Raw genomic sequence first — 54,279 nt, 5'->3', positions numbered from 1 at the left:
GGTCGAAATCGCGGTCGGCATAGTCGTTCATGACGCAGCCGGCCGAACGCATCAGTACGACGCCCATGACGAAAATCCACAGGATCAGCCAGCTTGGGCTGCCGTTGCTGGCAAGCCATTGCGCCCACAGCGTCGGCCACATCAGCAGCAGGATGCCGATCGGCTTGTCGAGCCGCATCAGTTTTTCGTAATGGGACAGGCGTTCGGTCAGGGTCATGGCGTGTCGATGGTGGGCAGAAAGACTTCGGTCACCAGGAGCGGATGGCGGTTGAGGCAGAAAATGGAGCGGCGCGCCCACAAGCTGCTGGCGGCCACCGCCTGCTGCCTGGCCGCAGCGCGAAAGAGCGGGTGGTCGTTCCGCACGCGGCGATAGGCCAGGGGCTGGCGTTCGATGCGATGGTCGCTGAACAGGGCTTCACCGAGCGAACGACTGCCGAGTCGCGTGATGCCGTTCCAGCCGCCGCGCAGGCCGGCGGACGGCAACACACTGTGGGCAAACACCACCGGCACGTCATTGCACAGCAGCAGGACTTCGCGTACATAGACGCGGGTGCCAGGCGCCACGCCAAGCAGCGCGTATTCGTCGGCGTTGGCACGTGCCAGCCCGGTCTCGAGCGGCACCACGCGAAACGATGTACAGCGTGATTTCAGGCGTTGGGTCAGCGAACCGTGGTCGCTAAGCCAGGTGCGCAGGGAGCGAGAATGGGTGGGCAAGCCAGCCCTGCCGGGAATCGAGCACGGCGAACCGTTCATCATGTGGAAAGTCGGCATTATGCCGCAGCGACGGCATCTAGATCGACGTCAGTGCCTGCCGCTGGCCGATCCATCGCTCCATGTGGCGCGCAGCGATGTCGGGGTGGTGGGCCAGGCAGCGTTGCGCCAGATCGCGCGCGGCTTCCAGCAGCGCGACGTCGCGTTCCAGGTCGGCGAAGCGCAGCATCGGCAGGCCGCTCTGGCGGTGCCCGAGCAATTCTCCTGGCCCGCGCAGCAGCAGGTCCTGGCGCGCGATCTCGAAGCCGTCGGTGAGCTCGAAAATGACCTTGAGCCGCGCGCGTGCCAGCTCCGACAGTGGCGTTTCGTACAGCAGCACGCATACCGATTCGCGGCTGCCGCGCCCGACCCGTCCGCGTAGCTGATGCAGTTGGGCGAGCCCCATGCGCTCGGCATGCTCGATCACCATCAGTGCGGCATTGGGCACGTCGACGCCGACTTCGATCACCGTGGTGGCCACCAGCAGGTCGATTGCGTGTGTCTGAAAAGCGGCCATCACGGCCTGCTTCTCGTCAGGTTTCAGCCGCCCGTGTACCAGGCCGATGCGCAGCTCCGGCAACTGTTCCGTCAACGTTGCATAGGTATCCTGCGCAGTCTGCAACTGCAGCTTCTCCGACTCCTCGATCAGCGGACATACCCAGTAGGCCTGGCCACCGGCGAGACAGGCTTCGCGCACGCGCGCCAGCACGTCGTCGCGGCGCGCGGCACTCACTAATTTGGTGACGATAGGCGTGCGGCCCGGCGGCAGTTCGTCGACCACCGAGACGTCGAGGTCGGCAAAGAAGCTCATCGCCAGCGTGCGCGGGATCGGCGTCGCGCTCATCATCAACTGGTGCGGTTCCGTACCCTTCTGCATCAGCGCCAGCCGCTGGCCGACGCCGAAACGATGCTGCTCGTCGACCACCGCCACCCCCAGCCGCTGAAAACTGCCGGCTTCCTGGAACAGCGCGTGGGTGCCGAATGCGAGGTCGGCTTCGCCCGCGGCGATCGCCTGCCAGGCGGCAGTGCGTTCCGACTTGCGCTGGCTGCCCGATATCCAGGCGCAGCGCACGCCCAAGGGTGACAGGAGCGGCGCCAATTTGCGGAAATGCTGCTCGGCGAGGATCTCGGTCGGTGCCATGAAGGCGGCCTGGAAGCCGTTTTCGATCGCCTGCAGGCAGGCCAGTGCCGCCACCACGGTCTTGCCGCTGCCGACGTCGCCCTGCAACAGGCGGCGCATGGGATGCGGCTGTGCCAGATCGACGCTGATCTCCTGCCAGGTGCGCGCCTGTGCGGCAGTCAGCGCAAACGACAATGCGCGGGTGAACGCGCTCGTCAGGTGCTGACGCGCGGGCAAGGGGTGGGTCGCGCGCGAGGTACGCTGCTGGCGCGCGGTCGCCAGCGACAGCTGCTGTGCCAGCAGTTCGTCGAAGGCGAGCCGCTGCCAGGCGGGATGGCGACGCGATTCCAGATCGCTTACCGCACATTCGAGCGGCGGCTGGTGCAGCAGGCGGATGCTGGCTTCCAGTTCCGGCAGATCAAGCTTTGCCAGCCAGTCGGCGGGCAGGGTATCCGCGATCGGTGCCGCCAGCGCCCGTTCGACCAGCTTGCGCAGCGTGGCCTGTCCGAGGCCGGCGGTGGTCGGGTAGACGGGCGTCAGTTGCGTCGGCAGGGGCGTGGCGTCGTCGGCCTTGGCGAAGCGCGGATGCACCATCTCCAGCCCGAGAAACCCGCCGCGGACCTCGCCGTTGAAACGGAAACTCGCGCCCGGCTGGAACAGCTTGAGATGGCTGGGGTAGAAATTCAGGAAGCGGACGCCGAGCACGCCGCCGGCGTCCTCCACCGTCACCGTCAGCATGCGGCGCGGCCGGTAGGCGACGCTGGCCTCGCGCACCACCGCCTGCACCTGCGCCGTTTCGCCCGGCAACAGGTCGCGGATCGGTGTGATGCGGGTTTCGTCCTCCCAGCGCAACGGCAGGTGCAGTACCAGGTCGGCGTCGCGGGCGAGGCCCAGTTTGGCGAGTTTGGCGGCGAGGGCCGGACTGACCGGGAAGGAAAACGGCGAGGCCGTTTTCAAGGTGGCAATTTAACCGGTCACCATCACGGCATCAGCCTCGACCAGCGCACCACGCGGCAGCGCCGCAACCCCGACCGCGGCGCGCGCCGGATAGGGCTGGCTGAAGTAGGTCGCCATGATTTCGTTGACTCTGGGGAAGTGGCCGAGGTCGGTGAGAAAGACGTTGAGCTTGACCACGTCGGCCAGCGAGCCGCCTGCCGCAGTTGCAACGGCGGCCAGATTCTTGAACACCTGGTGGATCTGCGCGTCGATGCCGTCGACCAGCTGCATCGTGACAGAATCGAGCCCGATCTGACCGGACATGTACACGGTGTGGTCGACGCGTACGGCCTGCGAGTAGGTGCCGATCGCGGCCGGTGCGTCGGCGGTCTGGATGATGCTTTTGTTCATACTGGATTCCTGGAGCCTGATTATTGAGATTGTGCTGCGCGGCCGTCCTTCTTGCCCTTGATACGAAAAATCCGCACCACGTCCGGCAGTACGCGCAAGCCGCGCATGACGCGTGCGAGGTGCATGCGGTTTTCCACCTGCACGGTGAAGAACAGCACGGTATAGGGGCTGCCGTCCTCCTCCTCCATCGCGACGTTGCCGATGTTGGAGCCGTGTTCGGCGATCGCCGCCGCGACCTTGGCCAGCACGCCGCGCTGGTTGCCGACGACGACCTTGATCGAGACGTCGAACATGTGGCCAGGTTCGGCTTCCCATTCGACATCCAGCCATTTGTCGGGGTCGGTGCGGAAGGCGCGAATCGACGGGCAGTCGTGAGTATGGATGATGAGGCCGCGTTCCTTGTGGATGAAGCCGAGAATGGGATCGCCGGGAATCGGGTGGCAGCATTGCGCCAGCTCGACCGCGATGCCTTCGGTGCCGCGGATGCTGATGGCATGGGGATGCGCCGGCTCGCCGGTTTTCTCGCCCTGCACGTGCAGCAACTGGTGCGCGACCACCAGCGGCAATTTCCGGCCCAGGCCGATCCCGGCGAACAGTTCCTGCCGGTTTTGCAGGCCGTAGTCCTTGACCACACGCTCCCACACCGCTGGGTCGGGCGCGGTCGCCTCCGGATTGAGCGCGGCAATGGCGTGGTTGAGCAGGCGCTCGCCCAGCGCCGCCGCCTCTTCCACGCGCGTGTTGCGCAGGTAGTTGCGGATGTGCGAGCGTGCCTTGCCGGTGACGACGAAATTGAGCCAGGCCGCATTGGGACTGGCGTTGGACGCCGTAAGAATCTCGACGTGGTCGCCGTTCCGGAGCTGGGTACGCAGCGGCATCAGCTCGTAGTTGATCTTCACCGCGATGCAGTGGCGGCCGACGTCGGTATGCACGGCAAAGGCGAAGTCTACCGCCGTGGCGCCGCGCGGCAGCGCCATGATCTTGCCCTTGGGGGTGAACACATAGACTTCGTCAGGGAACAGGTCGACTTTTATATGTTCCAGGAATTCCGGCGAATCGCCGTGATCGGCCTGGATGTCGAGCAGCGACTGCAGCCATCGGTGGGTACGCGTCTGCACGTCGTTCAGCGCCGCGTCCGCCGACTTGTACATCCAGTGCGAGGCGACGCCCGACTCGGCCAGCCGGTTCATGTCGGTGGTGCGGATCTGGATCTCGATCGGCGTGCCGTTGGGGCCGAACAGGATGGAATGCAGCGACTGGTAGCCGTTGGCCTTGGGAATCGCGATGTAGTCCTTGAACTTGCCGGGGATCGGCTTGTACAGCGCATGCAGGGCGCCCAGCGCCAGATAGCAGCTCGGCTGGTCGCGCACCACCACGCGGAAGCCGTAGATGTCGAACACCTCGGAGAAGGCCAGGTTCTTCTCCTGCATCTTGCGGTAGATGCTGTAGAGGTGCTTCTCGCGTCCCGTGATGGTGGCTTCGATTTTGCACTGATCGAGTTTTTCCTGCATCGCGAGCTTGACCTTCTCGACCAGCTCGCGGCGGTTGCCGCGCGCCGCTTTCACGGCCTTGGCCAGCACCTGGTAGCGATTGGGGTGGCTGTAGCGGAAGCCGAGGTCTTCCAGCTCCTGGTAGACCGAGTGCAGACCCAGCCGATTGGCGATCGGCGCGTAGATTTCAAGGGTTTCGGTGGCGATGCGGCGCCGTTTCTCGGCCGGCATCGCGCCCATGGTGTGCATGTTGTGCGTGCGGTCGGCCAGCTTGACCAGGATCACCCGCACGTCCTGCGCCATCGCCAGCAGCATCTTGCGGAAATTCTCCGCCTGCGCGTGCTGCTCGGAGGCGAAGGCGAGCTTGTCGAGCTTGGAGACCCCCTCGACCAGCAGCGCGACCGGCTTGCCGAAGCGCGCCTCGATTTCGCTTGCCGTGGCCGGCGTGTCTTCCACCACATCGTGCAGCAGCGCGGCGCACAGGGTCTGCGCGTCAAGATGCCAGCCGGCGAGGATGCCGGCGACGGCAAGCGGATGGGAGATGTAGGGTTCGCCGCTCTTGCGGAACTGGCCTTCGTGGGCGCGGCGGCTGAATTCGTAGGCGTCTTCGATGGTCCCGACTTCGTCCGCCGGCAGGTAGGCCAGGTCCGGACGCAGCGATTCGAACTCGTGCGTCATCGGCGGCGCGCGGCGTGCGTGCGCCGGTTGTCGTGCAGGCGAGGGATCAGGCGCGGCCCCGGTTGAGGATCTCACGGCCGACCTTGCCCGCAGCGATTTCGCGCAATGCGGTGACGATGGGTTTGTCCTTCGATTCGACCATCGGTTGCGAGCCTTGCGCCAGCTGGCGGGCGCGGTAGGTCACGGCGAGCGTCAACTCGAAGCGGTTGGGGAACATCTCGATGCAGTCATCAACGGTAATGCGGGCCATATGGATACTCCAGCTTCAGGGGTGGTACTCAGATACGTCGGAATTCCTCGAACAGCGCGGTATGCCGCTTGAGCTGGCGCGCCGCTTCGAGGCGAATGCTGCGGGTGATCGCGACCAGGTCCTGCAGGGCATGGTCGAAGTCATCGTTCACGATTATATAGTCGAACGCATCGGCATGAGCGACGTCGTGGGCGGCGGCGGCCAAGCGGCGTTCGATCACTTCGTCGCTATCCTGGCCGCGCCCGGCCAGACGGGTGCGCAACGCATTGAACGACGGCGGCAGGATGAAAATCGACGCGGATTGCGGAAAATGCTGCCGCACCTGCCCGGCGCCCTGCCAGTCGATCTCCAGCAGAACGTCGCGGCCGGCGTTGAGATCGCGGCCGATGCTGCCTTTCGAGGTGCCATAGAAATTGCCGTATACCTCGGCGTGTTCGAGAAATTCGCCTTCGGCCAGCATGATTTCGAAGCGTTCGTGGTTCACGAAATGGTAGTCGCGGCCGTCGGTTTCGCCCGGGCGCGGGGGGCGGGTCGTGTAGGACACCGACAGGCGGATGCCGGGGTCGGTTTTTAGCAGTGCCTTGACCAGACTGGTCTTGCCGGCACCTGACGGGGCGCTGACGATGTAAAGCACGCCTTCGCTGGAGAGAGGGGTCATGGTTGTTTTCCGGTTGTCATTCAATGTTCTGGATCTGCTCGCGCATCTGTTCGATCAGCACCTTGAGTTCGAGCGATACGCGCGAGGTTTCCACCGCAACCGATTTCGATCCCAGGGTATTGGCTTCACGATGCAGTTCCTGCATCAGGAAATCGAGCCGCTTGCCGGCCGCACCGGCCTGATTCAGCACGCGGCGAACCTCGGCAAAGTGGGTGGTGAGGCGCGAGCATTCCTCGTCGATATCGGCTTTCTGCGCCGCCAGCGCGACTTCCTGCGCCAGCCGTTCGTGGCCGGCCTCGCCCAGGGCCTCGCGCAGGCGTTCCGCCAGCTTGTCGCGCTGGGCGGCCGCCAGCGCGGGCAGCAGAGGCTGCAGGCCGGCCACCTGCGCTTCGGCGGAGGCCAGGCGGTCGAGAATGTGCTGTTTCAGCTTGGCGCCTTCGCGCTGGCGGCTCTCCACCAGTTCGTCCAATGTGGCGCGCATCCCCGTCAGTGCCGCTTCGTTCAGCGCTTCCTGGGACAGGGCGCCGGATTGCATGGCGCCAGGCCAGCGCAGGATCTCGTTGACGGAAAGCGGTACGCTGCCGGGCAGGCGCTGCAGGACGTCCGTCTGCCAGTGCGCCAGCCGCTCAAGAATGTCCGGGTTTAGGCCGTTATCCAGCGAGGCGGCGGGAAGCATAGCGAGACCGATGCGGCACTCCACCTTGCCACGCGCCATACGCTGCTGGATCAGTTCGCGCAGTTGCGGTTCCAGGGCACGGAATTCGTCGGCCAGGCGAAAATGCAGTTCGAGGTAGCGCTGGTTGACGCTGCGCAGGTCGATATTGACGCTGGCGTGGTCGAGATTGAGGCTGTGGGCGGCGAACCCGGTCATGCTGGTGGTCATGAAGGATGGTCAAATAAGTTATTGGGTGATTGAGAATGGTGCCGGCATGCAACCGGTAGTGGATTTTGCCGGCTTTGCCAGCTAGAAATAGAAAAGATAATAGACGTTCGATTATGGCGACTCAACCCAATCAGGCGCTTCCCAACGGATACCGGCTCAACGAATACACCATCGTGCGCAAAATCGGCGGGGGTGGCTTCAGTATGGTCTATCTGGCGCGCGATGACGCCAACCAGTCGGTGGCGATCAAGGAATACCTGCCGGGCGCGCTGGTGCTGCGTACCGAAGGGTCGGTCATCGTCCAGGCCAACTCGACCGAAAACAACAACATCTTCCGCCACGGCATGAAGTGCTTCTTCGAGGAAGGCCGGGCGCTGGCGCTGATCGACCATCCGAATGTCGTGCGCGTGATCAACTTCTTCCGCGCCAACGACACCGTGTACATGGTGATGCGCTTCGAGCGTGGAAAAACGCTGCAGCAGCATATCCAGGCCAATCGCGGTTCCATCCGCGAAAGCTTCATCCGCCGCGTGTTCGCGCAGCTGCTGAATGGCCTGCGCGAGGTGCATACGCATAAATTGCTGCACCTCGACATCAAGCCATCCAACCTCTACATCCGCCTGGACGGCTCGCCGGTGCTGATCGACTTCGGCGCGGCGCGGCAGACGCTGACCCAGGAGGAAAGCAAGCTGCAGCCCATGTACACGCCCGGCTTTGCCGCCCCCGAGCAATACCACAACCGCGAGCGGCTGGGACCGTGGACCGATATCTACAGCGTCGGCGCCAGCCTGTATGCATGCCTGGCCGGCTATCCGCCGCAGGCGGCCGAGGCGCGGCTGCTCAACGACAAGCTGGTGCCGGCGACGGTGAACTGGCGCGGCGCCTATTCCGACCAGTTGCTGGAAACCGTCGATCAGTGCCTCAAGCTCAACTACATGGAGCGCCCGCAAAGCGTGTTCAGCCTGCAGAAAGTGCTGATGGATCGCAGCGCCATGACGCCGCCGCGGTCTTCGTTGCTTTCCAGCATCAAGCGTTCACTGAACCGCGAATTGTTCTAAAGTATTGAACCTGGAAACTTCAGTTGACCGCTTTAACCCTACGAAATGTTGCATGGATATTGATTCTTTCGCCTTCGATAACCCCCCCCGACCGGCTGAGCCCGCTACGCACCCGATGACACGCCCGGTCGAGCGCCTGCCTTTGTCGCTCGTCGTTGCGGGCATGAGCCTGCCGCCTCCTTGCTTCGCGGCAGCCACCCGCCCGGACGCACCATCGGGCGCGCCCAACTGAGGTTTTCAGGTTGAGATGAAATTCACCATTTACCAGGCGTCGCGTCAGGGCGGACGCAAGAACAACCAGGACCGGGTCGCCTATTCTTACAGCCGCGAGGCCCTGCTGATGGTGGTGGCCGACGGCATGGGCGGCCACATGCACGGCGAGATCGCCGCGCAGATCGCGGTGCAGACGCTGACCGACCAGTTCCAGAAAATGGCCAAGCCGCGCCTGGACGACCCGATGGCGTTCCTGGCCGACACCACGACGCGTGCGCATTTCGCCATCAACGATTACGCGGTCGAGCAGGATCTGCTGGAAATTCCCCACACCACGGTCGTCGCCGCCGTGGTGCAGGACAACATGGCCTATTGGGCGCACGTGGGCGATTCGCGCCTGTATCTGTTCAGCGACGGCAACCTGATCGCGCGCACCGAGGATCACACGGCCGTCGCCCAGCTGGTGCGCGACGGCATCATCAGCGAGGAAGAGGCGGGCCACCATCCGGAACGCAACAAGGTGTCCAACTGCCTGGGCGGCTACATGACGCCGCAGGTGGAGTGCAGCGCACCGATTCCGTTGCACGACGCCGACACCATGCTGCTGTGCACCGACGGCATCTGGGGCATGATCAACATCCCGGAAGTGTCGGCTCTGCTGCATGCCTACACGCTGGAAGACGCGGTGCGCCACCTGATGGATCACGCCGAATTTCGCGGCGGCGAACACGGCGACAATCTCAGTCTCATTGCCATGACCTGGGGCGAGGCGCGCATGCCGAGCAAGGATTCCATTTCCACCCTGGCGCTGCCGGACGGCGGTGTCACGACCCAGATCAACGCGATGCGTCCGCTGCATGGCACGCCGGCCGTGTCGGACGACGAGATCGAACGTGCCATCGCCGAAATCCAGCAGGCCATCCAAAAAATCTCCGCCAAATAAGTCGTTACTGCGGTGGCCGGGACGGTACCGGCAACACGCCCGGCAGGCTTGACGCGGTAAAATCGCGTTTTCCATTTTGAACAGGCCACCATGTCCGATCCGACCCGTCCCAGCGGACGCACGCCCGATGCGCTGCGCACGCTTTCGTTCACCCGCAAGTTCACCAAGCACGCCGAAGGCTCGGTGCTGGTCGCCATGGGCGATACCCGTGTACTGTGCACCGCCAGCGTGCTCGACAGGATCCCGCCGCACAAGAAGGGGAGCGGCGAAGGCTGGGTGACGGCCGAATACGGCATGCTGCCGCGTTCCACCCACACCCGCACCGACCGTGAGGCTGCGCGCGGCAAACAGTCCGGCCGCACCCAGGAAATCCAGCGCCTGATCGGACGCAGTCTGCGTGCGGTGGTCGACCTAAAAAAACTCGGCGAGCGCACCCTGCACATCGACTGCGACGTGCTGCAGGCCGACGGGGGTACCCGCTGCGCCAGTATTTGCGGCGCCCATGTGGCGGTGGCCGACGCAATCGCCGGTCTGCTCGCTGACGGCAAACTGGTCGAGACGCCGCTGACTGACAGCATCGCCGCCGTCTCGGTCGGCGTCTACCAGGGCCAGCCGGTGCTCGACCTGGATTATCTCGAAGACTCCGGCTGCGACACCGACATGAACGTAGTGATGACCGGCAGCGGCGGCATCGTCGAGGTGCAGGGCACGGCCGAGGGCGCGCCGTTCTCCCGTGCCACGCTGGAGGCATTGCTCGATCTCGCTACCGCAGGCATTGGCCAGATTACCGCAGCCCAACAGAAGGCACTGGCATCATGAAGAAACTGGTCATCGCCTCGGGCAATCCGGGCAAGCTGCGCGAAATTGCGCGTATCCTCGAACCGCTCGCAATCGAAGCGGCGCCGCAGTCCGATTTTGGCGTCCCCGAATGCCCCGAGCCACACGTCACGTTTATTGAAAACTGCCTGGCCAAGGCGCGCCATGCCAGCGCACACACCGGCCTGCCGGCGCTGGCGGACGACTCCGGTATCTGTGTCGAGGCGCTGAACGGTGCGCCTGGTGTGTATTCCGCACGCTATGCCGGCGAGCCGAAGTCCGACGCGCGCAACAACGAAAAGCTCATCGCCGCCCTGCAGGGGCAGCCCAACCGCTGCGCCCACTACTATTGCGTGATGGTGCTGGTGCGTTATGCCGACGACCCCGAGCCGCTCATTGCCGAGGGGCGCTGGCACGGCGAGATCATCGACACGCCGCGTGGCGAGAATGGCTTCGGCTACGACCCGTATTTCCTGCTGCCCCAGTTTGGGAAAACCGGTGCCGAACTCGGCGAAGACGAGAAAAACGCCATTTCGCATCGCGGCCAGGCCTTGCGCGAACTGGCCGACAAGCTGAAACGGCTTGGCTGAAACCGTCATCCGCTTATTCAACGGCGGCCTGACAACCCAGCCGCCGCTGTCGCTCTACATCCACCTGCCGTGGTGCGTGAAGAAGTGCCCGTATTGCGACTTCAACTCGCACGCCGCGCAGACCCTTCCGGAAGCCGCCTACATCGACGCGTTGCTGCTCGACCTCGAACGCGCTCTGCCCGACATCTGGGGGCGAAAAATCCACACGGTGTTCTTCGGCGGCGGCACTCCCAGTCTGTTTTCTGCGGAGGGGATCGACCGTATCCTCACCGGCGTACGCACCCTGACGCAATTGATGCCCGGTGCGGAAATCACCTTGGAAGCCAACCCCGGCACGGTGGAGGCCGACAAGTTCGCCGGTTTCCGCGAAGCGGGCGTGACGCGCGTCTCGCTCGGCATCCAGAGCTTCAACCCGCGTCATCTGCGGGCGCTCGGGCGCATTCACGATGACAGCGAAGCGCGCCGCGCGGCCGAACTCGCCGCCACGCATTTCGACACCTTCAATCTCGACCTGATGTTCGCCCTGCCGGGGCAGACGCTGGCCGAGGCGCTGGCCGACATCGATACCGCGCTCAGTTTCGAGCCGCCGCACCTGTCGGCCTACCACCTCACACTCGAACCCAACACGCCGTTCGGCCATGCCGCACCGCCCAACTTGCCCGACGACGATCTCGCCGCCGACATGCAGATGGCTATCGAATCCAGGCTGAATGAAGCCGGCATGCAACATTACGAAACCTCGGCTTATACGCGGCCGCATCATGCCAGTCGCCACAACCTGAACTACTGGCAGTTCGGTGATTACCTGGGTATCGGGGCCGGTGCGCACAGCAAGCTGTCGTTCCACGACCGCATCATTCGCCAGATGCGTACCAAGCATCCGCAGCAATACCTGAACGCGATCAAGGCGGGTACCCATATTGCCGACGCTCGCACGCTTACGCGCGATGACCTGCCGTTCGAGTTCATGATGAACGCACTGCGCCTCAACGAGGGTGTGCCCGCCGCACTGTTCGAGGCGCGTACCGGGCTGCCGCTGATCGTCTGTGCGGCAGCCCTCGAACATGCGCGGGGCCGCGGGTTGCTGGAAACCGATGCAAGCTGCCTCAAGCCGACCTTGCAGGGGCAGCGGTTCCTGAACGATTTGCTGGCGTTGTTTCTGGCGGCGTAGCGGCGGGCTTTCCCTTGTGAGTCAGGCGCCGGCGAGTTGATAACCGTTGCGGCCGGATTCCTTGACCGCGTACATCGCCGTGTCGGCGCGTTTCATCAGGTCGCGGGCGTCGTCTTCGCCGTTGACGGGATGGATGGCGATGCCGATGCTCGTCTCGATGGCAATCCGGTGGGCGCCGATTTCGGCCGGGATGCGAAAGGATTCGATGATCTTCTCGGCCACCCGGGTGGCGTCTTCGGGATGGTGGATTTCGGTCAGGACGATGATGAATTCGTCTCCACCCTGACGCGATACGATATCTCCCTTCCGCACGCAGTTGCTCAGCCTTGCGGCCACCACCTTGAGCAACTGATCCCCAATGTCGTGCCCCAGGTTGTCGTTGACCTGCTTGAACCGGTCGAGATCCAGGAACATCACCGCAAGCGATCTGCCGTAGCGTTTCGCCTGGATGAGCGCCCAGTCGAGTTTCTCGAGCAGAAACCGGCGGTTGGGAAGATTCGTCAGCGTGTCGTAATAGGCCAGCTGTTGCAGTTGCTCCTGGATCCTCATGCGTTCGGAGATGTCCCGGGACAAGACGATGAAGCGCCGGTCGGCAGGGCTGTCGCCCTGCTTTTTCGCGACGGAAAGCTCGAACCATTTCATGCCTTGCGGCAGATTGAGCGGCATGACCTTGCCGAAAGAACGGCCCCTGTCATCCGCTTCCCGAATCGAGTCCATTGCCACCCTGGCTGAATCGGGCGGGAGCAGCTCGGTGAGCGTCTTGCCAAGCAGCACCTCCTTGGGAGCAGCGAGCAGTTCCGGCGTTTGCGCCCATATGTTGAGGTAGCGGCCGTCCTGATCGACTTCAAACAACAGGTCCGGAATGGCATGAATGACGCCGTCGGTCAGTTCCAGCGCCTGTCTCAGGCGTTGCTCGGATTGCTTGCGTTCCGAGATGTCCTCGACTTGCGCGATGAAGTGCAGGGGCTCGCCTTCGGCATCATGCAGCAGCGAGCCCGTGAGCTGGACCCACACGCTGTCGCCGTTCTTCCGGATGTAGCGTTTTTCCATCTTGTAGAACGGAATGTCGCCTGCAAGCAGTCGCCTCGTATTGTCGAGGTCGGGTCCGATGTCCTCAGGATGGGTGATTTTCTGGAACGTCAGCTTTTCGAGCTCATCCTTTTCATAGCCGACAATCTTGCAAAGCGATTGATTGACCTCCAGGAAATGCCCTTCCAGGGAGACGGTTGCCAGACCTATCGGGGCGTGCTCCAGGATGTCCCGGATGTGCGCCTCGTTTTCTCTCAGCGCGCGCTCCATCTCCTTTCGCCGGGTGATGTCGCGCGACACGCCGCGATAGCCGACCAGATTTCCGGACGCATCCGTGAGCGGCAGCGCACTGGTCTCGACAATCACGATATGCCCGTCGCGATGGACCCGCTGGGTCTCGACCTGATCGAGCGGCGCGCGCAGTTCGGCACATGACAGGATGCGCTCGCTCTGGCTCCGCGCCTCTTCCAGAGGCATCAGGTCGAACGGCGTTTTTCCGATCAGTTCCTCCGGGCTGTAGCCAAAAAGCTCGCGGACCCTGGGGCTGACATAGGTGTAGTGGAAATTGGCGTCGGTTTCCCATATCCAGTCCACGGTGGTTTCCACCAGGTCGCGGAATCGTTCTTCGCTTTCATGCAGTGCCTGCGCCGTCCGTTTGCGCTCGGTGATGTCACGCAGGATGCTGTAATAAGCCTCCTTGCCATCCAGTTCGATGATGATCGTGCTGATCTCCACGTGGATGATCGAACCGTTCTTGTGCACCTGGGCCGACTCGTATGTGGCATGCCCTTCGCGCTTCACGCGCGCCAGCCGGTGCGCTATTTGATCTGCGTGCTCCGGGGTGACGAATTCGTTCGCCCGACGTCCCAGCATGTCCTCCTTGGCATACCCCAGGCGTCTGTGCGCGATGTGGTTGAGGTCGAGGATCCGGCCGCCTTTGGATAGCAGCATCTTGGAGTCGGTTCCCGCCTCGAACAGCAGCCTGAATTGCTCCTCGCTTCGTTTCAAGGCATCGGTCTGTTGCCTGCGTTCGAGCACGATGCCGACGATGGACGCGGCAATTTCCATCAGCCGCTGCTGGAATGGGGTGGGCATCCGGGTTTCGAAGCCGCTCAGGGCGAAGGTACCCACGGCTTGTCTCCCCTTGGAAAAGATCGGGATCGACCAGCAGGATTGCAGATTGAATTCCTCGGCCAGCGGTTTCAGCCCTTTCCATCTCGGATCGCTGAGCGTGTCTTCCACGTAGACGGGTTCCTGTCGATAGATGGCATTGCCGCAGGAACCGGATTCAGGGCCGGGGCGTAGGCCGTCGAGACGGGCAGCAATTTTCGGAGTCGCACTGGGGGCGGCATGGACATTGAGCACCCCTTTTTCGTCAAGCAGCATGATGGTGGCGATGGAACCCGGCACCATGCCTTCGCCGAGGCGGCAAATCTGGTTGCAAATCTCCCCTTCGTCGATCCCGAGCGCCACTTCCTCGAGGATGGCGCCCTGGAAGCGGATCAAGGTCTCCGCATCGTCCTGACTGGAAAGGCGGCTGTCGGCATGGGGGGTATCGGAGACATTTCCGTCTTTGCTTGGTGCCATGTGTCAAACCTTCTGAAAACTGTCTTGCGGCACGTTTGTGGCTGTTCTAATCAATGAGATTAGCCTACTTGGGTCGGCTTGCGTTCCTCTATGGCGTCCGGACGACTGCCAGGGTGCCGTTGCCATCCCGGTCGCGCAGCAAACAGGCCATGTCGTCGCTGCTCAGAACCGCTCATCGTCCCGTAAATAACGCCATTGCCCGGGCGGCAGCTTTCCCAACGGGATGCGGCCGAGGCGGATGCGTTTCATCGACAGCACCTCGAGGCCGGCGGTTTCGCACATAGATGCAATCTGCCCCGGCAAGGCGCCTTTCAGCGCGACTCGCAAGCGGGTTTCGCTTTGCCAGCTCACCTTGATTGCGGAAGGTACACAGCCATTGAAGGGAATGCCCCGGTTCAACCGCTTGAGCCCGTCGGAGGCAAGCTCGCCGGCGACTTCGACGATGACCTCGTGCTCCACGGTGGCGGCGTCAGCGGTCAGCTTGCGTGCGATGCGCCAGTCCTGGGTGAAGACGACGAGGCCGCTGGCGTCCGTCTCCAGGGGGGCGCACAGGGTCAGTTGGGCGAAATGCTTTTTCAGCGGCCGGATACCGGCGGTGTCTTCGGCCCACAAGGCGGCGGGCGTGAGCAGGCGTGCCGCGGATGGGTCGCCTGCTGCCACGTGATGGCCGGGTGGTTTGTGCAGCAGTATCGTGACGGGTTCGGTCTGCGTGAGATCGGCCTCGGGATCGATCTCGATGCGCTGTTCGGCGACGCGGAAATGCGGTTCCTCGACCACCACGCCGTCCACCCGAACCCAGCCGCCTGCGATGACCAGCTCGGCTTCGCGGCGCGAGCAGCCGCGCAGTTCGGCGACACGTTTGGCGAGGCGGATGGGGTCGGTCATGGTGGTGAGGGCGGGAGAGAGGACGCGAGTTTACCGCCATGTCTGCGCCTTCGACAGCGGCACAAGGCACCTATCCGGGCACGGTTGTTATTGCCGCGCTGTGCAGGGTATGCTTTTGGGCCGCACAACCCGGTCGCCTCGCGCGATCGATCAAACTGGAGACGCCCGATGAAAACCGCACTTGCCCTGTCATTGTTGTTGTTCACTTCATCCGCCCTTGCTGCCGTGATCGGCAAGGATGTCAGCTACAAGGCGGGCGATACCGTCATGAAAGGCTTCCTGGCGTATGACGATGCCGTCAAGGCCAAGCGTGCCGGCGTGCTGGTGGTGCCGGAATGGTGGGGTGCAAACGACTACGCCCGCAAGCGGGCGCGCATGCTGGCGAACGAGGGGTATGTGGCGCTGGTCGTCGACATGTACGGCAATGGCCAGGTTGCCGACAATCCGCAGGATGCCGGGGCGCTGGCCGGCAACATCAACAAGAATCCACCCCTGGCCCTGAGCCGTTTCCAGGCGGCGGAACACTTCCTCGCCAAGCAGCCCAATGTGAAGAAAGGCGAGATTGCCGCGCTGGGCTACTGCTTCGGCGGGGGCGTGGTGCTCAACATGGTGCGGGCCGGCGAACCCCTGAAAGCGGCGATCACCTATCACGGCATCTTGGCGACCGACGTATCGGTGAAGCCGGGCAGCATCAAGACCAAACTGCGCATCTTCACCGGCGAGGCCGATCCGCTCGTGCCGCCCGAGCAGGTCGAGGCGTTCAGGGCGGAAATGGACAACGCCAAGGCCGACTACATGGTGGTGAGCTATCCGGGCGCCAAGCATACTTTCACCAACCGCGAGGCAGACAGCTATGCCGCGCAGTTCGGTCTGCCCCTGAAATACGATCCGGCGGCGGACAAGGACTCCTGGACGCGGACGCTTGAGTTCCTGCGGGCCACCCTCAACAATGACTGAGGCCTGCGACCACGACGATTGTCATGCACCCGCCGGCGGCGGCAGCCTCGGTATTCCGCAGGTCGGGGCATTCGACCCCGCGGCGTTCGAGCGGGCGGTGAACGCCATGCTCGTCGCCTGCGGCGTGGCGCCGGATTCGGTACACACCGGGCGCACGGCCGAACGGGTACGCGAACTGTGGCAGAAACGCCTGCTGGGCGGTTATTCGATTTCGCCCGCCGAGGCGCTGGGCGAGGGCTTTGCCGATGAGCGCGACGACATGGTGGTGGTGCGCGGCATCGCGGTGCACGGCGTATGCCCGCATCATCTGGTGCCGTTTCGCGGGGTGGCGCACGTGGCCTATATCCCGGGCGGACGGCTGCACGGCTTCGGCCGCATTGCACGCATGGTCGACGCCATCGGCCATCGCTTCACCTATCAGGAATGGATGACGCGCGACATCGCCGAGGCGCTGGTGACGCATGGCCGGGCCCAGGGCGCGGCGTGCATCGTCGAGGCCGAGCAACTGTGTCTGTTGCTGGGCGAGGATAGGCGCGGCGACGAGCGCGTCGTCACGCAGGCCTTCAGTGGCAGCTTCCGCAACAGTGACCAGCAGCGCAACGAGTTTCTGCGGGCCGTCGCGCAGCGGGAGTTGCGTTGAGCGATGACGGGGGCCGTTCGGCACACGGCCTGCCGTTTACTGTGGATGGCAGGCCGTGGGCCGACGAAACGCCCGGCCGGATAGCGGGACGCCGCGCGAAGCCATGGCCTTCTTCATTGCCACAGCGTTTCGCGGCTGCCTCGCGCAGCTCGGCCGCTATCTGGATACGCTGAAATGCTGACGCCCGGCCACAAGAATCCTGGCAAGGAGTGACGATGAAATTCGACCTGAAATGGGCGCCACCCACGGCGGCTACACTTACCTGATGGCCAATCGGAACCCCGCGCTGCGTCCGCGTACCCTGATGCTGCCGCCCGCGCCCTATGCGGTCGCCGTGCTGGGCGGCTGGTGGCTGGATCGCCACCAGCTTTCGCTGCCACTGGACTTGGGCGCCGCCACGCGCCCGCTGGGCTGGCTTGCTGTCGGCCTGGGGCTGGCATTGTTCGTATGGACGCTTTGGACCTTTGCGCGGCACCGCACCACGGTCAACCCCTATGGCGGGGCATCGGCCCTGTGCACGGGCGGTCCGTTCCGTTTCAGCCGCAATCCGATCTATCTGGGCGACTGGTTCATCCTGGCCGGCGTGTCGCTTCTGCTGGGGACGGTTTGGCCGCTCGTGTTCGCGCCCCTGATCTGGATCACGATTCGCTTCGGCGTGATCAGGCACGAAGAAGCCCACCTCGAAGCGAAATTCGGCGATGCCTACCGGGACTACACAACCCGTGTCAGGCGTTGGATCTAAACTGCGCCATGCGTCTGCCATGAGCATTCTGCATAGGGTGGGGGGCGGCATTCCCATCAACGGCTTCAAGGTCGAACGCGACTTCTGAGCTGATGAACCGGGCCTGCCGCCCGGACTACAGCAAGACCCTGGCATGGCCGTTAACGATCGGTACGGACCATGCCACAGGAGTCTTGCCATGAACATTACCCTGCATGACAAATCGCTGGAAATCCGCCTCACCGCGGCGGCGCAAAAGGCACTCGCGCGACGCGACCGGCCGCTGGTGGCCGAGATGGAACTGCTGTTTTCCTGCCTGCTGCGCAAGCGCGTGTACTTTGGCGAGTCGCCGGAGCAGTCCATGCCCGTCAACGATCGCCTCTCGGTACGCTTCAAGCCCATCATGACCCGGCGCTGCAGCGTGGCCGAGGGCGGCGCTGCACCCCCATCCGAGCGGTTCCCGCTCGAAAATCCGCGACCCTACGTGCCCAACTGGCTGGCGATCGACTACCGGCGGGGCCAGTGGGTCGGCGAATTCGGCTACGCCAGCTAACGATTTTGCGTGGCCTGTGGCGTCAGGTTGCGGAGACGGCAGGAAACGCCCTGGCCAGCCCCGGGCGCCGCGCCACTTTAAAGTTTGCGTATCCCGGACCGATACCGTTGTCTCAATAAGAACTGCATATGCGCGTGACGCTTTCCAGATGATGCTCCGGCCAGGCGAACAACCGATTGTTTGGGCTACAACGAGCCCAAGGCATACCCAGGCCCGCCGGTATGAATAAGGTTGACGACGCTTCGCCCTCCGCTCACCTCGAATTGGCGCAATGCCACATCCGGGTATTCGTCGCGCTGCCTATCCTGATCGGCTGGTATCTGTTCTGGTATATGCAGGCACGCAGTACCGAGGCCAATACCGGCTTGGCGGGCTTGTGCGTGTTCTATGCCTTCGCGCTGGCGCATTGGGCCCATGTGAAACGTTACCCCGGGTTCTATCCGCAGCGGCGGGTCGCGGCGATCGTGATGGACCAGCTGGGCTGTTTCATCGGGATGCTGCTGACCCGGGAGCTGGGGACGATCATCGTTTTTCTGAATCTCTGGATATCGCTGGGCAACGGAATCCGCTTCGGCGTGAAATGGATGGCCCTGTCGGCCACCCTCGCGACTATCGGGCTGATCGTCCTGAGCATGGTGTCGGATTACTGGAGCCAGCGCCCTATCTGGATCATCAGCCTGGTATTGCTCAATTCGGCGATCCCGGCCTATGTGGCGAGTCTGATCCGCGGTTTTCACGACGGTCAGGCCAGGCTTGCCCAATACGCCGACCACATGGAGAGGATGGCCCTGAAGGATGGCCTGACCGGCTTGCCCAACCGGGCGGCATTGTTCGACGAGTTCGAGAAGGCAAGCGCCCACGCCCGGCGCACGGGTTCGGCCATCGCCGTACTCTACTTCGACCTGGATGGGTTCAAGCAGGTCAACGACAGGCTCGGGCATGCGCAGGGTGACATGCTGCTCAAGGAAGCGGCCAACTGCGCGAGCGCTGTGCTGCGGGGTGAGGACGTTCTGGCCCGCCTGGGCGGAGATGAGTTCGTCGTCCTGTTGCGGGTGCATGATTCCGGCAAACGGGCCCGCAGGGTCGCGGAGAGAATCCGGCAATCCATCGCCTCCATCGGGGCGATCGACGGTAATCCGGTCCATGTGACCGCCTCCGTTGGGATGGTGGTGGCGAGCGGCCTGGATGCGGACCGTCTGGGCGCCGAACGGATCGTCCACGAGGCCGACCTCAATATGTATGCGGCCAAGAAGGATGGCAAGAACCAGATCGTGCTGACCACGCTGTCGAGCGAAATCAGGCTGGCAGCCCGGCGGGCCTAAACCGGGTCTTCCGCCAGGCCGAAGAGTGTCCGCGCGTTGCGGGTAGTGGCACGGGCCACGGCGACAATATCCAGTCCGCGCAGTTCGGCCAGGGTTTGCGCGATGCGTGGCAGTTCGCCCGGTGCGTTGCGTCCACGCCCGATCCACGCCGGCGGGATGTCGGGACTGTCGGTTTCCAGCACGATGGCATCGAGCGGCAAGTCGACTGCCAGCCGCCGCAGGTTGTTGGCGCGGGTCCAGGTGAAGGCGCCGCCGAAGCCGAGCTTGAACCCCAGCTTGATGAACTCGTCCGCCTGCTGCGGACTGCCGTTGAAGGCGTGGGCAATGCCGCCGCGCACCCTGATTCTGCGCAAGTGCTTCAGCAGTTCGTCGTTAGCCTTGCGACAGTGCAGCAGCACGGGCAGGTCGTAGTCGCGTGCGATTTTCAGCTGTTCGACATAGAAGAATTCCTGCGTCGCATGGTCAAGGTCCCTGACAAATAAATCAAGGCCGATTTCGCCCACAGCCAACGGGCGCTCCGCCTCGATTTGCGCACGCAGATCGGCCAGGTGTTCCGGGCGGTGGATGCCGATGTACATGGGGTGCAGCCCCCATGCCGGCAGGCAGCCGGGATAGCGCGCACAAACGGTGGCCACTGCGGCGAAATTGTCGCGGCTGATGGCCGGGACGACCTGGAGGCCGACTCCGGCAGCGGTGGCGTGCGCGTACACGGCGTCGCGATCGGCGTCGAATTCGGCCGCATCGAGATGGCAGTGGGTGTCAATGAAAAACGGCACCGTAACAGGTGCCGTTTTTTCGAGGCCGTTCACGTTCAGTCGTTATTGGCGAAGCCCAGCAGGCTCAGCAGGCTGGTGAAGAGGTTGAAGATGGCCACGAACAGCGTGACGGTTGCCATGATGTAGTTGGTTTCGCCGCCGTGGATGATGTTGCTGGTCTCATACAGGATGAGGCCGGACATCAGCAGCACGAACATTGCGGATACTGCCAGCGACAGGCCGGGCATATGGAAGAAGATCGCCCCCAGGCCGGCGAGGAAGGCAACCAGGATGCCGACCATGAGGAAGCCGCCCATGAAGCTGAAATCCTTGCGGGTGGTCATCACGTAGGCCGACAGGGCAAGGAAGATTGCCGCGGTGCCGCCCATCGCCATCATCACCACCTGCGAGCCGTTGGGCATGGCCAGATAGGCGTTGAGGATGGGGCCGAGCGTGTAGCCCATGAAGCCGGTGAGGCCGAACACGAAGGCAATGCCGAGTCCGCTGTCGCGGAACTTGGTGGTGAGGAACAGCAGGCCGTAGTAGCCGACCAGCGTGAGGATGATGCCGGGATGCGGCAGGTTCAGCGCCATCGCCGCACCTGCGGTTGCCGCGGAAAATGCCAGCGTCATCGCCAGCAGCATGTAGGTGTTCTTGACGACCTTGTTGGTGGCCGATACGGCAGCAGACTGGCTGCGCCCCAGGGTAGTGACTTGCGGGTTCATCTAAGCTCCTCTACATATTTCGAAACAAGGTACCCACTCTGAGTCGATCAGGCCGGTACGAGTTCCCGTGTGCGGCCGGGACGTGAAAGTGAGCATACCGTGATGCGGGGCCGATGACCACCCATACGCGAGCGGACGCTGGGCTTCAAAGAGCGTCATTCACCCGGCTTCGTGCCGCGCTGCAGCAGGTTCAACAACTCGACCGGCATCGGGAAGACGATGGTATTGGTCTTGTCGCCGGCGATGTTGGAAAGTGTCTGCAGATAGCGCAGCTGCATGGCCTGCGGTTTGGTGGCGAGAATTTCCGCGGCTGCAAGCAGTTTTTCCGATGCCTGCAGTTCGCCTTCCGCATGGATCACCTTGGCGCGCCGCTCGCGTTCGGCCTCGGCCTGCTTGGCGATCGCACGCACCATCGATTCATCGATGTCGACATGCTTGATCTCGACATTGGAGACCTTGATGCCCCAGGCGTCGGTCTGGGTGTCCAGTAATTGCTGGATATCCTGATTCAGACGTTCGCGCTCGGACAGCATCTCGTCGAGTTCGTGCTTGCCCAGCACCGCCCGCAACGTGGTTTGCGCCAGTTGGCTGGTCGCGTTCAGGAAATCCTCCACCTGCAGGATCGCCTTGGCCGAGTCGATGACGCGGAAATACACCACCGCGTTAACCTTGACCGAGACGTTGTCGCGCGAGATCACGTCCTGGCTTGGCACATCGAACACCACGGTGCGCAGGTCGACCCGTACCATCTGCTGGATGCCGGGCAGGACGACCACCAGTCCCGGCCCCTTCACCTTCCAGAAACGCCCAAGCATGAACACCACGCCGCGCTCATACTCGCGCAGGATGCGCAGGCTGGCGATTATCAGCACGATGATGACAAATACGAGGGTGAGGCCGCTGAATTCAAACATGCTCATTCTCCTTGCCAGGGTTCGACATCGAGGATCAGGTCGTGTCGCGCGCGCACGCGGATCGCGCTGCCGCGTGGGAGCGGAGTCTGGCTGCGCACGCGCCAGTGCTCGCTGTGCACGCGTGCCCAGCCTTCGTGTTCGATATCCTCCAGGGTGACACCCGTGGCGCCAACCAGTTCCTCGGCGCCGGTCACCACCGGCCGCCGGCGCGCGCGCAGCGCCATGCTCGCGACGAAGAAGCTGAACAGTGCGCTGGCCACCGCCACCGGAACGATCAGCATCCACGGCAGCCCGTAGCCGGGCAGGTCGGTGTCGATCAGCATGACCGAGCCGATGACGAAGGCGGCGATGCCGCCCAGCCCAAGCGCGCCGAAGCTGGGCACGAACGCCTCCGAAATCATCAGCACGATGCCCAGCAGCATCAGGGCCAGCCCCGCATAGCTGATCGGCATGACCTGCATCGCAAACAGCCCGAGCAGCAGACAGATGCCGCCGACCACGCCGGGAAACAGCATGCCGGGGTTGGCGAATTCGTAGATCAGCCCGTAGATGCCGAGCAGCATCAGGATATAGGCAATGCTGGGGTCGCCGATCACGGCCAGCAGACGGCTGCGCCAGTCGGGCATGACGCGCTCGACCGTGGCATGGACGGTATCCAGGGTGATCGTCCGATCGCCCAGCTTGACGCTGCGGCCGTTCAGTTGCCGCAGCAGATCGTCCAGATCCGTCGCCACCACGTCGATCACCTTCAATTTCAGCGCCTCCGACGCTGGCAGGCTGACCGCTTCGCGCACGGCGCGTTCGGCCCACTCGGCATTGCGCCCGCGCAACCCGGCCAGGCTGCGAATGTAGGCCGCGGCATCATGTACCACCTTGCGCATCTTGGCATCGCCCGGCGGCGCGTCGGCGGGTCTGGCTGCGTCGGGCTTGTCGCCAGCCGGCGCCAGCTCGACCGGTGTCGCGGCACCGAGGTTGGTGGCCGGCGCCATCGCCGCAATGTGGCTGGCATAGAGGATATAGGTGCCTGCGCTGGCGGCACGCGCGCCCTGGGGCGAGACATAGGTGGCCACAGGCACCGGCGAGGCGAGGATGGCCTTGATGATGTCGCGCATCGAGGTGTCCAGCCCGCCTGGCGTGTCCAGTTCGATCACGACCAGCTGGGCCCGGTCTGCGATCGCCTTGTCCAGGCCGCGTACCAGGTAGTCCGCGCTGGCAGGTCCGATCGCGCCCTGTACTGTCAACACGCGCACGGTGGCGGCGTTGGCGGAAAAAGGCAGCAGAATTAGACAACATGTCCACAGCGCAAAGCGCGACAGAGCGTGAAGCGGGTTCATCTTCCCACTGTAGACGTAATCCCGGACTCCGTCGTGCGCCTAGAGGTAGCGTATCCAGAGATACACGCTGCTTACCGCGATGCTCGCCAGCATGAGCGGAAACGCCATCAACATGAAGGGCAGGAAGCGGACCGGCTGGCCGGCACGCTCGGCCATGCCGGCGACGACCAGGTTCGCCGACGCCCCCACCAGGGTGCCGTTGCCGCCAAGGCAGGCGCCCAGCGACAGCGCCCACCACAGGATGTCGATCTGCTCCGGTGTGAACGCGTTGCCCATGCTCTGGATCACCGGGATCATGGTGGCGACGAAGGGAATATTGTCGACGACGGCGGAGAGTACGGCCGAGACCCACAGGATGGTATAGGCGGTGGCGGTGAAGTTGCCGCCGGTCCACTCGACGATCTTGTGCGCCAGTAGTTCCAGCGCGCCTGCCTTCTCGATACCGGCCACCACCACGAACAGGCCGATGAAAAAGAAGATGGTGATCCATTCGACCTCGCCGAAGGTGTGGTGGATGGCGTGCGACTGCTCTTCGGCTTTCTTGTCATAGACGCGGAGCAGCAGCAGCAGCGCGGCGCCGAACATCGCAATGGTGCCCGGTTCCTGCCCGAGGGCATGCGCGAACACAAAGCCCGCGATCACCAGCGCGATGACGAACAGCGCCTGCTTCAGCAGGCGCGCATCGGTAATGGATTCGCGTTCGTTGAACGCCATCACCAGGGCGCGGTCCTCCGGCGCGGCACGCAGCTTGCGTCCCCAGATGAAATAGATGGGGATCAGCGTCAGCGCCATGACGACGGCGGCGACGGGCCCCACGTTGATCAGGAAGTCGTTGAAGGTCAGCTTGGCCGCCGAGCCGATCATGATATTGGGCGGGTCGCCGATCAGCGTCGCGGTACCGCCGATGTTGGAGGCGAAGATCACCGAGAACAGATAGGGATAGGGACCGATGCGCAGGGCATCGGTGATCAGCAGCGTCACCGGGGCGATCAGCAGCACGGTGGTGACGTTGTCCAGCAGCGCGGAGAACACGGCGGTCACCAGCGACAGCATGACCAGCAGGCCCCATGGATCGGCCTTCACGACCTTGGCGGCCTTGACCGCCACGTACTGGAACACGCCGCTTTTCTGTGTGATGGCGACGATGACCATCATGCCGGTGAGCAGGCTGATGGTGTTGAGGTCGATGCCGTGAAAGGCCTCGGCCTGGTTCAGCACGCCGGCGAACACCATCAATCCGGCTCCGAGCAGTGCGACCACCGAGCGGTTGATCTTCTCGGTGACGATGACGGCGTAGGTCAGCACGAAGATGGCAAGCGACACCACAAGGGGCGACAAGCCGAAGAGGGTTTCGGCGGTTGCGGGATGTGTCATGTCAGATTCCGACCTGGGCGATCAGGTGCGCCAGCAGGGCGCGCCGCGACAGCATGCCCTTGAGCCTGCCGTCCGCTCCCAGAACCGGCAGCGGCGCGGCATGCCGATGCAGCAGCAGGGCGGCTTCCAGCAGCGGGGTGTCTTCATCCAGGGTCGGCAGGTCGAGCAGCTCCACATCGAGCACTCGCTTGGCCGCCAGTTCCTTGATGTGGGTTGCGATCAGCGCGGTTCCGTCGCCGACGAAGCGCAGGTCCTTCAGGCCGTGCTCGCCGCGCGCGCTGGCCGGCAGCAGTTCACCCAGGATGTCGTTGATGTCCACCAACCCGGCCCATATGCCGCCATTGCAGACTGGCAGGTGGTTGACGCTCTTGTCCAGCATCAGGCGCAAGGCCTCCAGCAGGGACGTGTCCGGACGCAGGCAAACAGGTTCCGGAAGGAGTGGCACGGCGCGCAGGGTCATGGCAGGCGGCTTTCGTGGGTAAAGACCGCATTTTTGCAGATGCGCCGGGCGGACGGTAGCGCATTCATGCCGCTGCACCCGCGTGGCGACCGTAGTAGGCCTTCAGCATGAAGGGCGGCGCAACCGTGGTGAGCGCGATGACGATCAGCAGCGCAGCATAGGTCTCGGCATCGAGGATGCCCTGGTTCAACCCCAACTGCGCGAAGATCAGGCCAACCTCGCCGCGCGGAATCATCGACAGGCCGATGGCCACCTGGCGGAAACGGCTTTCGCGGATGAAGAAGCCGGCGGCGAGTTTGCCGACGATGGCTACCACGATCAGGGCGCCGCCCAGCTGCCAGACGCGGGGCGAGCCCCAGTCCACCGTGTTGAGGTTGAGCGATACGCCGACCATCACGAAGAACAGCGGGGCGAAGGTGTGGATCAGCGGCCGCATCTGTTCTTCCAGCCGGTGCGCCAGTTGCGGGCTGGGTGCGAACCAGCGGTCGAGCGCCGGCATGCCGAGCCGGCTCATCACGTCGAAGCGGAAGTGTTGCGACAGCGCGATGCCTGCTGCGAAGCCGCCCATGATCAGCGGTGCGCCCACCGCATGCGCCAGCCAGGAAAACAGCAGGATCAATGCGAGCGCCATGGTGATGAGCAGGCCGGGGGTGGCCGAGCGCTGGTCGTAATGGTCGATGATCTGGCCGGCCAGCTTGGCGACCAGTGGCGACAGCAGCATGAACAGCACGATGAAGAGCGCGACCGTGCCGGTGGCCGCCAGCGAGACTTCGCGCTGCTCGGCGAACTGGTACAGGAAAGCCAGGGCGAGCACGCCGAGAATATCGTCCAGCACTGCCGCGCCGATCACGATCTGCGCCTCGTCCGTGTGCCGCTTGCCGAGGTCATCGAGCACCCGCACGGTGATGCCGATGCTGGTCGCGGTCAGCGTGCCGCCGATGAACAGTGCCACCAGATTGTCGAGGCCGAAGCCCCAGCGGCAGACGGCATAGCCGAGCGCGAAAGGCAGGGCGAAGCCGATGACCGCCACGACGATGGGCTTGATGCCGGACTTGGCCAAGCGGAACAGGTCGGTATCCATGCCGACCTCGAACAGCAGCAGGATGATGCCGATCTCCGCCAGCAGCTTCATGGTGTCGTCGGGCGAGATCCAGCCCAGCAGCGACGGACCGATCAACAGACCAGCCAGCAACTCGCCGATCACCGACGGGATGCCGTGGCGTCCCGCGATCTCGGAAAACAGCCGCGCGGCGATCAGGATGACGGCGAGGTACAGAAAGAATTGGTGGAGTTCCATGGGGATGTCCTGTCGGGTAAGGGTTCAGCTGGCATCAGGTTTGTTGTTGTGGGCACTCAGGGCGACGCGCAGCGGGATTATCTTAACGTGCATGACAAGCGCAGGGTGAATTGGGCTTGCGTAGATAAATAATTTTGTGCAAACATAAAAAGGCAGCTCGCCCACCATCCAGTTCATGGCCAAGGGTGTCAGGCGACCTGCGCATCATCTTGCGATCCGGCTTGATCTTGCGATCCGGCTTGCCGGCAATCGCGCATCCGAATTTCCTTTCAGCGTGTCCGGCTCGAGTTTTCTCTGTCGATACGGCTGTCCTCATCGATTTGGCCTGGGAAAGGAATACGTTGAAGCACGACTGGAAAATTGTGGCGGTGGGTTGCCTGTTCACGTCCACTGCCCTGGCCGACACGGTCACGCTCCTCAATGGAGACCGCCTGAGCGGTACCCTCGTTCGCCTGGAAACCAAAACCTTGTGGTTGAAAACCGCCTATGCAGGCACGCTCAAATTGCCATGGACCCAGGTGGACCAGATCGAAACCGACGCGCCGGTGCGGGTGCGCCTGGCCGACGGAACCGAACTGGACGGCCAATTACAGACCGACCGCGCACGCCAAGTGCGCATCCGGATCGGCAGCCTGGCCGAGACTGCTCCATTGGCACTCGACCGCATCGACGCCATCAACCCGCCGCGGCAGGGCGACCGGACCGTGTTGAGCGGACGCGCATCGCTGGGCGGCAACCTTGCGCGTGGCAATACCGATGCACAGGCCCTACATCTGGACGGCGAACTGGTCGCGCGCAATGCCGGCCAGCGCGTGACGCTCGACGGCGAACTCAACGAGGCGGGGCAGGATGGCGTCGAGACTGCGTCGAACTGGCGGGTGGGGATGAAATATGACCATTTCGCCAGCGAGCGCATCTATTACTATGCGAACACCCGCTTCGACCATGACGGGCAGGCCGGCCTCGATCTGCGCAGCACGCTGGGCGCAGGGGCCGGCCGCCAGTTATTCGAGCGCGACGATCTCAAGCTGTCGCTGGAAGGCGGCCTGAGCCTGGTGAACGAAGACTACGCCCACGCGGCCGACACCCGTTTTCCCAGTGCGAGATTCGGCGCCCGCTACGAGCAGACTGTCTGGCAGGGGCGCCTGAAGCTGTTCCACAACAGCGACCTGCTGTTGAGCCTGGAGTCGCTGGATGATTACCTCTACCAGAGTCGTACCGGGTTCCGGGTGCCAATGGGCAAGGGTTTCAGTCTGGGGACCCAGGTGAATTTCGATTACGACGCCGTGCCCGCTGCGGGCAAGGGCAGTGCCGACACGGCTCTGCTGTTCAAACTGGATTACACGATCTAGCCTGAGGAATCTTCGGTTGGCCAGCGTGTCAATAGAAACTATTGTGCAATATGTTTTATGTGAGTGTTCATCATGACGATGCCGAGTGAAGCGACAGCACCCCACGCTGCGGTCCGGGAGGACAGCCAGACTGTGATTGCCTTTGGCGAAACCCTGGTCGATCAGTTTCGCGACCGCAACGTGCTGGGCGGCGCGCCATTCAACGTGGCGTGTCATCTCGGCGCGCTGGGTGCGCACCCAGTATTGGTGACGCGGGCGGGCAAGGACGCGCTGGGCGACCAGCTGTTGCAGGCGATGGGCGAACGCGGCCTCGACATGCGCGGCGTGCAGCGCGATCCGGCGCGTCCGACCGGACGGGTCAAGGTGACCGAGACCGCTCGCGGCCATGCGTTCGACATCCTGTCCGACCAGGCCTACGACCACATTCACGCCAGTCTGGCACGGATGGTAGGCCTGTCCTTACATCCGCAGATGGTCTACTTCGGCACACTGTCGCAGCGGGGTGATTCGCGCCGCGCGTTGCGTGAACTGCTTGCCACTGTCGATGCGTGCGCGTTTCTGGACGTCAACCTGCGCGACCCCTGGGTGGATGCCGACACCTTGCGCTGGTCGCTGCAGCAGGCCCGCGTGGCCAAGCTCAATGAGGACGAACTGGTCCGCATTGGCGATCTTTTTTCGCTCGATGGCGCCACGCCGCAAGCCCGAGCCGCCGTGCTGCTGTCGGGCTTCGACCTGCAGAGGCTGGTCGTGACCTGCGGCGCGGGGGGCGCCTGGACGCTCGATGCCGCCGGGCGTATCGAATCGGTGACCGGGACGCCGCTGAGCCAGGTGGTCGATACCGTGGGGGCGGGCGACGGCTTTGCCGCCGTGTTCATGCTCGGCATGTTGCGCGGCTGGCCTCTGGCCAAGCAGCTGGCGCGCGCCGATGCCTTTGCTCGCGCCTTGTGCGGCATACGTGGTGCGGTACCGGCCTCGCAGGATTTCTATCGTCCGTTCATACGCGACTGGCGGCTCGAATCTGAGGTGATGCGTGCGTGATATCTATGTGCTGATGCTGAGTGTGCACGGGCTGATGCGTGGACACGACCTGGAACTGGGGCGCGACGCCGATACCGGTGGCCAGACGCTCTACGTGATCGAACTGGCGCGGGCGCTGGGGCGCCATCCCCGGATCGAGCAGGTCGACGTGGTCACGCGCCTGGTCGACGATGCCTCGGTGTCGCCGGACTATGCGGTGCCGAGCGAAGCGCTGGGGGAGCGTGCGCGTCTGGTGCGGCTGCCCTGCGGGCCGAGGCGTTATCTGCGCAAGGAAAGCCTGTGGAGTCACCTCGATCAACTGGTCGACCGCACCCTCAGCTATCTGCGCCAGCAACCGCGCCTGCCCGATGTCATCCACAGCCACTATGCCGACGCCGGCTACGTGGGCGTGCATCTGTCGCAGCTGCTGGGTGTTCCGCTGGTGCATACCGGCCACTCGCTCGGGCGCTGCAAGCGTCAGCGTTTGCTCGACCATGGCCGCAAGGCGCAGGCGATCGATCGCCAGTTCAATTTTGCGCGTCGTATCGCTGCCGAGGAGGAGGTGCTCGAACACGCCGCCCTGGTGGTCACCAGTACCGCGCAGGAAAGCAGCGAACAGTATGGCCTGTATGAAAACCATCAGCCGGCGCGGATCGTGGTGGTTCCGCCCGGCACCGATACGTCGCGTTTCGCGCCGCCCGGACGTGCGCCGATTCCTCCCCATGTGCCGGCGCTGGTCGATCGCTTTTTCACGCAGCCGAAGAAGCCGCTCATCCTCGCCATCTGCCGTCCCGAAATGCGCAAGAACCTGGAACGGCTGGTGGCGGCTTATGGCGAATCGCCCGAGTTGCGCGCGCGCGCCAATCTCGCGATCGTGGCGGGCAACCGTGACGACATTCGCAATCTGGATGAGGCCCAGGCGGATGTATTGAAGGATTTGTTGCTCGACGTCGACCGCTACGACCTGTGGGGCAGCGTGGCGCTGCCCAAACAGCATCAGCCGGACGATATCCCAGCGCTCTACCGGTTGGCGGCACAACGCCGGGGTGTGTTCGTCAATCCGGCACTGACCGAGCCTTTTGGCCTGACCCTGATCGAAGCGGCAGCGAGCGGTCTGCCGGTGGTCGCCACCCGCGACGGCGGCCCCCCCGACATCATTGCGCATTGCGAAAACGGCGTGCTGGTCGATCCCCTCGACAGCATGGACATCGCGCGCGGCCTGCTCGACGTGGTATCGGACCCTCGTGCCTGGCAGCGCTATGCGCGGCGCGGCATCAGCGGTGTGGCACGTCACTACACCTGGGATGCCCATGTCGAGAAATACCTCAAGGCGGTCGACCGGGTGATCCGCCGTAGCCGCAAACAGGTACGGCGCGAACGCGAAGTGCATCGTCCAGCGGCCAGCCTCATGCCCTACGTGCGGCGCATGCTGGTCAGCGACATCGATAACACATTGCTGGGCGACCGCGCCGGTCTCGACGCCCTGATTCGCGTACTCCGCACGCAGCCGCGCGGCTTCGGCTTCGGCGTGGCGACCGGGCGCCATCTGCCGAGTACGCTCGACGTGTTGCGGCAGTCGCGTGTCCCGCTGCCCGACGTACTGATCACCGCAGTCGGCAGTGAAATCCATTACGGTCCCGAGATCCGCCCCGATAGCGGCTGGCGCCGCCATATCCAGCACCTGTGGCGGCGCGATGCCGTGGCTTCGTTGTTCACAGGCCTGCCAGGGCTGACGCTGCAATCCGACGATCAGCAAAGTGAATTCAAACTGAGTTTCAACGCCGACCCGGATACGGCGCCGACATTGCGCGAACTCAAGGCACTTCTACGCCAGGCAGGGTTGCATGCCAACCTGATCCATTCGCACGATATCTTCCTCGACGTGCTGCCGGTCCGCGCATCCAAGGGACAGGCCATCCGTTATCTGGCCTATAAATGGGGATTGCCGTTGCGTGCCTTCCTGGTGGCGGGCGACTCCGGCAACGATCTGGAAATGCTGGTTGGGGACACGCAGGCCGTGGTGGTGTCCAACCATAGCGCCGAACTGGAAAAGCTGCGCGGGCTGGAACAGATCTATTTCGCCGAGACGCCTAGCGCATCCGGCATTCTCGAAGGCATGGCGCATTACGGGTTTGCCTGCAACCCGGCGCCGACGTTACAGCAGGAGGCGGCATGATCGATGCATTGAGAACCTGGACGACGGATCATCGCGATCCGGTGGATGCCTTTCTGCGCCGCTGTTTCGCCGAGAACCGCGTGCTGCTGCTGCAAAGCGACCTGTGCCATGTGCTCGACACCCTGGCTGCGGAATCCGCCAGTTCGCTCGACGGCACGCCGCTGCAACAGGCTGTGCGTCATTTCCAGGAAGGCGTGTTCCAGCACCCCTGGGCCTATTTCGCCTTGCGCGAAGGGGCGGGACGCTGGCGTTATCTGCGCATGCATCAGGAGCAACTGATGCCGGAAAGCGTGTCGGTGAGCGAATTCCTCGCGTCCAAGGAGTTGTTCGTGAAACCGCCGAACGACGGCGATAGCGTGCTGGAAATCGATTTCGAACCCTTTGGCCGCCATGTGCCGCGGCTGCAGGAAACGCGCTCGATCGGGCAGGGCGTGCTGCATCTCAACCGGCATCTGGCGAGCGCGATGTTCACCCGGCCCGAGGTGGGCCACGCGCGGATGCTGAACTTCCTGCGCATGCACTCGATCGACGGCCAGCAGCTGATGCTGGCGCCGCACCTCGGCGACGTGACTGCCTTGCGTGCCGCCTTGCGCGAGGCCATGCAGCAGCTCGAAGCGCGCGACCCCGACACGCCGTGGGTCGACCTGGCGGCCGCGCTTGGCCGGCTGGGATTCGAGCCTGGCTGGGGTGCCACGGCGGCGCGGACGAGCGAAACCATGGGCCTGCTGGTCGATATCCTGGAGGCCCCGTCGCCCACCGCGCTGGAAGCGTTTCTGGCGCGCATTCCGATGATCTCGCGTCTGCTGATCCTGTCGCCGCACGGCTATTTCGGCCAGGACAATGTGCTGGGACGCCCCGACACCGGCGGTCAGGTGGTCTACATCCTCGACCAGGTACGCGCGCTGGAGCACGAGATGCGTGACCGCATGGCGATCCAGGGTGTGCAGGTCGATCCGAAGATCGTCGTCGTGACCCGACTGATTCCCGAATCGGACGGCACCACCTGCAACATGCCGCTGGAAAAAATCCAGGGCACGGACCATGCCTGGATCGTGCGCGTGCCTTTCCATCATTCCAATGGTGAAATCGTGCGGCAATGGATTTCGCGTTTCGAAATCTGGCCCTACCTGGAAGCCTTCGCGGTCAATGTGCAGCGTGAGGCGCTCGCCCAGCTGGGTGGACGCCCGGACCTCATCATCGGCAACTATTCCGACGGCAACCTGGTGGCCAGCCTGCTGTCGGAGCGGCTCGGCGTGACCCAGTGCAACATCGCCCATGCGCTGGAGCAGACCAAGTACCTGCACTCGGCGCTGTACTGGGAAGCCAACGACGCGACCTATCACTTTGCCTGCCAGTACACGGCGGATCTGATCGGCATGAACCATGCCGACTTCATCATCACCAGCACCTACCAGGAAATCGCCGGCACCGCGCACAGCATCGGGCAGTACGAAAGCTACCGAGCGTATACCCTGCCGGGCTTGTACCGTGTCGTCAACGGCATCGACCTGTTCGATCCCAAGTTCAACATCGTGTCGCCGGGCGCCGACGCCGGTATCTATTTCCCTTACACCGACACGGCGCGACGCCTGCATTCACTGATGCCCGAGATCGAGCGCCTGCTCTATGCGCCCGACCCCGGCGTGCCGTTCCGCGGACAGTTCGACGACCCCGACAAGCCGCTCATCTTCACCATGGCGCGGCTCGACCGCATCAAGAACCTCACCGGCCTGACCGAATGGTTCGGTGCCTGCGAACGCCTGGCCGAAGCCGCCAACCTGGTGGTGGTCGGCGGTTACATCGACGCGGCGGCCTCGACCGACGAGGAGGAGAAGGCCGAGATCGCCCGCATGCATGCGCTGATGGACCAGTACCGGCTGGATGGACGGATGCGCTGGCTGGGCACCCGCCTCGACAAGAACCTTGCCGGCGAACTCTACCGCCATGTCGCCGACCGGCGTGGTGTATTTGTCCAGCCCGCATTGTTCGAAGCCTTCGGCCTCACGCTGATCGAAGCGATGGCCTCCGGCCTGCCGGTGTTCGCCACGCGCTACGGTGGGCCGCTCGAGATCATCCAGCATGGCGTGTCGGGTTTCCACATCGACCCCAACGAGGGCGCGGCCGCCGCCGAGGCGATCGCCGATTTCCTGCAGCAGTGTGCGGCCGATCCGACGCGCTGGCAGCGTATTTCTACCGGCTCCCTGGCGCGCGTGGCCGCCCGCTACACCTGGCAGTTGTACGCCGAACGCATGATGACGCTGTCGCGCATCTACGGTTTCTGGAAATTCGTCAGCAATCTGGAGCGCGGCGAAGTCAGCCGCTACCTGCAACTGTTTCATCATCTGCAATTCCGCCCGCTGGCGCGCGCAGTAGGAAAGGACTGAATTTTCATGCCCACGGATTATCTGAACACGGCAATCGGCTATCTAGGGGAATGGCGCGAACTGGTCGTGACCGCCCTGCATGTCCTCCTCATCCTGGGGCTGTCATGGCTGGTCTTGTGCGTCGCGCGCAAGGCCGTGGCGCGGTTGCGGCGGCACATGCAGCACGATGTCGACGATCCCGAACGGATCAAGCGGCTCAATACGCTGGAGCAGGTGTTTCGCTACATCATCCTGGTGGTCGTCACGCTGGTCACCGCCATGCTGGTCCTGAGCGAGGTCGGCATCTCGATCGCGCCCATCCTCGCCGCCGCCGGCGTGCTGGGCATCGCCATCGGCTTTGGCGCGCAAAGCCTGGTCAAGGATTACTTCACCGGCCTGTTCCTGTTGCTGGAAAACCAGATACGCCAGGGCGACGTGGTGGAAGTGGCCGGCAAGGGCGGACTGGTCGAAGAGATGACCCTGCGCTATATCCGCCTGCGCGATTACGAAGGCAGCGTGCATTACATCCCGAATGGACACGTCGATACCGTGACCAACCGCAGCCGCGGTTTCGCCTATGCTGTGATCGATGTCGGCGTCGCCTACCGCGAGGATGTCGACGAAATCTATGGCTTGATGCGTGAGGTGGCGACCGGGTTGCGCGCCGATCCGGAACTGGGCGGCAAGATTGTCGACGACCTTGAAATTGCCGGCGTCGACCAATGGGGGGATTCGGCCGTCGTGATCCGCTGTCGCTTCAAGGTGATGCCGCTGGAGCAGTGGGGCGTGCGGCGCGAATTCCTGTACCGCCTGAAAAAGGCGTTCGACGCCGCCGGCGTCGAGATTCCCTTCCCGCATCTCACCGTGTATGCCGGACAGAACAAGGACGGCAGCGCGCCGCCGCTGCGTCTGCTGCAGGAAGTGCCGGCAGCGACGTCCTGAGGCGCAACGGCTCGACGCGTGGATTCGCTAGCCGGGATGGCCTGCAATCAGCACGTCGCTGCTGGAATGCGTCAGCACGTGCTGGGTGACGCTACCGAGCAGCAGTTCTTCCATTACCGATTGCCCATGTTTGCCCATCACGATCAGGTCGGCATCCATCGTCTGCTCGTGTTCCAGTATGCGTAACGTGGCGGCGCCATGCACGAATTGACGCGTCAGCTGCCGAGCCGGCACCCGTAGCCTGCCGATGAAAGTCTCCATCGCTTTCTGTGCGGCATCGCGCGCCTGAATCCGATATTCATGAATCTGCTGGTCATCTATTCCGGCGAGTTGGAATGTGCTCTCCCATTCCACCTCGAACGCATGCAGCAGCACGATGTCGGCGTCAGGTAGCCAGGCATGGGCGGCATGGATGGCGGCGGCGGCGTGATCGGAGAAATCGACGGGCGCGAGGATGCGCCGATAGGGTGCCTGCGGGCGTTGCTTGACTGCCAGCAACGGGCGGCGGGATTTGCGCAGGACGCGTTCGGTGGTGGAGCCGAGCAGTACCTCCACTACGAAATGTTTACCCCGTGCGCCCATCACCAGCAGGTCGGCCGGGCGCGTCTCGACAAGGTCGACCAGGGCGGCGGCGGCGGATCCCTGTGTCACGACGGTATCGATGCTGTACGTATGGTGTCCCGCCAGATGGGCAGCCAGTTCGTCCAGGCTTTTTCCTGCCTGGGCGAGCAGCTGCGTTTCCAGGGTGACGGCTTCGCCGGGCAGCATGCGGTGCAGTGCGTCGAGCGCCGATCCGCTGACGATATGCGCGAGGGTGAGGCCGGCCCCGGGACGCGTTTGCGCAAGCTGTGCGGCGCGTTCCAGCGCATGGCGTGCAGGAGCGGAAAAGTCGGTGGCGGCAAGCAGGGTACTGGCCTGGGTCATGGCGACTCCTTGGTCGGAAACAGTGCGGCGATGGAAGCAAAGCAGGCCGTGCGCACGAAGGCATCGGGCTGGCCGTTGTCGTCTCGAGGCAAACCATCCCGCAAACTGCCCTTGCTTTCCGGCAATGGTAGTTCATATTGCACGGCGCGCCGGGCGACGCCCGGTATATCGACGATTGCAGGCAACCATCATGTTACCCTTTGGCTGCGGACATCCATGTCCTGCCGATTCGGTGGCAGGCATGTTGCGGCATGCGGGATGCCCGGTATTGGCCCGGCCCGTTACCGCCAGGCAATCGGGAGTATTCGTTTCGAGGTGTCGCCGAATTCGAGGCTGCATCAAACACGTTATGCAGGAAATCGCATTCATCTGGGCTTCGTTGTTCGCCTGTCTCGTCGTGATCGGCGTGGCGGGCGTGAGGCTTTCGCGCTATGGCGACATCATCGCCGAGAAAAGCGGACTCAGCCGCGGCTGGGTGGGCCTGATCCTGCTGGCCACGGTCACGTCGCTGCCGGAATTGGTCACCGGCCTGTCTTCGGTGACGATCGCCCAGGTGCCGGATATCGCCGTGGGCGACATCATGGGCAGCTGCGTATTCAACCTGCTCATCATCGTGCTGCTCGATTTCCTGTACCGCAAGGAATCCGTCTACACCCGCGCACGCCAGGGCAACGTTCTGTCCGCCGGCTACGGCATCGCACTGATCGGTTTCGCCGGGTTCAATCTGCTGCTGTACCGTGCCGGAACCTTTCCTTCCCTTGGCCATGTCGGCCTCTATACGCCGGTCATCCTGTTGCTGTACCTGCTGGCCATGCGCTCGCTCTATCGGTATGAACAGGCGCAGGTCAGCGAATACGTGGAAGATCGCGTCGAGATCCACCCCGAGATGACGCTGAAGCAGGCCGTCCAGGGCTATGCCCTGGCCTCGGTCGCGGTGGTGGCAGCCGGTACGTGGCTGCCGTTCATCGCCAAGGATCTGGCCGTGGCCATAGCCTGGGAACAGAGTTTCGTGGGGACGCTGTTCGTTGCGGCCGTCACCTCCGCACCCGAAGTCGTGGTCACGATCGCTGCGCTCCGTATCGGCGCAGTCGATCTGGCCATCGGCAACCTGTTCGGCAGCAATCTGTTCAATATCGCCATTCTCGCCATCGACGATCTGGTCTACCTGCCCGGCCCGTTGCTGGCGCATGTGTCGATCACCCATGCGACCTCGGCCTTCTCCGCCATGATGATGAGCGGGCTGGCCGTGGTCGGACTGGTGCTGCGGCCCGCTTCGCGCGTATTCCGCACGGTCAGCTGGATCAGCTTGCTGCTGCTGGTCATTTATCTGTTGAACACACTCTTCCTCTATTTGCATGGCGACTGATCGCGGCGAATCGGTCCGGCACTGGCATTGCCTCGACAGCGAGGCGGTCGCCGCACATCTCGACAGCGACCTGGACGTGGGATTGACTGCCGAAGCCGCCAAATCGCGACTTGGCCGGGTAGGCCCCAACATCCTGCACGAGGCCGGCCGCCGCCACCCGCTCGCCATGCTCGCGTCGCAGTTCACCGACTTCATGATCCTGGTGCTGATCGCCGCGGCGGTGATCGCCGGCTTCATCGGCGAGCCACAGGACACCATCGCCATCGTGGTCATCGTGTTCCTCAACGGCATCATCGGTTTCGTCCAGGAATACCGCGCCGAGCGTGCGATGGCGGCCTTGAAGAAAATGGCCAGCCCGCAGGCGCGCGTCATCCGTGAGGGGCGCCCGGAACTCATCGACGCGACGGAGCTCGTGCCCGGCGACCTGGTGGAACTCGAGGCCGGCAACATCGTGCCGGCCGACCTGCGCCTGATCGAACTGGCCTCGCTCAAGGTCGACGAATCCGCGCTCACCGGCGAGTCGCAGCCGGTCGACAAGCGGCTTGCGCGTCTGCATGAAAAAGACTTGCCGCTCGGCGACCGCCTCAATCTGGCGTACAAGGGAACGATCGCCACCTACGGTCGCGCGCGGGGGCTGGTGGTAGCCACCGGCATGCAGACGGAGCTGGGCAAGATCGCCGCGTTGCTGTCCGGGGAATCCGGCAAGACGCCGCTGCAAAAGCGCCTGGCGCGTTTCGGCCAGAGCCTGGCGCTGGTGGTGCTGGCGATCTGCGCCATCATCTTCGTGGCGGGTTGGCTGCGCGGCGAGCCGCCGCTGACGATGCTGCTCACCGCGGTCAGCCTGGCGGTCGCCGCCATCCCCGAGGCGCTGCCGGCGGTGGTGACCATCTCGCTCGCGCTGGGGGCGGCGCGCATGGTGAAGCAGAACGCGCTGATCCGTCGTCTGCCCGCGGTGGAAACGCTCGGCTCGGTCACCACCATCTGCTCCGACAAGACCGGCACGCTCACGCAGAACCGCATGCAGGTCGATTGCGTGCTCGCGGGCGGCGAAACCCGCCCGGGCCTGTCCGGGGACGAATCGCCGCCGTGGCATGAACTGGGGCTCGCCATGGCGCTGTGCAACGATGCCGTGGCCAGTGGCGACGGCAAGCTGAGCGGCGATCCCACCGAAACCGCGCTGCTCGAAGCCGCGCAGGCAGCCGGATTCAGCAAGCAGGAATGGCAGGTAACGCTGCCGCGCCTGGCTGAGCTTCCCTTCGATTCCGATCGTGCGCGCATGAGCACGCTGCACCGCGAGGGCGAGGCGGTCCTGCTGCTGGTGAAGGGCGCGCCCGAAGGCGTGCTGGCGCTGTGTGCCGATCAACTGGGCGTTGGCGAAACCGTCGCCATCGATCAGGCCGCGCTGCATGACGAAGCCGAACGGCTGGCCGCGCAGGGCTTGCGCGTCCTGGCCTTCGCGCTGAAGCGGCTGCCGCACCTGCCTGCCACGCTCGATGCCGCCACGCTGGAAAGCGATCTGACCTTCATCGGGCTGGCCGGCCTGATCGACCCGCCGCGCCCCGAGGCGGCCGAATCGGTGGCCGCCTGCAAGGCCGCCGGCATCATCCCCGTGATGATTACCGGCGACCATCCCGCCACCGCGCGCGCCATCGCACACCGGCTCGGCATCATCGACGACGGCGGCAAGGTGCTCACCGGCGGCAGGCTGGCGCGGCTGTCGCTGGCGGAATTCGAGCGCGAGGTGGAATCGGTACGGGTGTACGCCCGCATCAATCCGGAACAGAAGATCAAGATCGTGCAGGCCTTGCAGGACAAGGGCGAATTCGTCGCCATGACCGGCGACGGCGTGAACGACGCGCCGGCATTGAAGATGGCCGACATCGGCGTCGCGATGGGCAAGGGCGGCACCGACGTCGCGCGCGAGGCGGCAGCGATGACGCTGCTCGACGACAACTTCGCCACCATCGTCCATGCGGTGCGCGAGGGGCGTCGCATCTTCGACAACATCCGCAAGTTCGTCAAATACACCATGACGAGCAACTCGGGCGAGATATGGACCATCTTCCTCGCGCCCTTTCTCGGCCTGCCGATCCCGCTGCTGCCGATCCACATCCTGTGGATCAACCTCGTCACCGATGGCCTGCCGGGGCTCGCGCTCGCCGGCGAGCGCGCCGAACGCGACGTCATGCAGCGGCCGCCGCGACCGCCGAAAGAAAGTATCTTCGCTCATGGCATGTGGCAGCACATCCTGTGGGTGGGCCTGCTGATGGGCGGCGTGTCGCTGCTGACGCAGGCGTGGGCGATCCATGTCGGTACGGCGCACTGGCAGAGCATGGTGTTCACCGTGCTCACGCTGTCGCAGCTGGGCCATGTGCTGGCGATCCGCTCCGAGCGCGAGTCGCTGTTCACCCTGGGGGCGCTCTCCAACGTACCGCTGGCCGGCGCGCTGCTGCTGACCTTCATCCTGCAGATGGCCGTGCTCTACGTGCCCTGGCTCAATCCCATCTTCAGGACCGCGCCGCTGAGCGCAGGCGAGCTGGCGATGTGCCTGGGCCTGTCGTCGGTGGTGTTCGTCGGCGTGGAAATCGAGAAGGCGCTGGTGCGGCGTGGCTGGCTATACGCCAGCCCGTAATCAAGGGTTCAGAGTTCCGACAAGGGCTTTTGCGCGTATTGCGTGTTGACTTCGCCCATGTGCGCGATCAGTGTTGCCAGATCCTGGTTGAGGCGGGCCAAGGCGTCATCCGGCAACTGTCCCAGGGCGTGCGTCAGGATGCCGGTCAGTGGCTGCGGTGCCTTCCCCAGTGCTTTTTCCCCGGCATCGGTGAGATACAGGCGTACTACGCGCTGGTCCACACTATTGCGTTCGCGCCGGATCAATCCTGATTTCTCGATCTTGTCGAGCAGATTGCTGGCCGTGGAAGCGTGGATCGACAAGGCCTGTGCCAGTTCGGACACCTTCATGCCGGGCGTCTGGTGCAGCGCGGCCATGGCCCAGATCTGCGCCCCGCTGACGCCGCAGGCTTTTTCAACCGCCTGGAAATGCTGGCGCACGGCGCCGAAAATCACGCGAAACTGGCGCAGGGCTTCCCTGGCGGCGAGGGCGTTGGGGCTCAAGATGCAATCTCCGGATACGGCAAAGTGCTAATCATCGCAGGAATTTCAGGTGGCCGTGTCCATCACCTGCGCCCACAGTGCAGTGACCGTGGCGCGCACGCTTTCCAGCGCAGCCGGTGGTACACGGGCGTATTCCGCGCCGCTGAGCTTGATCGCGTGCTGTCGGCGGCGCAGTTCGCGATAGGCGTCGGCGGCAGCCTGGGCGAGGGGGGCGGGGATCAGGCCGGCTGCACCGGCGCGCTGCAGCAGCGCGATATTACCGACGTTGTCGGCGAGTTCGGGGTGGCCGGCGCTATGCCGCAGCACCAGATACTGCACGCAGAATTCGACGTCGACGATACCACCACGGTCGTGCTTGAGATCGAACAGGTCGGAATTGTTGACGTGGCCGGCGTGCATTTTCTCGCGCATCGCCAGTACGTCCTCGCGTAGCTTGGCGGCATCGCGCGGGGCGCTCAGCACTTCGCGGCGCAGGACCTCGAAGCTTGCGCCGATCATCGCGTCGCCGCAGACGAAGCGGGCGCGCGTCAGCGCCTGGTGTTCCCACACCCAGGCGTGGTGCAATTGATAGTCGCGGAAGGCTTCGGTCGAACTGACCAGCAGGCCGGAGGCGCCGTCCGGGCGCAGACGCAGGTCGGTTTCATACAGAATCCCGGTCGAGGTGAGCGTGCCGAGCCAGGTGTTGATGCGCTGCGCCAGCCGCGCGTAGATTTCCTGTGCACGTTCGTCCGCGTCGTCATAGAGAAACACGAGGTCGAGGTCGGAGGCGTAGCCGAGTTCCTTGCCGCCGAGCTTGCCGTAACCGACGATGGCGAAGCGCGGCGTGTCGCGGTGGCGCGTCTTCAGGCCAGCCCAGCAGCGTGCCAGGGTTTCGTTCAACAGCGTGTCGGCGAGATAGGAGAGGTGGTCGGACAGCGCTTCCAGCGTCAGCCGCCCCGCCACATCCTGCGCAAGCAGGTGCAGCGTCTGCACCTGCTTGAAGCGGCGCAGCGCATCCATCTGCGCTTCGGTGTCGCCGGGGTGGGCGTCCAGTTCCGCGTGCAGCTGGGCGGCGAGCTGCGTCCAGTCGGGCGTGCTCATCAGGTGTTGCGGCGCGATCAGTTCGTCCAGCAGTTGCGGCTGCCGCGTGATCATCTGAGCGGCCCATGGGCTTGCCGCCAGCAGGCGTACCAGTTGGCGCAGCGCCGCCGGATATTCGGCCAGCAGCGCGAGATAGGTGGCACGCCGGGACACGGACTGGATGAGCGCGGCGAAGCGCTCCAGCGTGACCGCCGGGTCGGTCTGGCCGCCGATGACTTCGAGCGCAGGCGGCAGCAGGGCGTTGAGCCGGAGCTGCGTCGATTCGGGCAGCCGTGCGGCGTTCTGGCGCAAGGCGTCGAGCGTCGCCAGTACGCGCGGCGGGTCGTCGTAGCCGGCGTTCTCCAGAAGCGCCTGGATGGCGTCGGCGTCTGCGGTGCCGCAGCACACGGCGGTCAGCGGATGGCTGTTCTGGTCGGTCTGCGGCGCAGCGAATACCTGCTCGAAATGGCGCGTGACTTTATTCCGATGGCGGTCGAGCGCTGTCAGCATGGCCGCGTAGTCGGGGAAGCCCATTGCCTCGGCGAGCATGGCCTGCGATTCGGCGTCGTCCGGCAGGAGTTGGGTCTGCGCGTCGTCCAGGTACTGGATGCGGTGCTCCAGCCGGCGCAGGAAATCGTAGGCGGCAGCGAGTTCCTGCTGCGCGTCGGCAGTCATGAGGCCGGTCTTCACCAGTGCGTCCAGCACGACCAATGTTGGCTGCTGCTGCAATGCGGCAATCTGGCCGCCACGGATGAGCTGGAACACCTGCGCGGTGAATTCGATTTCGCGGATGCCGCCCGGCCCCAGCTTGACGTTGTGCGCCATCTCGCGACGTGCGACCTCGCGGCGGATCTGCACGTGCAAGTCGCGGATCGCGGCGAAGGCGCCGAAATCGAGGTATTTGCGGAACACGAAGGGCCGCACGATCTGCATCAGTTCGTCGTGGCGGCTGCCGGTGAGCGGGCGCGCCTTGATCCAGGCGTAACGCTCCCACGGGCGCCCCTGTGCCACCAGGTAGTCTTCCAGCATCGTGTAGCCCATCGCGAACGGGCCGGATTCGCCCCACGGGCGTAGCCGCAGGTCGACGCGGAAGACGTAGCCGTCGGCGGTGTTCTCCCCCAGCGCGGCGGCGAGCTTGCGCCCCAGGCGGATGAAGAATTCGTGGTTGGAAAGCGGCCGGATCGAGGCGGACGGATCGTCGGCCGCCGTCTCGCCTTCCTCGGGGTAGAGATAGATGAGGTCGATGTCGGACGACACGTTGAGCTCAAAGCCGCCGAGCTTGCCCATGCCGACCACGACCATCTGCTGCGGCATCCCGTTTTCGTCGCGCGGCTCGCCGTGGCGCGCGGCCAGTTCGGCGTGATGGAAGTCGAGCGCGGCGGCAATGCACACCTCGGCCAGCGTGCTGTAGGTGGCCATCACCTCGGCGAGATCGGCCTGGCCCGCCAGATCGCGCGCGGTGACGATCAGCCACACCCGCTGGCGCAATTGCCGTAGGCGCTGGTGCAGGGCGGTCTCGTCGGCACAGGCGGGCGCGGCAAGAAAGGCCTGCATGGCCGCCCGGCTGAAGGCCTGGCCCAGCTGGCCCGCCACGGTTTCTGCCAGGTTCGGTTGCGCCGTCAGCAGGCGACGACCATAACGTGAACAGCGGGCAACGCGTTCAAGTGCGGGATGGCTCATGGCTTGGATTAGAATCTGAGATTATCGCAACACTTTATCAGTGGAGAGACTGTATGGCAGCCATCGAGTCGATTTTGACCGAAACCCGTGTTTTCCCGCCAGCGGATGCGTTCGTCAAGCAGGCGAATGTATCCGGCATGGCCGCCTACGAGGCGTTGTGTCGCCAGGCAGAAACCGACTACGAAGGGTTCTGGGCCGATCTGGCACGCCAGCACATTGCCTGGAAAACGCCGTTCACCCACGTGCTCGACGAGTCGAAGGCACCGTTCTACAAATGGTTCGACGACGGTGAACTGAACGTCTCCTACAACTGCCTCGACCGCCATCTGGCGACCAAGGGCGACAAGACCGCGCTGATCTTCGAGGCCGACGACGGCGCGGTGACCAAGGTCACCTACAAGGAACTGCATGCCCGCGTGTGCCAGTTCGCCAACGGCCTGAAGTCGCTCGGCGTGGAAAAGGGCGACCGTGTGATCGTCTACATGCCGATGAGCATCGAGGCCGTGGTGGCGATGCAGGCGTGCGCGCGCATCGGCGCCATCCATTCGGTGGTGTTTGGCGGCTTTTCCGCCAAGAGCCTGTTCGAGCGCATCGAGGATGCCAAGGCCAAGCTGATCGTCACGGCTGACGAATCGCTGCGGGGCGGCAAGGCCGTGCCGCTGAAGCGCGCAGTCGACGAGGCGCTGGCGATGGGCGACACCTCCTGCGTCGAGCGCGTGGTCGTGTATCGCCGTTCCGGCGGTGCGGTCAACTGGGGAACGCGTGACCTGTGGTGGCACGAACTCGTCCAGACCCAAGCCGAGACCTGCGAGCCGGTGTGGGTGTCCGCCGAACATCCGTTGTTCATCCTCTACACCTCCGGCTCGACCGGCAAGCCCAAGGGCGTGCAGCATTCCACCGGCGGCTACCTGCTTGGTGGCATCCTATCGATGCTATGGGTATTCGACGCCAAGCCGGATAGTGATGTCTACTGGTGTACCGCCGACGTCGGCTGGATCACCGGCCACACCTATGTCGCCTACGGCCCGCTGGCGCTCGGCATGACCGAGGTCATTTTCGAGGGCATTCCCACCTATCCGCATGCCGGGCGCTTCTGGGAGACCGTCGCGAAGCACAAGGTCACCACTTTCTACACCGCGCCCACCGCGATCCGCAGCCTGATCAAGCTTGGCTCCGACCTGCCGGCACAGTACGATCTCACTTCGCTGCGCCTGCTGGGAACGGTCGGCGAGCCAATCAACCCGGAAGCCTGGATGTGGTACCACCAGGTCATCGGCGGCGGCCGCTGCCCCATCGTCGACACCTGGTGGCAGACCGAGACCGGCGCCAACATGATTTCGCCGCTGCCCGGTGCGGTGCCGACCAAGCCGGGTTCCTGCACCCTGCCGCTGCCCGGCATCTTGGCTGCGATCACCGATGAACATGGCCACCCGGTCGAGAAAGGGCAGGGCGGCTACCTGGTGATCCAGCGCCCCTTCCCGTCGCAACTGCGTACCCTTTGGGGTGACCCGGACCGCTTCGTCAAGACCTATTTCCCGGAGGAGCTCGGCGGCAAGACCTATCTCGCCGGCGACTCGGCGCACCGCGACGTCAACGGCTATTTCTGGATCATGGGCCGCATCGACGACGTGCTGAACGTGTCCGGGCATCGTCTGGGCACCATGGAAATCGAATCCGCGCTGGTTTCCAACCTGCGCGTCGCCGAAGCCGCCGTGGTGGGGCGTCCGCACGACATCAAGGGCGAGGCGGTCGTGGCGTATGTGGTGTTGAAAGGTACGCGGCCAGTCGGCGAGGAAGCGAAGAAGATTGCCGCCGAACTGCGCGACTGGGTAGGCAAGGAAATCGGCCCGATCGCCAAGCCCGATGAAATCCGCTTCGGCGACAACCTGCCCAAGACCCGTTCCGGCAAGATCATGCGCCGCCTGCTGCGTGCGATCGCCAAAGGCGAGGAAATCACCCAGGACGTCTCCACCCTGGAGAACCCGGCGATCCTGGATCAGTTGAAGGAAGCGGTCAGGTAAACAGGCGCCGGCTGCCGCTCGGCAGGGCCGGCCGCTTGCAGTCGCGCAGCCTTGGCCTATTTTTCAATTAAGGATTTGTTCATTCGATTAGCCCGAAAGGAATGTTATGTCGCACTACCATGCAGTTGTCTGGCTCGATCACAACGAGGCGCGTGTCATGCACGTCAGCCCGGACGATGTCGAGAAATCAGTGATCCATCCCGTCAACCCGCCGCGCCATCTTCAGCGCAAGCGCGGCTCGGTCAGCGGCAGCCGCCAGCCCGAGGACCAGCAGTATTACCACGATGTCGTGGAGGCCTTGAGCGGCGCCACGGAAATCCTGATCGTTGGCCCGGGTCACGCCAAGCTCGAACTGATCAAGCATATCCATGCGCACGATCATGACATCGTGAAAAAAGTCGTGGGGGTCGAAACCGTCGATCACCCCGGCGATGGACAACTTGTGGCCTTTGCCCGCAAGTACTTCGTGGCCAAGGACAGGATGTTGTCGCAATAAGGCCGTCGGGAAACGGCTTGCCGCGTCGTTACCGGGGCCCCCGAAAGGGGGCCTCGTCGTTCATGGGACGGGCTGTGGACGACAGTTCTTCTCAATCGATTGATAAATAGGGAAATTGTTTTAGGCGTCCGCCCTAAAGTCTGCCGATATTTCGTCGTTACTGTAGATAAGTCGTACAAGGGCAAACCCGTCGCGAGGCGGGGACGCAAAGCTTCCGGTCTTGGTCGGGTTGCATCCGGGTCAAGATAGCGGGGCTGCCAGATTTCAGGTTGATGGCGTCGTCGTTGCCCCGATTCAGGTGCAGTGTTGAACCAGGAGGCCCTATGTCGCATCAATGCCCGTTCCCCGTCCGCTCCACCGACAATCGCCGTTGCTACCGAACCGGCAGTGCGCCGGGATTCGTCCTGTGCCTGGCTGTGGTGGCCGCCCTCTCATGCTATGCCGGATTCAGCCATGCCGCGCCGTCCCACGCACTCCAGGCGGGGGTTTCCGGCGCTGGGCCCGCCTCCAGCCATCCAGCCGGACCGATCGCCGGCGGCTAACGGCAGGCCGGCCGCATACGCCTTGCTCTGCAGAAGCCAGCGCCCTTCGGGGCGCTTTTTTATGGCTGGTCGGCCGGACGCGCGAGCGCCGTCGTGGTTCTTACCAAATCCACCACCAGCGCGTGCAGCCGTGCAGGCGATTTCAGTGCCCCGTTCTCGGGGTCGAATGCGGTGTCGGCATGGGCCAGCGAGAACTGGCCGGGCAGCACCAGCACGCCCAGCGTGTTAAGGACCTGGCGCAGGTGGGGCAGCATGCGCATGCCGCCGAAGGTGCCGGGCGTGGCGGCCAGGATGGCGGCGACCTTGTTCTGGTAGGGCACCAGGCCCGATTCGCCCTGCCATTCGCGCGACACCCAGTCGAGCGTGTTTTTCAGCAGCGGCGGCATCGAGCTGTTGTATTCCGGGCTGGCGATCAGCAGGGCGTCGTGCTCCTTGAACAAGGCCTTCAGGCGCTGCGCATTGTCGGGCAGGCCGTCGCGCTCCTCGAGGTCGCCGTTGTAGAGCGGAAGTGGGTAATCGGCCAGATCGATCAGCGTGACGTCGCCGCCCGCGGCACGGGTCGCGTCCACCGCAACCCGGATGAGTTTCCGGTTCCAGGAATCGCGGCGGATGCTGCCGGAGAAAGCGAGAATCTTGGGCATGACGTGTCCTTGCATCAAAAAGTGAGTGATTGTATCGGGGCCGGCCAGGGGGTCGAAGCCCCAAAGGCTTAGGGAAGATCGAAGCTGATCAGTTCGCTGGGTTCCAGCGCCTCGATGTCGACCGCCGATTCGAAGCGGACCGCCACCGCATCCCCGGCTTCCAGCGGATAGCCTTGGACCTTGACCCGGCCGGTCGCGATATGCAGCCAGGCACGGCGCCCCGGCGCCACGTTCAGGGTGACGCGGTCGCCTGTCGCCAACCGGCCTGCATGAATGGCGGCGTCCTGATGGATCGTCACCGAGCCGTCGCGGCCATCGTTCGAGGCGATCAGGCGAAGCTGGCCCTGCAGGCTTTCGGGGGCGAAGGCGATCTGTTCGTAGCCCGGCTCCAGGCCGTAGGCGTCCGGCTTGATCCAGATTTGCAACAGATGCACCGGTTCGCTGGCCGAGGCGTTGTATTCGCTGTGGGCGATGCCGTGCCCGGCGCGCATGCGCTGCAATTCGCCGGGACGGATCACGCCGCCGTTGCCGAGCGAGTCCTTGTGTTCGAGTGCGCCCGCCAGGACCCAGGTGACGATTTCCATGTCCTGGTGGCTGTGCGTCGGGAAACCCGCGCCCGGTGCGATACGGTCGTCGTTGATCACGCGCAGCGGGCCGAAGCCCATCCAGTTGGGGTCGCGATAGTTCGAAAACGAAAAGGTGTGGAAGCTGTCGAGCCAGCCATGATTGGCGTGGCCGCGTTCGGATGATTTGCGTACGGTCAGCATGATGTGTGCTCCTGTCGGTTGGATTGATGTTCAGGCGATGGGGTGACTATAGGCGTGGTTTTCCGCGAGTAAAACCGGCACAATTCGATCAACTCATTCGAATGGTTCGAACATGCCGCTGACCCTGGAGGCGCTGTCCATCCTCGACGCCATCGACCGCAAGGGTTCGTTCGCTCGCGCGGCCGAGGAACTGGGACGGGCGCCGTCCTCCCTGACCTACGCCGTGCAGCAGATCGAGGCCGAGCTCGATGCGCTGCTGTTCGACCGTTCCGGCCATCGCGCGCGCTTCACGCCGGCGGGGCGTCTGCTGCTGGAGGAAGGGCGAGCGCTGCTGGGTGCGGCGCATGCATTGGAGAACAAGACGCGACAGGTGGCGGGCGGCTGGGAGCCGCAGTTCACGCTGGCGGTTGAAGGCATTCTTCCCGTCGCCCCGCTGCTGCCGGTGCTGGATGCGTTTTATCGCCAGGGCCGGTCGACCGAAATCAGGCTGCGCCACGAGGTGCTGGCCGGTAGTTGGGATGCCCTCGCGTCCGGCTGTGCCAACCTGGCGATCGCAGGTGGCGATGCGCCGGCTGGCAGTGGCATTCGCAGCCGGCCGCTGGGCAGTGTCGAATTCGTGTTCTGCGTGGCGCCGCAGCATCCGCTGGCGCGCCTCAAGAAACCACTGACCCAGGCCGACCTCGCGGCGCACCGTGCGGTGGTGATCGCCGACACCGCGCGTAATCTGCCGCTGCGCAGCGCGGGCTGGCTGGCGCAACAGTCGCGTCTGACCGTGGCTGATCTGCCGAGCAAGCTGGCCGCCCAGCAGGCCGGGCTGGGCGTGGGCTCGCTGCCGCGCTGGCTGGCCGAACGTGAGGTGGCGGCCGGCCGTCTGGTGCGTTGCGAGTGGGCGGGCGGCAATCCGCGCGAGACCCTGCACCTGGCTTGGCGCAGCGGCGAGGCCGGGCGGGCGCTCGACTGGTTCATGCGGGCGCTGGCGAAGCCCGAGGTATTTGCGGGAGTGATCGATGCCGACTGAGAAGGTGCCGCTCGACCGGATGCGGCTCGACAAATGGCTGTGGGCCGCGCGTTTCTTCAAGACCCGCAGCTTGGCCACCCAGGCGATCGACAACGGGCGGGTGAAATTGAACGGCGAGCGGGTCAAACCCGCGCGCGACGTCAAACCCGGCGACCGGCTGGATCTCCATCTCGGCGAGATCGACTGGACACTGACGGTCCGGGCGCTGGCCATGCAGCGCGGGCCTGCGCCGGTGGCGCAGGCGCTCTACCAGGAGGACCCCGCCAGCCAGGCGCGCCGCCAGCGGCAGGCCGACGACCGCAAGCTAGCGACCAATCCGGCCGCCACCATCAAGGGACGGCCCACCAAACGCGACCGGCGGCAGATTCATCGTTTCACGGACGAATGAAACCCGGAATTTACCGGGATGTTGCCGCCGCAAAACACGGCTAAGCGCATAGAATCAGCGGGTCCGAGAACCGTATTTTTATGACCGTTTCCCCCGCCTTGTCCCTGTTCCTGCGCCGCGCCTCGCGCTGGCTGGCAGCGCTGACGGCATTGGCCGCCGCGGGCTTTGCGACGGCGGTGGCCTTGATGTTCTTCTGGGTGTTGCCGAACATTTCAACGCACCGCGATACGGTCGCCGATCTCATGTCGCGCGCGCTGGGGCAACGCGTGACGCTGGAAGCGGTGTCGGGCGTATGGCAGCAGGCGCGTCCGGAATTCCGTCTGCGCGGCGTGCGCCTGTACGACCAGCAGGGTCATCCGGCGCTCTACCTGCCCGAACTGGAGGCAGCGTTTGCCTGGCGTTCGCTGCTGTTCCTGGAGCCGCGTTTCACGCGCATCGAGTTGCAAGGCCTGGTGCTCGGGGTGCGGCGCGCGCGCGACGGTCATTTCTACGTCGGCGGCATCCCGATCAACCCGGCCGCGCCGGACAGCGGATTTACCAGCTGGCTGCTGCGACAGGGGCAGGTCCATGCCGGGAGCGCCACGCTCACCTGGATAGACGAAGTGCGCGATGCGCCGCCGCTTACTCTGACGGCGGTCGATTTCACGCTGACCAATGTGCGCTGGTCGCATCGCCTGCAATTGCGCGCCATTCCCCCGGCCAGCCTGGCGCGCCCGGTGCAGATCGTGGCGAAGCTGCATGCGCGCCAGGTGGACGACCTCAAGAGCTGGAACGGGACAGTCGATACGAACGTGGCAGGGGTGTCGTTTTCGCGCCTTGCCGCCTGGCTGGCGCTGCCGTACCAACCGCAGCAGGGTCGGGGCGCACTGAACATGCAGTTCGAAGTGGCGCGCGGTGCGCTGGCCGGCGTGACGGCCGGACTCGAACTGCATGACATCGAGATGAAGCTGGGTGACGACCTGCCACCGGTACGGCTGGCGCAGGTACGCGGCCAGACCCAGTGGCAGCACGGTCCGGACGGGTACCGCGTGGCCTTCGACAACCTGCGGGTGGCGCGCCCGGGCGCCGCCCTCGGCGCGCCGTTCAATGCGGGCCTGTCGTGGGGCGGTACGTCGCACGAAATCACGGCCCAGGCGTTCAGTCTGGGCGGCTGGCAATCGCTGCTGCCGAGCCTGCCGATGGATGCGGCCTTGCGCGCGCGCCTGCAAGCCCTGCAGCCGCAAGGCCGCTTCGACCTGTTGCGGTTCGGCTGGACGGGCGCGCAGCCGGGGCTGGACAATTTCAGCATGACGGCCCGTTTCAGCGGCCTCGGCGTGGCCGCGGTCGACAACCAGCCGGGCCTGTCCAATCTGAGTGGGCGCATCGAGGGCGATGCGCGCGCAGGCGTGTTCGAGATCGATTCGCAGCAGATGACGTTGGGCCTGCCCGACCTCTTCCGCGAACCCTCGTTCGCGATCGACAGCCTGCATGCGCGCGGCAAGTGGCAGAAGACGCCGCGCGGCCGCCGCCTCACACTGGACGACATGGCCTTTTCCAATCCGGACATGGCCGGGTCGGCGAACGGCTACTACGAACTGATCCCCGGCCAGCGCGGTCTCATCGACCTGACGGCGCATCTGAGTCGCGCCGACGGTACGGCGGTGTACCGCTACCTGCCGAAGCATATTGGCGACCATACGGTCGAATGGGTCAAGCGGGGTGTCGTGGCAGGGCGTTCGGATGACGTGCAGTTGAACCTGAAAGGCGACCTGATGCGTTTCCCTTTCGATTCGGGCGATGGCGTGTTCCAGGTCGACGCACAGGTGAAGGATGCGGTGATCGACTACGTGCCTGGCTGGCCGCGTATCGAAGGCATCCAGGGGCGATTGCTGTTTCAGGGCCGGATGATGGAAGTGACCTCGAGCCAGGCGCGGATATACGGCGTGGCCCTGGCGCCGGTGAAAGCCGTGATCCCGGATCTGTTGCATCACGACGAACAATTGCATATCGACGGCCAGGCCAACGGTCCGATCCAGGATTTCATCCGCTTTGCCAATACCAGCCCGGTCGGCGGGCGGTTGCACGGTTTCACGGCCGCACTGGACGGCAGCGGGCCGATGAAACTCGCCTTGAGTCTGCAGGTGCCGCTGCGTCGCAGCCACGATACGACGCTGGTCGGTCGCTTGTCGTTCCTGGGCGATACGCTGTTGCCGCCTGGCCTGCCGCGGATCGACCAGGCGCGCGGCGATATCGATTTCACCGGGAACAGCCTGGCCGCCAAGAACATCACCGCGCAGTTTCTCGGCGGCCCGCTGCGCCTCGACACGCAAACCCGATCCGGCCAAGTCCAGATCCTGGCACAGGGACGCGCCACTGCAGCAGGTCTGACATCGTGGCTGGGCACGGCCTGGAAGGATCAAGTGTCGGGGCAGACAGCCTGGCGTGGGCAGATCGATCTGGAGCCGACGGGCGAGCGCGTTCGCATCGAGTCCGATCTGACGGGTCTGGGCAGCAGCCTGCCGGCGCCGCTGGCCAAGACGGCCACACAGCCGTTGCCGCTGGTGGTGACCAGCCAGCCGCAAGCCAACGGTCAATTGCACGACGTACAACTCGGCAGGATCGTGGGGGCGGTCTGGCGCAGTACCGCCGAAGGACAATTCGACCGGGGCGAGCTCCGCTTCGGCGGACGTGCCGTGATGCCCGGCGAGCCAGGGCTGCGCCTGGCGGGCAACGGACGCGGCCTGGATATTTCGGGCTGGATGGATCTGCTGCCCGGCGGCGAAAGCGGCGAACCCTTGTCGGTGTCGGCGATCGACCTGAGTTTCGATGCGCTCGACCTGATGGGGCGGCGCTATCAGGATATTCGCCTGCAGGGGCGCAACCGTAGCGGGTTGTTGCGCGCCCAGGTGAGCGGCACCGGCTTGAATGGCGTGCTGACCTACCGGCCGGCGGGCAATCAACCCGCGCGGATCTCGGCGCAGTTCAGGCAGTTGACCATTCCGGCCCGGTTGCCGGCAGCCGGGCCGGAAACCGGCAGCAACATGAAGGCATCGGACTTCCCTGTACTGGATCTGACGGTGGAGGATTTCCGGTTGCAGGATCATGCGCTGGGGCGGCTGGAAGCCACGGCGCACGGTACCCCGCAAGGGCTGGTGATCGACAACCTGCAACTGACGCATCCCGACAGTGTGTTCCGTATGAGCGGCCTGTGGCGTGACAGCGGCCCGGGCGAAACCCGGGCCGACCTGAGCCTGAACGTGTCCGATGCGGGCAAGCTGCTGGCGCGTTTCGGCTATCCCGATACGCTCAAACGCGGGACCGCGCAGATCCAGGGCAGTGCCACCTGGGAAGGCTCGCCTGCGGATTTCGCGCTGGCCACGCTGGCCGGCCAGCTCGACTTCAAGGCCAAGGGGGGACAGTTCCTCAAGATCGATCCCGGGGCCGGGAAACTGCTCGGCGTGCTGAGCCTGCAATCGCTGCCGCGCCGGCTGAACTTCGATTTCCGTGATATCTTCAATGAAGGCTATGCCTTCGACGACATCGGCGCCACGCTGCGCATTGCGCGCGGCGTGGTCTACAGCGACGACTTCAAGATGCGCGGACCGGCCGCCAAGGTCAACATGTCCGGCCTGGCCGACCTCAACCAGGAAACCGTGCAGTTGCGGGTGAAAGTGATTCCGAAGCTGTCCGAAGGCGTGGCCGTGGCCGGTGCCCTGCTTGGCGGACCGCTGGCCGGCGTGGGAGCGCTGGCCGCGCAGAAACTGCTGCGTGATCCGATCGAGGAAGTCATCAGCCAGGAATACATGGTGACCGGCGCGTGGCAGGCCCCCGATGTCCAGCGGCTGTCCAAAGCGAAGGCCAAACCTGATAATCAAGTGACCGAACCCTGATTGTGGAATCCGACCATGCCAACAAAAAAACCCGTTAAAACCACCGTTGCTCGCTCCCGTGGGGCGCAAGTCAAGAAGCCGGCCCCGCAGGCGGGCACCGTGCGCGTGGCGGCCATCCAGATGGCGTCGGGCCCGAATGTGTCTGCCAACCTGGCCGAGGCCGAACGTCTCATCGAGCTGGCCGTCGAGGCGGGTGCGCGCATGATCGTGCTGCCGGAATTCTTCTGCATCATGGGAATGAAGGACGCCGATGTGGTGAAGGTGCGCGAGGCCGAAGGTCACGGCCCGATCCAGGCCTTCCTCGCGCGTACGGCGAAGAAACACCATGTCTGGCTGGTCGGCGGCTCGGTGCCGCTGGAGGCCAGCACGGCGAACAAGGTGCGCAACAGCTGCCTGGTCTACGACGAGCGCGGCAAGCTGGTGGCACGCTACGACAAGATCCACCTCTTCGGCCTCGATCTCGGCAACGAGCACTACCAGGAAGCCAAGCTGATCGAGCCGGGCGACAGGGTCGTCGTCATCAACAGTCCGTTCGGCCGCATCGGCCTGTCGGTCTGCTACGACCTGCGCTTCCCCGAACTGTACCGCGCCATGCCGGACGTCGACATCATCGTGGTGCCGTCGGCCTTCACCGCCACCACCGGACGCGCGCATTTCGAGACCCTGATCCGCGCGCGCGCGATCGAAAACCTCGCCTACGTGATCGCGCCGGCGCAGGGCGGTTATCACCTGTCCGGCCGCGAAACCCACGGCGACAGCATGATCGTCGACCCGTGGGGTGTGGTGCTCGACCGCCTGCCCCGCGGTTCCGGCGTCGTCATCGCCAACATCAACCCGGCCTACCAGGCCAGCCTGCGCAAGAGTCTGCCCGCGCTCAAGCACCGCTTCATCCAGTGCCAGCAAATCGAAGTCGATGTGGTGGAACGCCGGGTGCCGGCCAAGCGCTTGTCCCCGACCGGGGGCGAGCCTGTCGCCAAATAATTCAGGACACCATCATGAACCCAACCGACGCCTTCGTACCCATCCAGACCGCCGAGCAACTGTTCCAGTCCGCCGAGGCCACGCTGCTGACGCCAAACGGACTCGACGCCGACAAGCTCGCGCCGGTCTTCGGCCGGCTGCTGACACACGACGTCGACTACGCCGATCTCTATTTCCAGTACTCGCGTTCCGAAGGCTGGAGCCTGGAAGAAGGCCAGGTCAAATCCGGCAGCTTCAACATCGACCAGGGCGTCGGCGTGCGCGCGATCTCGGGCGAGAAGACCGCGTTCGCCTATTCCGATGACATCAGCCTCGACGCGCTCGGCGCCGCCGCGGACGCCACCCGTGCGATTGCGCGTGCAGGACAGAACCGCAGCTTCGGCATGGTGCAGCGCGGTGAAGGGCGCGTGCTGTACAACGCCGTCGATCCGCTGGTCTCGCTGGCCGATGCTGACAAGGTCGCCCTGCTGGAGCGGCTGGAGAAGAAGGCGCGCGCCATGGATCCGCGCGTCATCCAGGTGATGGCGAGCCTCGCCTCCGAATACGAAGTCATTTTCATCGCGCGTTCCGACGGCCATCTGGCTGCCGACGTGCGCCCGCTGGTGCGCCTGTCGCTGCAGGTCATCGCCGAGCAGGACGGCCGTCGCGAGCAGGGCTCCGGCGGCGGCGGCGGCCGCTTCGATTACAGCTACTTCACCGATGACATCCTGGAAAAATACGCGCGCCAGGCCGTGCACCAGGCCAGCGTCAACCTCGATGCGCGCCCCGCGCCCGCCGGCAGCATGACCGTCGTGCTCGGTTCCGGCTGGCCCGGCATCCTGCTGCACGAAGCCATCGGCCACGGCCTCGAAGGCGACTTCAACCGCAAGGGCAGCTCCGCGTTTTCCGGCCGGATTGGTGAAAGAGTGGCGGCGCCCGGCGTCACTGTCATCGACGACGGCACCATCCCGCTGCGCCGCGGCTCGCTCAACGTCGACGACGAAGGCAACCCCACCCAGCGCACCGTGCTGATCGAGGACGGCATCCTCACCGGCTACATGCAGGAC

47 protein-coding genes and 1 riboswitch are annotated in these 54,279 nt (G+C 64.4%); of the genes, 25 read left to right on the top strand and 22 right to left on the bottom strand.

The window, feature by feature from the left end; all coding sequences use genetic code 11:
- The 8 genes from ABT23_RS03745 to ABT23_RS03710 all read right to left on the bottom strand — a co-directional run.
- Positions 1–217, bottom strand: a 217-nt coding sequence (locus tag ABT23_RS03745) for a UbiA family prenyltransferase (protein WP_296631392.1), incomplete at its 3' end; no start/stop codon positions are given.
- Complete coding sequence (locus ABT23_RS03740; RefSeq protein ID WP_296631389.1) at positions 214–714, bottom strand: chorismate lyase; 501 nt, start codon at positions 712–714, stop codon at positions 214–216. The genes ABT23_RS03745 and ABT23_RS03740, both read right to left, overlap by 4 nt.
- Positions 715–790: 76 nt before the next feature.
- Positions 791–2,827, bottom strand: coding sequence for an ATP-dependent DNA helicase RecG (recG, locus tag ABT23_RS03735; RefSeq protein WP_296631385.1), 2,037 nt, complete (start codon positions 2,825–2,827; stop codon positions 791–793).
- 9 nt (positions 2,828–2,836) lie between these two features.
- Positions 2,837–3,217 carry a RidA family protein gene (locus ABT23_RS03730; protein ID WP_296631383.1) on the bottom strand — a complete coding sequence of 127 codons (381 nt, stop codon included), beginning with the start codon at positions 3,215–3,217 and terminating at the stop codon, positions 2,837–2,839.
- A gap of 20 nt (positions 3,218–3,237) precedes the next feature.
- Complete coding sequence (locus ABT23_RS03725; RefSeq protein WP_296631380.1) at positions 3,238–5,382, bottom strand: bifunctional (p)ppGpp synthetase/guanosine-3',5'-bis(diphosphate) 3'-pyrophosphohydrolase; 2,145 nt, start codon at positions 5,380–5,382, stop codon at positions 3,238–3,240.
- Between the two features lie 46 nt (positions 5,383–5,428).
- Entirely contained in the window at positions 5,429–5,632 is a 204-nt protein-coding gene (rpoZ, locus tag ABT23_RS03720; RefSeq protein ID WP_296631378.1) for a DNA-directed RNA polymerase subunit omega, read from the bottom strand.
- A 28-nt stretch (positions 5,633–5,660) separates the two neighbouring features.
- Positions 5,661–6,290: a guanylate kinase gene (gmk, locus tag ABT23_RS03715; protein WP_296631375.1), complete on the bottom strand. Its 630-nt coding sequence runs from the start codon at positions 6,288–6,290 to the stop codon at positions 5,661–5,663.
- A 16-nt stretch (positions 6,291–6,306) separates the two neighbouring features.
- Positions 6,307–7,173: a YicC/YloC family endoribonuclease gene (locus ABT23_RS03710; RefSeq protein ID WP_296631373.1), complete on the bottom strand. Its 867-nt coding sequence runs from the start codon at positions 7,171–7,173 to the stop codon at positions 6,307–6,309.
- 113 nt (positions 7,174–7,286) lie between these two features.
- Between ABT23_RS03710 and ABT23_RS03705 the strand changes: the two genes are divergently transcribed.
- The 5 genes from ABT23_RS03705 (at position 7,287) to hemW (ending at position 11,964) form a co-directional block, all read left to right on the top strand.
- The gene (locus tag ABT23_RS03705; RefSeq protein ID WP_018508470.1) at positions 7,287–8,231 is read left to right on the top strand and encodes a serine/threonine-protein kinase; all 945 of its coding nucleotides are present in this window, start codon (positions 7,287–7,289) and stop codon (positions 8,229–8,231) included.
- A 247-nt stretch (positions 8,232–8,478) separates the two neighbouring features.
- Positions 8,479–9,387: a protein phosphatase 2C domain-containing protein gene (locus ABT23_RS03700; RefSeq protein ID WP_296631370.1), complete on the top strand. Its 909-nt coding sequence runs from the start codon at positions 8,479–8,481 to the stop codon at positions 9,385–9,387.
- Between the two features lie 90 nt (positions 9,388–9,477).
- Positions 9,478–10,206, top strand: coding sequence for a ribonuclease PH (gene rph / locus ABT23_RS03695; RefSeq protein ID WP_296631368.1), 729 nt, complete (start codon positions 9,478–9,480; stop codon positions 10,204–10,206).
- Positions 10,203–10,793: an RdgB/HAM1 family non-canonical purine NTP pyrophosphatase gene (gene rdgB, locus ABT23_RS03690; RefSeq protein WP_296631366.1), complete on the top strand. Its 591-nt coding sequence runs from the start codon at positions 10,203–10,205 to the stop codon at positions 10,791–10,793. The genes rph and rdgB overlap by 4 nt, the downstream gene beginning before the upstream one ends.
- Positions 10,786–11,964, top strand: a complete 1,179-nt coding sequence (hemW, locus tag ABT23_RS03685) for a radical SAM family heme chaperone HemW (protein ID WP_296631363.1) — start codon at positions 10,786–10,788, stop codon at positions 11,962–11,964. Before rdgB ends, hemW begins: the two co-directional genes overlap by 8 nt.
- Positions 11,965–11,985: 21 nt before the next feature.
- Here the strand turns inward: hemW and ABT23_RS03680 are convergent, their stop codons facing one another.
- A complete protein-coding gene (locus ABT23_RS03680; protein WP_296631360.1) occupies positions 11,986–14,580 on the bottom strand; it encodes a PAS domain S-box protein in 2,595 nt (864 codons plus the stop codon).
- 162 nt (positions 14,581–14,742) lie between these two features.
- Positions 14,743–15,465: an rRNA pseudouridine synthase gene (locus tag ABT23_RS03675; protein ID WP_296631357.1), complete on the bottom strand. Its 723-nt coding sequence runs from the start codon at positions 15,463–15,465 to the stop codon at positions 14,743–14,745.
- 168 nt (positions 15,466–15,633) lie between these two features.
- Here ABT23_RS03675 and ABT23_RS03670 point away from each other — a divergent pair, with 168 nt between their 5' ends.
- The 6 genes from ABT23_RS03670 to ABT23_RS03645 all read left to right on the top strand — a co-directional run bounded on the left by ABT23_RS03670 (position 15,634) and on the right by ABT23_RS03645 (position 19,658).
- A complete protein-coding gene (locus ABT23_RS03670; protein WP_296631354.1) occupies positions 15,634–16,422 on the top strand; it encodes a dienelactone hydrolase family protein in 789 nt (262 codons plus the stop codon).
- Positions 16,415–17,062: a GTP cyclohydrolase I FolE gene (gene folE, locus ABT23_RS03665; RefSeq protein WP_296631351.1), complete on the top strand. Its 648-nt coding sequence runs from the start codon at positions 16,415–16,417 to the stop codon at positions 17,060–17,062. Before ABT23_RS03670 ends, folE begins: the two co-directional genes overlap by 8 nt.
- Positions 17,063–17,117: 55 nt before the next feature.
- On the top strand, positions 17,118–17,243 hold the full coding sequence (locus ABT23_RS03660) for a hypothetical protein (RefSeq protein ID WP_296631349.1): 126 nt from the start codon (positions 17,118–17,120) through the stop codon (positions 17,241–17,243).
- 51 nt (positions 17,244–17,294) lie between these two features.
- On the top strand, positions 17,295–17,804 hold the full coding sequence (locus ABT23_RS03655) for an isoprenylcysteine carboxylmethyltransferase family protein (protein WP_296631346.1): 510 nt from the start codon (positions 17,295–17,297) through the stop codon (positions 17,802–17,804).
- 178 nt (positions 17,805–17,982) lie between these two features.
- Positions 17,983–18,336, top strand: coding sequence for a hypothetical protein (locus ABT23_RS03650; RefSeq protein WP_296631344.1), 354 nt, complete (start codon positions 17,983–17,985; stop codon positions 18,334–18,336).
- A 221-nt stretch (positions 18,337–18,557) separates the two neighbouring features.
- Positions 18,558–19,658, top strand: a complete 1,101-nt coding sequence (locus tag ABT23_RS03645; RefSeq protein WP_296631343.1) for a diguanylate cyclase — start codon at positions 18,558–18,560, stop codon at positions 19,656–19,658.
- On the opposite strand, the gene ABT23_RS03640 is transcribed toward ABT23_RS03645, so the two are convergent.
- The 7 genes from ABT23_RS03640 to ABT23_RS03610 all read right to left on the bottom strand — a co-directional run bounded on the left by ABT23_RS03640 (position 19,655) and on the right by ABT23_RS03610 (position 26,517).
- Positions 19,655–20,434, bottom strand: coding sequence for a TatD family hydrolase (locus ABT23_RS03640; protein ID WP_296631341.1), 780 nt, complete (start codon positions 20,432–20,434; stop codon positions 19,655–19,657). The genes ABT23_RS03645 and ABT23_RS03640 overlap by 4 nt on opposite strands.
- 35 nt (positions 20,435–20,469) lie before the next feature.
- Entirely contained in the window at positions 20,470–21,138 is a 669-nt protein-coding gene (locus ABT23_RS03635; protein WP_296631339.1) for a Bax inhibitor-1/YccA family protein, read from the bottom strand.
- 155 nt (positions 21,139–21,293) lie between these two features.
- The gene (locus tag ABT23_RS03630) at positions 21,294–22,052 is read right to left on the bottom strand and encodes a slipin family protein (protein WP_296631336.1); all 759 of its coding nucleotides are present in this window, start codon (positions 22,050–22,052) and stop codon (positions 21,294–21,296) included.
- Between the two features lie 2 nt (positions 22,053–22,054).
- Positions 22,055–23,386 carry a nodulation protein NfeD gene (locus ABT23_RS03625; RefSeq protein WP_296631333.1) on the bottom strand — a complete coding sequence of 444 codons (1,332 nt, stop codon included), beginning with the start codon at positions 23,384–23,386 and terminating at the stop codon, positions 22,055–22,057.
- Positions 23,387–23,425: 39 nt separating this feature from the next.
- A complete protein-coding gene (locus ABT23_RS03620; protein ID WP_296631329.1) occupies positions 23,426–24,760 on the bottom strand; it encodes an ArsB/NhaD family transporter in 1,335 nt (444 codons plus the stop codon).
- Position 24,761: 1 nt separating this feature from the next.
- Positions 24,762–25,220, bottom strand: a complete 459-nt coding sequence (locus tag ABT23_RS03615) for a CBS domain-containing protein (RefSeq protein ID WP_296631327.1) — start codon at positions 25,218–25,220, stop codon at positions 24,762–24,764.
- 64 nt (positions 25,221–25,284) lie between these two features.
- Positions 25,285–26,517: a cation:proton antiporter gene (locus tag ABT23_RS03610; protein ID WP_296631324.1), complete on the bottom strand. Its 1,233-nt coding sequence runs from the start codon at positions 26,515–26,517 to the stop codon at positions 25,285–25,287.
- A gap of 341 nt (positions 26,518–26,858) precedes the next feature.
- Between ABT23_RS03610 and ABT23_RS03605 the strand changes: the two genes are divergently transcribed.
- The 5 genes from ABT23_RS03605 to ABT23_RS03585 all read left to right on the top strand — a co-directional run bounded on the left by ABT23_RS03605 (position 26,859) and on the right by ABT23_RS03585 (position 34,367).
- Complete coding sequence (locus ABT23_RS03605; RefSeq protein WP_296631320.1) at positions 26,859–27,869, top strand: DUF481 domain-containing protein; 1,011 nt, start codon at positions 26,859–26,861, stop codon at positions 27,867–27,869.
- Positions 27,870–27,941: 72 nt separating this feature from the next.
- On the top strand, positions 27,942–28,907 hold the full coding sequence (locus tag ABT23_RS03600; protein ID WP_296631317.1) for a PfkB family carbohydrate kinase: 966 nt from the start codon (positions 27,942–27,944) through the stop codon (positions 28,905–28,907).
- Positions 28,900–31,062, top strand: a complete 2,163-nt coding sequence (locus tag ABT23_RS03595; protein ID WP_296631314.1) for an HAD-IIB family hydrolase — start codon at positions 28,900–28,902, stop codon at positions 31,060–31,062. Before ABT23_RS03600 ends, ABT23_RS03595 begins: the two co-directional genes overlap by 8 nt.
- Positions 31,059–33,446, top strand: coding sequence for a sucrose synthase (locus ABT23_RS03590; RefSeq protein WP_296631312.1), 2,388 nt, complete (start codon positions 31,059–31,061; stop codon positions 33,444–33,446). Before ABT23_RS03595 ends, ABT23_RS03590 begins: the two co-directional genes overlap by 4 nt.
- A gap of 6 nt (positions 33,447–33,452) precedes the next feature.
- Positions 33,453–34,367, top strand: coding sequence for a mechanosensitive ion channel family protein (locus tag ABT23_RS03585; protein ID WP_296631310.1), 915 nt, complete (start codon positions 33,453–33,455; stop codon positions 34,365–34,367).
- Positions 34,368–34,394: 27 nt separating this feature from the next.
- Here ABT23_RS03585 and ABT23_RS03580 read toward each other — a convergent pair whose 3' ends face one another.
- Positions 34,395–35,291, bottom strand: a complete 897-nt coding sequence (locus tag ABT23_RS03580; protein WP_296631308.1) for a universal stress protein — start codon at positions 35,289–35,291, stop codon at positions 34,395–34,397.
- 349 nt (positions 35,292–35,640) lie between these two features.
- Between ABT23_RS03580 and ABT23_RS03575 the strand changes: the two genes are divergently transcribed.
- Positions 35,641–36,657: a sodium:calcium antiporter gene (locus tag ABT23_RS03575; RefSeq protein WP_296631305.1), complete on the top strand. Its 1,017-nt coding sequence runs from the start codon at positions 35,641–35,643 to the stop codon at positions 36,655–36,657.
- Positions 36,647–39,289, top strand: a complete 2,643-nt coding sequence (locus tag ABT23_RS03570; RefSeq protein ID WP_296631299.1) for a cation-translocating P-type ATPase — start codon at positions 36,647–36,649, stop codon at positions 39,287–39,289. Before ABT23_RS03575 ends, ABT23_RS03570 begins: the two co-directional genes overlap by 11 nt.
- A gap of 8 nt (positions 39,290–39,297) precedes the next feature.
- Here the strand turns inward: ABT23_RS03570 and ABT23_RS03565 are convergent, their stop codons facing one another.
- Both ABT23_RS03565 and glnE read right to left on the bottom strand, forming a co-directional pair.
- On the bottom strand, positions 39,298–39,771 hold the full coding sequence (locus ABT23_RS03565; RefSeq protein ID WP_296631296.1) for a MarR family transcriptional regulator: 474 nt from the start codon (positions 39,769–39,771) through the stop codon (positions 39,298–39,300).
- A gap of 45 nt (positions 39,772–39,816) precedes the next feature.
- On the bottom strand, positions 39,817–42,510 hold the full coding sequence (gene glnE / locus ABT23_RS03560) for a bifunctional [glutamate--ammonia ligase]-adenylyl-L-tyrosine phosphorylase/[glutamate--ammonia-ligase] adenylyltransferase (RefSeq protein WP_296631293.1): 2,694 nt from the start codon (positions 42,508–42,510) through the stop codon (positions 39,817–39,819).
- A 53-nt stretch (positions 42,511–42,563) separates the two neighbouring features.
- On the opposite strand from glnE, the gene acs reads away from it, so the two are divergent.
- Positions 42,564–44,531 carry an acetate--CoA ligase gene (gene acs / locus ABT23_RS03555; RefSeq protein WP_296631290.1) on the top strand — a complete coding sequence of 656 codons (1,968 nt, stop codon included), beginning with the start codon at positions 42,564–42,566 and terminating at the stop codon, positions 44,529–44,531.
- A 106-nt stretch (positions 44,532–44,637) separates the two neighbouring features.
- A complete protein-coding gene (locus tag ABT23_RS03550) occupies positions 44,638–45,027 on the top strand; it encodes a translational machinery protein (RefSeq protein WP_296631288.1) in 390 nt (129 codons plus the stop codon).
- 170 nt (positions 45,028–45,197) lie between these two features.
- Positions 45,198–45,289: riboswitch (cyclic di-GMP riboswitch) on the top strand.
- Between the two features lie 339 nt (positions 45,290–45,628).
- Here the strand turns inward: ABT23_RS03550 and ABT23_RS03545 are convergent.
- Together ABT23_RS03545 and ABT23_RS03540 are read right to left on the bottom strand one after the other, a co-directional pair.
- Positions 45,629–46,210 (bottom strand): NAD(P)H-dependent oxidoreductase, encoded by a 582-nt coding sequence (locus tag ABT23_RS03545; protein ID WP_296631285.1) that lies wholly within the window; start codon positions 46,208–46,210, stop codon positions 45,629–45,631.
- Between the two features lie 68 nt (positions 46,211–46,278).
- Positions 46,279–46,977, bottom strand: coding sequence for a pirin family protein (locus tag ABT23_RS03540; RefSeq protein ID WP_296631281.1), 699 nt, complete (start codon positions 46,975–46,977; stop codon positions 46,279–46,281).
- A 112-nt stretch (positions 46,978–47,089) separates the two neighbouring features.
- On the opposite strand from ABT23_RS03540, the gene ABT23_RS03535 reads away from it, so the two are divergent.
- The 5 genes from ABT23_RS03535 to ABT23_RS03515 form a co-directional block, all read left to right on the top strand.
- Positions 47,090–47,995, top strand: coding sequence for a LysR family transcriptional regulator (locus ABT23_RS03535; RefSeq protein ID WP_296631278.1), 906 nt, complete (start codon positions 47,090–47,092; stop codon positions 47,993–47,995).
- Positions 47,985–48,383: an RNA-binding S4 domain-containing protein gene (locus ABT23_RS03530; RefSeq protein ID WP_296631277.1), complete on the top strand. Its 399-nt coding sequence runs from the start codon at positions 47,985–47,987 to the stop codon at positions 48,381–48,383. The genes ABT23_RS03535 and ABT23_RS03530 overlap by 11 nt, the downstream gene beginning before the upstream one ends.
- An 80-nt stretch (positions 48,384–48,463) precedes the next feature.
- Positions 48,464–52,252 carry a YhdP family protein gene (locus ABT23_RS03525; protein ID WP_296631273.1) on the top strand — a complete coding sequence of 1,263 codons (3,789 nt, stop codon included), beginning with the start codon at positions 48,464–48,466 and terminating at the stop codon, positions 52,250–52,252.
- A gap of 15 nt (positions 52,253–52,267) precedes the next feature.
- The gene (locus ABT23_RS03520) at positions 52,268–53,233 is read left to right on the top strand and encodes a carbon-nitrogen hydrolase family protein (RefSeq protein WP_296631270.1); all 966 of its coding nucleotides are present in this window, start codon (positions 52,268–52,270) and stop codon (positions 53,231–53,233) included.
- A gap of 14 nt (positions 53,234–53,247) precedes the next feature.
- Positions 53,248–54,279 (top strand): metallopeptidase TldD-related protein (locus ABT23_RS03515; RefSeq protein ID WP_296631268.1); only part of this gene is annotated, 1,032 nt, incomplete at its 3' end.

The organism is Thiobacillus sp. SCN 63-57 (assembly GCF_001725555.1).
Taxonomy (GTDB): domain Bacteria; phylum Pseudomonadota; class Gammaproteobacteria; order Burkholderiales; family Thiobacillaceae; genus Thiobacillus.
The sequence above is the reverse complement of the archived record's forward strand: the minus strand, read 5'-3'. Positions and strand labels throughout refer to the sequence as shown.

Coding starts and splice junctions, on each gene's coding strand:
- ABT23_RS03730 (WP_296631383.1), bottom strand. CDS start 3,217: ATGAACAAAAGCATCATCCAGACCGCCGACGCACCGGCCGCGATCGGC.
- ABT23_RS03725 (WP_296631380.1), bottom strand. CDS start 5,382: ATGACGCACGAGTTCGAATCGCTGCGTCCGGACCTGGCCTACCTGCCG.
- rpoZ (WP_296631378.1), bottom strand. CDS start 5,632: ATGGCCCGCATTACCGTTGATGACTGCATCGAGATGTTCCCCAACCGC.
- gmk (WP_296631375.1), bottom strand. CDS start 6,290: ATGACCCCTCTCTCCAGCGAAGGCGTGCTTTACATCGTCAGCGCCCCG.
- ABT23_RS03710 (WP_296631373.1), bottom strand. CDS start 7,173: ATGACCACCAGCATGACCGGGTTCGCCGCCCACAGCCTCAATCTCGAC.
- ABT23_RS03705 (WP_018508470.1), top strand. CDS start 7,287: ATGGCGACTCAACCCAATCAGGCGCTTCCCAACGGATACCGGCTCAAC.
- ABT23_RS03700 (WP_296631370.1), top strand. CDS start 8,479: ATGAAATTCACCATTTACCAGGCGTCGCGTCAGGGCGGACGCAAGAAC.
- rph (WP_296631368.1), top strand. CDS start 9,478: ATGTCCGATCCGACCCGTCCCAGCGGACGCACGCCCGATGCGCTGCGC.
- rdgB (WP_296631366.1), top strand. CDS start 10,203: ATGAAGAAACTGGTCATCGCCTCGGGCAATCCGGGCAAGCTGCGCGAA.
- ABT23_RS03680 (WP_296631360.1), bottom strand. CDS start 14,580: ATGGCACCAAGCAAAGACGGAAATGTCTCCGATACCCCCCATGCCGAC.
- ABT23_RS03675 (WP_296631357.1), bottom strand. CDS start 15,465: ATGACCGACCCCATCCGCCTCGCCAAACGTGTCGCCGAACTGCGCGGC.
- ABT23_RS03670 (WP_296631354.1), top strand. CDS start 15,634: ATGAAAACCGCACTTGCCCTGTCATTGTTGTTGTTCACTTCATCCGCC.
- folE (WP_296631351.1), top strand. CDS start 16,415: ATGACTGAGGCCTGCGACCACGACGATTGTCATGCACCCGCCGGCGGC.
- ABT23_RS03655 (WP_296631346.1), top strand. CDS start 17,295: ATGGGCGCCACCCACGGCGGCTACACTTACCTGATGGCCAATCGGAAC.
- ABT23_RS03650 (WP_296631344.1), top strand. CDS start 17,983: ATGAACATTACCCTGCATGACAAATCGCTGGAAATCCGCCTCACCGCG.
- ABT23_RS03645 (WP_296631343.1), top strand. CDS start 18,558: ATGAATAAGGTTGACGACGCTTCGCCCTCCGCTCACCTCGAATTGGCG.
- ABT23_RS03635 (WP_296631339.1), bottom strand. CDS start 21,138: ATGAACCCGCAAGTCACTACCCTGGGGCGCAGCCAGTCTGCTGCCGTA.
- ABT23_RS03630 (WP_296631336.1), bottom strand. CDS start 22,052: ATGTTTGAATTCAGCGGCCTCACCCTCGTATTTGTCATCATCGTGCTG.
- ABT23_RS03625 (WP_296631333.1), bottom strand. CDS start 23,386: ATGAACCCGCTTCACGCTCTGTCGCGCTTTGCGCTGTGGACATGTTGT.
- ABT23_RS03620 (WP_296631329.1), bottom strand. CDS start 24,760: ATGACACATCCCGCAACCGCCGAAACCCTCTTCGGCTTGTCGCCCCTT.
- ABT23_RS03615 (WP_296631327.1), bottom strand. CDS start 25,220: ATGACCCTGCGCGCCGTGCCACTCCTTCCGGAACCTGTTTGCCTGCGT.
- ABT23_RS03610 (WP_296631324.1), bottom strand. CDS start 26,517: ATGGAACTCCACCAATTCTTTCTGTACCTCGCCGTCATCCTGATCGCC.
- ABT23_RS03600 (WP_296631317.1), top strand. CDS start 27,942: ATGACGATGCCGAGTGAAGCGACAGCACCCCACGCTGCGGTCCGGGAG.
- ABT23_RS03590 (WP_296631312.1), top strand. CDS start 31,059: ATGATCGATGCATTGAGAACCTGGACGACGGATCATCGCGATCCGGTG.
- ABT23_RS03585 (WP_296631310.1), top strand. CDS start 33,453: ATGCCCACGGATTATCTGAACACGGCAATCGGCTATCTAGGGGAATGG.
- ABT23_RS03580 (WP_296631308.1), bottom strand. CDS start 35,291: ATGACCCAGGCCAGTACCCTGCTTGCCGCCACCGACTTTTCCGCTCCT.
- ABT23_RS03575 (WP_296631305.1), top strand. CDS start 35,641: ATGCAGGAAATCGCATTCATCTGGGCTTCGTTGTTCGCCTGTCTCGTC.
- ABT23_RS03570 (WP_296631299.1), top strand. CDS start 36,647: ATGGCGACTGATCGCGGCGAATCGGTCCGGCACTGGCATTGCCTCGAC.
- glnE (WP_296631293.1), bottom strand. CDS start 42,510: ATGAGCCATCCCGCACTTGAACGCGTTGCCCGCTGTTCACGTTATGGT.
- acs (WP_296631290.1), top strand. CDS start 42,564: ATGGCAGCCATCGAGTCGATTTTGACCGAAACCCGTGTTTTCCCGCCA.
- ABT23_RS03550 (WP_296631288.1), top strand. CDS start 44,638: ATGTCGCACTACCATGCAGTTGTCTGGCTCGATCACAACGAGGCGCGT.
- ABT23_RS03545 (WP_296631285.1), bottom strand. CDS start 46,210: ATGCCCAAGATTCTCGCTTTCTCCGGCAGCATCCGCCGCGATTCCTGG.
- ABT23_RS03540 (WP_296631281.1), bottom strand. CDS start 46,977: ATGCTGACCGTACGCAAATCATCCGAACGCGGCCACGCCAATCATGGC.
- ABT23_RS03535 (WP_296631278.1), top strand. CDS start 47,090: ATGCCGCTGACCCTGGAGGCGCTGTCCATCCTCGACGCCATCGACCGC.
- ABT23_RS03530 (WP_296631277.1), top strand. CDS start 47,985: ATGCCGACTGAGAAGGTGCCGCTCGACCGGATGCGGCTCGACAAATGG.
- ABT23_RS03525 (WP_296631273.1), top strand. CDS start 48,464: ATGACCGTTTCCCCCGCCTTGTCCCTGTTCCTGCGCCGCGCCTCGCGC.
- ABT23_RS03520 (WP_296631270.1), top strand. CDS start 52,268: ATGCCAACAAAAAAACCCGTTAAAACCACCGTTGCTCGCTCCCGTGGG.